We start from the raw sequence: 57,671 nt of genomic DNA on the forward strand, positions 1-57,671 counted from the left end.
CGGTGTGGGCGGCGGTATCGGCGCTGTCGCCGTTGGGGTTTTTCGCTTGTTTCGACGCGTCGTCGTGAGGTTCCTGCCGGCTCAAACGCGTCGTGGCAGCAGACTTGTTACGGGCAATGGCGACTGGATTATTGATCAAAAGATCGGTCGAACCCGCCGTGCTGATCTGCAATGGAATGGCGGGTGCAGGCTTTAACGGTGCCTTCCGGGCATTCACCGACAATGGCTTGAGCACGCCCGCGTGAGCGCTCAGATCGGAGCGACTCGTCAGCTCCGCCAACCGCAAACCCGCCGCGGCCAGCCAGCGTCGGGCGCGCTCGGACTTCATTTTGCTGAGTACTTTGGCGCTGATGCCGAGCTTCAGGCCTGTAGGACCGGTCAAGCACACCAGCAGGAAACTGATCAGCAACTCTGTACGAACTTCCGCCACGACTTCGGCGATGTACTGCGGCGGCAACAGCTTCAACCAACTGGTGAAGGCGGCCAGATGGATGAACATCAAGGGCTCGTCGCTCAGCACCAGCAATAGATTGGCGATGGACTCGGACGAAGCCGCCAGCAGCGCCTCAAGTTCCGCCTCGGTCAGGTATTCAAGGAGTTTTGCACTGTTGGCCTGCAGGTCGGCGATCAGGGCGTAGAGCTGCTTCACGTCGTCCCACAAACCGTGCAACGCGTGCTCGACACCCCGCCAATCCGCCTGTCGCAGCAGGCCGTAGCGTTCAATGAAGTCAGCCTTGGAAAACCCGTCCCACAGCGGTTGAAACTCGCTCGCCCACTCATCGCGCAGCCAGCCTTCCAGCTCACTGACGACGCCTGCGTAAGAGGCATACAGGGCTTTGACGTGATCGGTGGTGACGTTGGGAAAAAAGGTGATGCGATAACGATTGCCACGCCAGCAATCGGAGATTTCGAGGATGCCGCTGGGGCCGATGGTTTCGTGTATCGGTGCGCCAAACACTGGCCCGTCCGGCCCTTCGGAAATCAGCGGTTCGAGCACGACGGGTGTATTGCCGATGGGTATGAAGCGTGCGGCTTCAAACAGATGCACCAGGGTCAGCGGTCCACTGGCGGGGCACTGGGCGACGGTGGAACTGACGGGCGCGGTGGAATGCTTTGGTGCGCTGAGGCGAACGTCGTTGCCGACCTTGAACACCTGCTCGACATCCAGTGCGCCGCCGGTCCAGAAGCTCTCCGCCCAGGCTTCGTAGTTGTTGAGACAGAGGCGAAAATCACCGAGCAGCGCTTCGACGTCCGGCTGCTCCGGGTTCATCGCGGCGACCACCAGCAAGCCGATGGTGTTGTTCAGGGCCAGCAGCTTGTCAGGATCGAACATGCGCAGTGTTTCGCTCGAATGAAGGAGCGCGAAACTCTGCGGCGGATCAATCAGGAAAGAAGTCGGGAAAGGAGGTGTTTCGTGTAGGGCGATTCGTTAAATCATCGGTACCGCATCGAGAGCGCTCGGATTTTGCCCGTTGCTCTATGCCAACCGCGCTCGCTATGCTGCTGAACCCTTTAATCAGTCACTGAGCCGGCCGCACCCGAGCCGCCTGGGATGTCATTGAAAACGGATCAGATGCGATGAATGCAGCGCTCAATGAGTTCGGCCCGATCAAGGCCGTGATTTTCGATATGGACGGCTTGCTGCTGGACACCGAGGGCATTTACACCGAGGTCACGTCCATCATTGCGGGTCGTTACGGGCGGACATTCGACTGGAGCATCAAGCAGAACATCATCGGTCGTGGCGCCGGGGACCTGGCGCGTTACGTGGTCGAGGCGCTTGATCTGCCGATCAGCGCCGAAGAGTTTCTGGTGATCCGCGAACCGTTGATGCGCGAGCGTTTTGCTACCGCACAGGCGATGCCTGGCGCACAGGAGCTGGTGCGGCATCTGAAGGCCAACAACATTCCCATCGCGGTGGGTACCAGTTCGTCGAGCCAGTCGTTTGGCCAGAAAACCACCTTGCATCGGGACTGGTTCGCGCTGTTCGACACCATCGTCACCGCTGACGATCCGGAAGTCGGCGCGGCCAAACCGGCACCGGATATCTTCCTGACGGCGGCGCGACGCCTGGGTGTCGCGCCACAGGATTGCCTGGTGTTCGAAGATTCGCCGTTTGGTGTCACGGCGGCGAAGGCGGCGGGGATGACGGCGATTGCCATTCCGGATGCAGCAATGGCTGATGAAAAGTACGCGCACGCCGATGGGATTCTTCGTACGCTCAAGGCGTTCAGGCCGAGTGCCTGTGGTCTTCCGGCGCTCGATTGGACCTGACGCAAATCCAATTGTGGGAGCGAGCCTGCTCGCGAATAGGGAGTATCAGTCGACATTGATGTTGGCTGACACACCGCTTTCGCGAGCAGGCTCGCTCCCACAGGGGGTGTGGTTGGCTGACCTTTATCAGGCGCCAAAACCACCATCGATAGTCAGGCTCGCACCGGTGATGTAACCAGCCTCGGGACTGACGAGGTAGGCAACGAAACTGGCGATTTCTTCAACTTTGCCGTAACGCCCGACGGCCATCAGCGGGATCAGACTGTCAGCGAAATCACCTTCGGCCGGGTTCATGTCGGTATCGACCGGACCGGGTTGCACGTTGTTGATGGTGATGCCTTTCGGGCCGAGGTCGCGGGCCAGGCCCTTGGTCAGGCCGACCAGCGCCGACTTGCTCATGGCGTAGGGGCCGCCACCGGCGAAGGGCATGCGGTCGGCGTTGGTGCTGCCGATGTTGATGATTCGACCACCCTCGGTCATATGGCGGGCGGCGGCCTGGGTGGCGATGAATACGCTGCGGACGTTGATGGCCAGGGTCTGGTCGAAATCTTCGAGTTTGAAATCTTCCAGTGGGGCGACGGCGAGCACACCGGCGTTGTTGACCAGGATGTCCAGTCGACCGAAGGTTTCCACCGTCGCGTTCACGGCGTTGCGGATGGCTTCGGCGTCGGCGCTGTCCGCCTTGATGGCCAGGGCTTTGCCGCCGTCGGCGATGATGCTGTTCTGCAGTGCTTCGGCCTTGGCCGTGGAGCTGACGTAGGTAAAGGCAACAGTCGCGCCTTCAGCGGCCAGACGTTTGACGATGGCAGCACCGATGCCGCGGGAGCCGCCTTGAATCAATGCCACTTTGCCGCTGAGGTTCTGAGTAGTCATATCGATCTCCAAAGTCCCGAGGCAGGATGTCCCGGTTGATGGAGCCTAGTATCGATATCCGATTGCACACTGTGTAGACGGTAATTGCGATAGTCTGTGTAAACCAGAAGTTTATAGTGGCGCCTATGGAAACCTTCAGCAGTATCGAATGCTTTGTTCGCAGCGCCGAGGTCGGCAGCTTCGCCGAAGCCGCCCGGCGCTTGAGCCTGACCCCGGCGGCGGTGGGCAAAAGCGTAGCCAAGCTTGAGGCGCGACTGGGGGTGCGGCTGTTCCAGCGCAGCACCCGCAGCCTGACGTTGACGGAGGCCGGCCAGGTGTTTCTCGGCGAAGTCAGTGCCAGTTTGCACACGATCCAGAATGCCGTGGCCAACCTTGCCAGCGCCGAGGGGCGTCCGGCGGGGACGTTGAAAGTCAGCATGGGCACGGTGTTCGGGCGCTTGTACATCGTGCCGCTGCTCGGGGAGTTTTTGCAGCGCTTTCCGGCAATCAACCCGGACTGGCATTTCGATAATCGCCAGGTTGACCTGATCGGCCAGGGCTTCGACGCCGCCATTGGTGGCGGGTTCGAACTGCCCCAAGGCGTGGTAGCGCGCAAACTGACGCCGGCCCATCGTGTGTTGGTGGCTTCGGCCGACTATCTTGCGGCGCGTGAGGCGATCAATGAACCGGACGATCTCAAGCAGCACGAAGGCATCCTGATTCGCTCACCGCAGACGGGCCGCGTGCGTTCCTGGCAGTTGACCAGCCGCAGTCAGCAGCACAGTCCCTTGACTCTGAAAGCGCGGATGACCATGAGCGATTCGGAAGCAGCCTGCGCCACGGCGACCCAGGGCCTGGGCATTGCGCTGGTCAGCATGCCGTTCGCCGTGGGTTATCTGCAGGCGGGGACATTGCAGCGGGTGCTGCCGGACTGGTATGTCGATGACGGCAATATCTCGATCTATTACGCCGAGCACAAACTGCTGCCGGGCAAGACCCGGGCGTTTGTCGACTTCATTATTGAGCAGTTTGCAGAGCAGGGGTTGGCTCAGAGGTTTAGTGCCATCTGAACACGTCTTTGAAACGAGGTGCTCCCATCGCGGGCAAGCCACGCTCCCACAGGGTCAGCGTCGTTCACCGCATCGTGGTACGACGCAAATCCTGTGGGAGCGAGCCTGCTCGCGAAGGGGGCGACTCGGTTTATCGGGCAAACCGCCCCGGCCAGCCAATGATGTTCTTCGGCCGCGACGTCGCATACGTCCGCACCTTGGAAGTGGATAACCCCAACCGCACCAGCGATTCGGCAATGGTCACCGCCGCTGTCACGCCATCCACCACCGGCACGCCGGTGCGCCGGCGGATCTGCTCATCCAGCCCGGCCATGCCGCCGCAACCCAGGCAAATCACTTCGGCCTTGTCCTGGGTCACCGCCAGTTCGGCCTGATGCACGATGGCCTCCAGCGCACGTTGCGGTTCGTGTTCCAGTTCCAGTACCGCCAATCCACTGGCCCGCACTGACGCGCAACGATCCCAAAGCCCGGACAGTTTCAGGCGATCTTCGATCAGCGGCACGGTGCGATCGAGGGTGGTGACCACCGAATAGGCGTGGCCGAGAAACATCGCGGTACTCGCCGCCGCGTCGGTGATGTCCACCACCGGCACGTTGAGCAGTTCCTGCAGACCTTCGCGGCCGTGTTCGCCGTAACCGGCCTGGATCACCGCATCGAAGGGCTGGTCGTAGGACATCACTCGGTCCATGACGGCAATGGCGGCCAGGTAGCTTTCGAAGTTGCCTTCGACGGAGTCGGCACCGAAGTGCGGCGTCAGGCCGACGATTTCCGTGCCGGGGGAAGCAACGGCCTGCGCCGAACGGGCGATGGCCTGGGTGATGGATTCGGTGGTGTTGACGTTAACCACGAGAATTCGCATGGGAAATCCTTATAACGGGGTGGTTCTGCGGCCCGACGCTGCCGGGCCGCGTCGGGATTAGTGGCTGACGTTGTCGACGGCGATAGCTTCACCACTGACGTCGGCGTAGTCAGGTTGGCGTTTGGCGATGATCAGATAGAGCATTCCGGCAATCCCGGCACCGATCAGCCAGGAAAACGGCGACACGCTGTGGAAACCAGGTACCAGCGCCAGGATGATGGCGATCAAGGCGGCGGGAATGAACGCCGCCACGGCGCGCAAATTGACGCCGCGGCTGTAGTAATAAGCCCCGTTCGGGTCTTCGCTGTACAACTGCGGCACGTTGATCCGACCTTTTCTTACAAGCCAGTAGTCGACCATGATCACGCCATACAATGGGCCGAGCAGGGCGCCGAGACCGGAGAGGAAGTACACGATCACCAGCGGGCTGTTGTAGAGGTTCCACGGCAGGATCAGTACGGCAATGGCTGCGCTGATCAGGCCGGCGCGGCGGAACGTCAGGTACTTGGGCGCCAGGTTGCTCAGCACGAAGGCCGGGGCGACGAAGTTGGCCATGATGTTGACCGCCACGGTGACGATCAGGAATGCCAGGCAACCGAGGACCAGGAAGAAGGTGTTGGGGATCGAGGCGATGATTTCGGTAGGACTTTCAATAATGTGGCCATTGATCTGAAATTGCGCACCGCAGAGCAGGACGGTAATGGCGGCAAACACCAGAATGTTCACCGGCAGGCCCCAGAAATTTCCGATCTTGATGGTCTTGCGGCACGGCGAAGAGCGGGCGAAGTCGCAGAAATTGAGGATCAGGGTGCCGTAGATCGCCAGCCACAGTGCGCCGCCGGCAAAGATATTGCGCCACATCTCAGCGCCGGTCAGCGGTTCGCGGATCGACCAGGCGATGGTCGCGTTGGCCTGGAAGTACATCCACCCGGCGAGGGCGGCGACGGTCAGCAGAATCACCGGTCCGGCAAACGCCTCGTAACGCCGCACCATTTCCATGCCATAGGCGAGGATCGCCAGTTGCACGAACCAGATCGCGACGAAACACACCCAGCCCAGGGTCGACAAACCGAGGATCGAGTCATGGTCATAGTCGGCGAATCCGGGATGGATGGCGGTCAGCAAGACACGAAACACCACCGAGGCCAGGTACGTCTGAATGCCGAACCAGGCGATGGCGATAACGGCGCGGATCAATGCAGGAATTTGTGCACCGTGGATGCCGAAACTGATCCGGCTGATGACCGGAAACGGCACACCGGTCTTTTGTCCCATGTACCCGGACAGATTCATGAAGCAATACACCAGCGCCGCGCCGATCCCCAGCGACAGCAGAATCTGCCAGCCGCCCAGGCCCAGGGCATACAGGCCGATGGCGAACGAGTAATTGGCAATGTTGTGAACGTCGTTGGTCCACAGGGCGAAGATGCTGTATTTGCCCCAGCGTCGACCTTCAGCCTTGGTCGGTGCCAGGTCGTTGTTATGCAGACGGGGGCTGAGTGCCACGGGGCATTGCAGGGTGTGATCACCGGTGGTTTGAGTGGAAGGGGAGGAGGGCAGATCCAGCGCAATATTGTTGTTGGAGAGGCTTGTACGCATTCCGGCAGGCTCCTGATGCTCGACCCGCGATGACTGTGCATGAGCGTTGGCTCGACAAATCTTCGTCGCGGGTGGCGAATATCATTGGTTACGGGGCATCTGCAGCCTGTACGGGATAGGGCGCTTCAGGCTTGCGGATCTAAAGTGTTTTTATGTTTTGAGGTGATTGTATACAAAACATGTATGCACTTAAGCCAGATCTGTGCCAGTCCTGAATCTATGAATGTCGTTGCTCATTTCGTTTTGTTATCAACGGGCGCTAAAGCGCTGAAAAACGGGCGATATAAGCTGACCGATTGCGCAGGTATTTATTTTTGCGGGTGGATTTTCAGGCGCGCGAAGCAACGCAAGTCAGGCGAGGAAATGTAACTTTTGGGTGCGCAGAAACAAAAAGTGCACACATAAATGGCACTGATGGTGACATTCGTGTGTACACATTTCTTGGGCAGAAAAATCAAACGGTGGGAGCGAGCCTGCTCGCGAAGGCGTTATGTCAGGCGACACCAATGTTGGATGTACCGCCCCCTTCGCGAGCAGGCTCGCTCCCACATTGGATATCACTAGGTTCCGGATCAGGCCTTGGACTTGCTGATGATATTCCCTGCATGCAGTCCGCATTCTTTCTGCGTCGCTTCTTCCCACCACCAACGCCCTTCACGCTCGTGCTGGTTCGGCAATACCGGGCGGGTGCAGGGTTCGCAACCGATACTGATGAAACCGCGCTCATGCAGGCTGTTGTACGGCAGCTCCAGCATGCGGATGTAACCCCAGATCTCTTCGCTGGTCATTTGCGCCAGGGGGTTGAATTTGTACAGGGTGCGCTCCGGGGTGGAGAACGCGGTGTCGATTTCCATCACCGCGACAGCGCTGCGGGTGCCGGGGCTCTGGTCACGGCGTTGGCCGGTGGCCCAGGCTTTCACGCCGGACAGCTTGCGGCGCAGCGGCTCGATCTTGCGGATGCCGCAGCATTCGCCATGGCCGTCCTTATAGAAACTGAACAGGCCCTTTTCCTTCACGAACGGTTCGAGCTTGGTGTAGTCCGGCGACACCAGTTCGATGTCGATCTTGTAGTGCTCGCGCACCTGATCGATGAAGCGGTAGGTCTCGGGGTGCAGGCGACCGGTGTCGAGGCTGAACACCTTGACGTTCTTGTTCAGCTTCCAGGCCATGTCCACCAGCACCACGTCTTCGGCGCCGCTGAAAGATATCCACAGGTCATCGCCGAACTCGGCGAACGCGAGTTTCAGGATGTCCTGGGCGGATTTATTGGCATAGGTCGTGGCGAGTTCCACGACGTCGAACGTTGGGCTCATCAGGGCGGCTTCCTACAGGTCGGTGGCGCTGGGCGCTCTATATGGGGTCGATGGTAACAAAAAGCTGCGCCGGCCGGGGCGTCCTCTGCGTTGCGCGGTGGGGGTGGAGCCGCTAGAGTTCGGGCTCGCTCGACTCAATAAACAATACCAATGGGAGTGTCTTGTGGAAATTGCCTGTCTGGATCTTGAAGGTGTGCTGGTCCCGGAAATCTGGATCGCGTTTGCCGAAAAAACCGGGATCGAATCCCTCCGGGCCACTACCCGGGACATTCCCGACTACGACGTGTTGATGAAGCAGCGCCTGCGGATTCTCGACGAACACGGGCTGAAACTCGCCGATATCCAGGAAGTGATCGCTACGCTCAAACCGCTGGACGGCGCCATCGAGTTCGTCGATTGGCTGCGCGAGCGGTTCCAGGTGGTGATTCTGTCGGACACCTTCTACGAGTTTTCCCAGCCGCTGATGCGTCAACTGGGCTTCCCGACCTTGCTGTGCCATCGCCTGATTACCGACGATACGGGGCGAGTCACTGGCTATCAGTTGCGTCAGAAAGATCCCAAGCGGCAGTCGGTATTGGCATTCAAGAGCCTGTACTACCGAGTGATTGCGGCGGGGGATTCCTATAACGACACCACGATGCTGGGTGAGGCGGATGCGGGGATTCTGTTTCACGCGCCGGACAACGTGATTCGCGAGTTCCCGCAGTTCCCGGCGGTGCATACGTTTGAAGAGCTGAAGCAGGCGTTCATCCAGGCGTCGAACCGTACCTTGAGTCTGTAGTCGTCCCTGTAGGAGCGAGCTTGCTCGCGATGGTCGTCAACGATTACGCGGGATGCCTGACACTCCGCAGCGTTCCCGGATTCATCGCGAGCAAGCTCGCTCCTACAGGTTTTGCAGGGTATCGAGCAGTACCTTCACCTTGGTAATCGACTCCTGATACTCCGCCTGCCACTCGGAATCGGCGACGATCCCGCCGCCACCCCAGCAACACACCTGCCCATCCTTGACCAGCAAGCTGCGAATGGCGATGGAGCTGTCCATCTCGCCGCGTACGTCCAGGTACAGCAGTGAGCCGCAATACAACCCCCGGCGGGTCGGCTCCAGTTCGTCGATGATCTGCATCGCGCGAATCTTCGGTGCACCGGTAATCGAGCCGCCGGGGAAGCTGCCGGCGATCAGGTCCAGTGCGTCCCGGTCATCCGCCAGTTCGCCGGTCACGCTGCTCACCAGATGATGCACATTGGGGTAGCTTTCCAGGCTGAACAGTTCCGGGACCCGCACCGACCCGGTGCGGCAGGTGCGGCCGAGGTCGTTGCGCAGCAGGTCGACGATCATCAGGTTTTCCGCGCGATCCTTGGGGCTGGCCAGCAGTTCGGCGGCATTGGCCGCATCTTCGGCCGGGGTCAGGCCGCGAGGGCGCGTGCCTTTGATCGGCCGGGTTTCCACATGGCGTTCGCTGACTTTGACAAATCGCTCAGGTGACAGGCTCAGCACCGCGCCACCGTCGGGCAAGCGCTGGAAGCCGGAAAACGGCGTCGGGCACGCCAGCCGCAGCGCGCAATACGCCGCCCATGGGTCACCCTGGCAGGGCGCGCGGAAACGCTGGGCGAAGTTGACCTGATAGCAGTCACCGGCCTGGATATATAGCTGAATGCGCTCGATGGCTTGCCGATACTGATCAACGCTCAGGTCGGGCTTCATGGGCGCTTGCAGTGTGAACGACTCGACCGCTTCAGCGGCGGGCTGGCTGAACAGCTGGATCAGGCGTTGACGCTCGCTGTCGGCCAGCGTCGGGTGAAACACCAGTTGACTGGTGGCCTGGTGGTGATCGCTGATCAGCGCCCAGTCGTACAGACCAAAACGCGCGTCCGGCAATTGCAGGTCGTCCTGCGCCTGGTGTGGCAGATTCTCCAGGTGGCGGCCGAAGTCGTAGCTCAGGTAGCCGATCAAGCCGCCCGCGAACGGCAACTCATAGGGTGCCGGCAACGATGCTTCACCCAATCGAGTCAGGTTATCGCGCAGGCGTTGCAGGAAACTGCCGCCACGTTCGTCAGGCGCCACCGTCAGTTGTTCCAGCGGCCAGGCGCTGAGCAGGTCAAACCGGCCACGCTCGGCGCTGGGGCGGCCACTGTCGAGCAGTACGGCACCGGGGGCATGACGGATGGCCGCGAAATAGTCGGCGGGGTTGGCGCGATAGGGCAGGGGGTGTACGGAACAGGTCAGCATGGGCGGGTTGGATCGGCCATCGAGGCGGGGTGGCGATTGTAGTCCCCTCGGGGAATTGCTCCTAGAGGGGATGTCGGGGATTGGCATTTTGCGATCCTGCGTGAAACCTGTGGCGAGGGAGCTTGCTCCCGTTGGGCTGCGCAGCAGCCCCCAGGGTTCTTCAGTCCCGCCGAGTAGTCTGGGTTTGCGACTGCTTCGCAGCCGAGCGGGAGCAAGCTCCCTCGCCACAAAAAGCAGTGGCACCCCTCAAAAAGTAGGGGTCAACCCTCAACCGGAGGAATATGCCCGAACATCTCCTGCACAAACGCCATGCGCTCTTCGACGGTTTCGGTCACGCCGCGAGCTTTGAGCTCTTCCAGTCGCGCCTCGACCGCATGGGTGCGCAAGGTCAGGCCGCAATCATTGGCAATCTGGATGTTCAAGCCCGGTCGGGCGTTGAGCTCGAGGATCAGCGGGCCTTTTTCCTGGTCGAGCACCATGTCGACACCGATGTAACCCAGGCCACACAGCTCGTAGCAGCCAGCTGCCAGTTTCATGAAACCGTCCCAGTAGGGCAGTTGCACGCCATCCACCGCGTTGGTGGTGTCCGGGTGTTTGGTGATGATGTTGTTCAGCCAGGTGCCGCGCAGGGTCAGGCCGGTGGCAAGGTCGACACCGACGCCGATCGCGCCCTGGTGCAGGTTGGCCTTGCCGCCGGACTGGCGGGTCGGCAGGCGCAGCATGGCCATGACCGGGTAGCCCATCAGCACGATGATGCGGATATCGGGCACGCCTTCGTAGCTGATGCTTTTGAAGATCTGGTCTGGAATCACCCGATACTCGATCAGCGCCCGGTCGCGGTGCCCGCCGAGGGAATACAGCCCGGTGAGGATGCTGGAAATCTGATGTTCGATTTCCTCGTGACTGATGATTTTGCCGGACACCGTGCGATAGCGCCCCTCGAAGCGGTCGGCGATCACCAGGATGCCGTCGCCGCCCGCGCCCTGGGCCGGTTTGATCACGAAGTCGCTGCGCTCGCCGATGATCTCGTCGAGCTTGTCGATTTCCTTCTCGGTGGAGATCACCCCGTAGAGTTCCGGCACATGGATGCCGGCGGCGATGGCGCGTTCCTTGGTGATGATCTTGTCATCGACAATCGGGTACAGGCTGCGCTTGTTGTACTTGAGCACATAGTCTGCGTTGCGCCGATTGATCCCCATGATGCCCCGCGCTTCCAGGGCCTTCCAGGTCTTCCAGAAACCGAACATCAGGCATCAGCCTTTTTCAGGAAGGCCTTGAAACGCACCAGTTCGGTCAGGCGGTAGCCGCGATAGCGACCCATCGCCAGCATGAAGGCCACCAGGATCAGCAGGATCGCCGGGAAGGTGAACACGAAATACACCAGTTCCGGCACGCTCATGATCAGGTGTGACAGGGTGGCGGCGAACAGGGTGCCGATCGCCACTTTCATGGCATGGCTGGCGCCACGTTCTTCCCAGGTGATCGACAAGCGTTCGATGGTCATGGTCAGAATCACCATCGGGAACAGCGCCACCGACAGCCCGCGCTCCAGGCCGAGTTTGTGGCTGAAAAGGCTGATGGCCGCGATCAACACCACCACGAAGGTCAGCACCACCGACAGCCTCGGCAGCATTTGCAGTTTCAGGTGTTCCAGGTAGGAGCGCAGCGACAGCCCCAGGGCCGTGATGATCGTGAACAGCACGATGCCGAAGCCGAGCTGGGTTTCGCGAAAGGCCAGGGCGATCAGTACCGGGGTGAAGGTGCCGAGGGTCTGCAGGCCGATCAGGTTGCGCAGGATCAGGATCACGAGCACGCCGATCGGGATCATCACCATGATCATGAACGTTTGCTGGGTTTGCAGCGGCAAGCCGTACAGCGAGTATTCGAGGAAGTTGGCGTCGGTGTTTTCGTCGGTCAGCTTGGCCAGGCGAATGGCGTTCATTTCGCTGTTGTTCATGCTGAAGGTGACGGTGGCTTTCTTGCCGCCATCGACGGTGATCAGGTTTTCATCGCCGGTCCACCACAGCAGGCGGTCGGTCGGCAGGCCCTGTTCGCCGGTTTCCGGGTTGAAGTACAGCCAGTCGGTGCCGTTGAAGCTGCGCAGCCAGAGTTCCGGGGTTTGCGGTTGATCGGCCACCAGGCGAATGGTGTGGACCTTTTCCACCGGCACATGGGCGATGGACAGCACCAGTTCAACGATCCTGGCCTTTTGCGCGGTGGACGGATCGCCTGCCAGCAGCAGCTTCACGTTGTCGTCGTTGACATTGTTGACACGCTTGATCGCTTCGCCGACGAAGGTTTCGACGTCGGCCGAGTGTTGGCGGATCGGCGCGAGCAGGGCTTCGGCGGCGATTTTTTCCGGGCCCTCGATGGCGATGCTGTCGCGGAAAGTCGGCCCTTTGATCTTGGTTTTTTCGGCGCTGTAGCGCTTGGTCAGCACCAGGCGGTAATACAGGGTCTGGTTGCCTTTGGCACGACGTGCCGACCAGGTGACCTTGCGGTTGCCGTCGACGCGGTTGACCGCCACCCCATAGTTATTGGAGATGAAGCTTTCGTTGAGGCTGACGTAGTCGCGGCTCAACGGCGGCACGAACATCTGGATCTTGACCGGGTCCTTGGCACTGGCGACGAACTCGACCTTGGCGTCGATGTTCCACAAGTCGTCGGTGGCGTCTTCGGTCACGGGAATGCCCAGCACGAAGATCTGATAGGCCGTGACTGAAATGCCCAGCACCACCAGGATGGCGATCAGCATTTTCAGATGAAGGGTAAGAGAGCGCATTGGAATTACTCTGCGGTATGAGCGTCGGTGGCGCAGGCGGGTTTGCCGGCAGCGTATTTAAGACTGGGGTCGACCAGTGCATCGAAGCGTTTGAGCGCTTCGGAGCCGATCAAAAGCGGGTATTGGAACGCGCTGCGGTCGGTCAGGTTCACTTCGATGCTGCGTAAGGCCGAGCCCATGCAGATATCCAGTTCGATCACCGGACGGGCGGTGTACTTCTTGCCTTCTTCCGGATCGTAGTCACCGGCGCGGCGCTTGATCTTGCTGACGCGGGCCAGCGGTCGTTCGATCGGGTGCGAATGGGCGGCGTCGATGGCCAGATAGAAGCGTACCCAGGATTCGCCATTGCGTTTGAAACGCTTGATGTCGCGGGCACTCAGGGAAGCGGTTTTCGCCCCGGTATCGAGTTTGGCGGCGACTTCAAGGTCGATGCCGCCCAGCGACGCGTACTCATTGAGGCCATACACAGTCTTTTCCCCCGCCACTGCAAAACCGGGCAGGCAAAGAAAATAAAGGAATGTGGAGAAGGGCTTGAGTCTCATAAATCCTGGTGCGCAGCGGTCCGTATTTCGATTCAAGACCCTGGCATTGCTGCGCAAGCTCCTCGTATGCCTATCAGCTATTTATGACAGACAGTGCAGATGTGACAAACAAATGCGGGCGGCATTCTAGCACGGTGGCTTGATGGCGCCAGCGCTGGCGGGCGGCTATAACCAGAGCTGCTGCATCTTGTTGGTGCAAGCGGTTATTAGACGATTGTCGACAATATCGATTTATCCTTTGACTGTGGACGCTGATTTCGCTAGTTTTTGCGGCATTGGTTTTGAAGGTGTCGACAATATGCTGGAGCAACTCGATCCGCCGCTTAGCGTCCAGGACGATTCGGAAACACTCTCCGAGAACGTCTTCCGGCGCATTCAGGCGGCTATCGTCAAGGGCGAGATCGCTCCTGGCAGCAAAATTTCCGAGCCGGAGCTGGCCCGTACCTATGGCATCAGCCGCGGTCCGCTGCGCGAGGCCATCCACCGCCTGGAGGGGCAGCGCCTGCTAGTGCGCGTACCGCACGTCGGGGCACGGGTGGTGTCGCTCAATCACGCGGAGCTGCTGGAGCTCTACGAAATCCGCGAATCCCTTGAAGGCATGGCCTGTCGTCTGGCGGCCGAACGCATGAGTGTCGAAGAAATCGACGAACTGCGGCGCGTCCTCGAAACCCACGAGCGCGATGAAGCGTTCCAGGCTGGCCGAGGCTATTACCAGCAGGAAGGCGATTTCGACTTCCACTACCGAATCATCCAGGGCAGCGGTAACCGCACCCTGACGCAAATGCTCTGCGGCGAGCTCTATCAATTGGTGCGCATGTATCGCATCCAGTTTTCCACCACGCCCAATCGCCCGCACCAGGCCTTTGCCGAGCACCACCGAATTCTCGATGCCATCGCCGACCGTGACGGTGAACTGGCCGAGTTGTTGATGCGCCGTCACATCGGCGCTTCCAAACGCAACATCGCCCGTCACTACCAGGACGGCGCCAATCCGACAGCCAAACGAGGTGAGTCATGAGTTCCAACAAGAGCACTCCAGGCCAGCGTTTCCGCGATGCGGTCGCCAGCGAGCATCCATTGCAAGTGGTCGGCGCGATCAACGCCAACCATGCGCTGCTGGCCAAGCGTGCCGGTTTCAAGGCGATTTACCTGTCCGGCGGCGGCGTCGCTGCCGGCTCCCTCGGTGTGCCGGACCTGGGCATTACCGGTCTGGATGACGTGTTGACCGATGTGCGCCGCATCACCGACGTCTGCGATCTGCCACTGCTGGTGGACGTGGACACCGGTTTCGGTTCCTCGGCGTTCAACGTCGCCCGTACCGTCAAGTCGATGATCAAGTTCGGCGCGGCAGCGATTCACATCGAAGACCAGGTCGGCGCCAAGCGCTGCGGTCACCGTCCTAATAAAGAAATCGTTTCGCAGCAGGAAATGGTCGATCGCATCAAAGCGGCCGTCGATGCCCGTACCGATGACAGCTTCGTGATCATGGCTCGCACCGACGCCTTGGCCGTGGAAGGCCTGGAGTCCGCTCTGGATCGCGCGGCGGCGTGCATCGAGGCTGGTGCCGACATGGTATTCCCGGAAGCCATCACCGAACTGGAAATGTACAAACTGTTCGCCAGCCGCGTGAAAGCACCGATCCTGGCCAACATCACCGAATTCGGCGCGACGCCGCTGTACACCACCGAGCAACTCGCCGCTGCCGACGTGTCGCTGGTGCTGTACCCGCTGTCGGCCTTCCGCGCCATGAACAAGGCGGCGGAAAACGTCTACACCGCGATCCGCCGCGACGGCACGCAGCAGAACGTCATCGACACCATGCAGACGCGCATGGAGCTTTACGATCGCATCGACTACCACACCTTCGAGCAGAAGCTCGATGCGTTGTTTGCCGCGAAGAAGTAATGAACACCCTGTACCTGTAGGAGCGAGCTCGCTCGCGATGGACCTCAACGATAACGCTGTGTCCCTGATGCACAGCGGTGTGCCGTCCACCTTCGCGAGCAAGCTCGCTCCTACAGAAGAGATTGGTTTCCCTAACAAATTCAAAAATTGGAGACAGCAATGGCCGAAGCAAAAGTACTCAGTGGCGCCGGGCTCCGTGGCCAGGTTGCCGGGCAAACCGCACTGTCCACCGTGGGCCAGTCGGGCGCAGGGCTGACCTATCGCGGCTACGACGTTCGCGAACTGGCGGCTGACGCTCAATTCGAAGAAGTCGCTTACCTGCTGCTGTACGGCGAACTGCCGAGCAAAACCCAACTGGCGGCCTACATCAGCAAGCTGAGCAAGCTGCGCGACCTGCCGCAAGCCTTGAAGGAAGTGCTGGAACGCATCCCTGCCGACGCCCATCCGATGGACGTGATGCGCACCGGTTGCTCGTTCCTGGGCAACCTCGAGCCGGAGAAAGACTTCTCCGAGCAACACGACAAGACCGACCGCCTGTTGGCCGCGTTCCCGGCGATCATGACCTACTGGTATCGCTTCAGCCATGAAGGCCAGCGCATCGATTGCGTGAGCGACGAGGCATCCATCGGCGGTCACTTCCTGCACCTGCTGCACGGCAAGAAACCGAGCGAATTGCACGTCAAGGTGATGAACGTTTCGCTGATCCTCTACGCGGAGCACGAGTTCAACGCCTCGACCTTCACCGCGCGGGTCTGCGCTTCGACGTTGTCCGACCTGTTCTCCTGCGTCACCGCGGCCATCGGTTCGTTGCGCGGTCCGCTGCACGGCGGCGCCAACGAAGCGGCGATGGAAATGATCGAGCGTTTCGCGTCGCCGGAAGAGGCGATCAAGGGCACCCTCGGCATGCTCGAGCGCAAGGACAAGATCATGGGCTTCGGCCACGCGATCTATAAGGACAATGATCCGCGTAACGAAGTGATCAAGGGCTGGTCGAAAAAACTCGCTGACGAAGTGGGCGACAAGGTGTTGTTCCCGGTCTCCGAAGCCATCGACAAGACCATGTGGGAGCAGAAGAAACTGTTCCCGAATGCCGACTTCTACCATGCCTCGGCGTACCACTTCATGGGCATCCCGACCAAGTTGTTCACACCGATTTTCGTCTGCTCGCGCCTGACCGGCTGGGCTGCCCATGTGTACGAACAACGCGCCAACAACCGCATCATCCGCCCGAGCGCCGAGTACGTCGGCGTCGAACAGCGCAAGTTCGTGCCAATCGAACAACGCTGAATGGTGGGGGCCGAGCACTGATCCAGAGGTTCACCGAAAACCCTGTGGGAGCTGGCTTGCCAGCGATGACTGAGTCACATCCAACACTGATGGTGACAGACCCACCGCTATCGCTGGCAAGCCAGCTCCCACAGGGTTCAGTGTGAATTTCAAGGTCGGTACCAGGCCCCACCCTTTGTAACTACCGTGACCGAGTCCTGACCGATGAACACAGAATTCCGTAAACCGCTGCCCGGCAGCCATCTGGATTACTACGACGTCCGCGCGGCGGTCGAGGCCATCCAGCCCGGCGCCTACGACACCCTGCCGTACACCTCCCGCGTGCTGGCGGAAAACCTTGTGCGTCGCTGCGACCCGGCCACGCTCACCGAATCCCTGAAGCAATTCATCGAACGCAAGCGCGACCTCGATTTCCCATGGTTCCCGGCCCGCGTGGTGTGCCACGACATCCTCGGCCAGACCGCACTGGTGGACCTCGCCGGCCTGCGTGACGCCATCGCCTTGCAAGGCGGTGACCCGGCGCAAGTGAACCCGGTGGTGCCGACGCAACTGATCGTCGACCACTCCCTGGCCGTCGAGCGTGGCGGCTTCGATCCCGAGGCGTTCGAGAAGAACCGCGCCATCGAAGACCGTCGCAACGAAGACCGTTTCCACTTCATCAACTGGACCAAGAAGGCGTTCAAGAACGTCGACGTGATCCCGCCGGGCAATGGCATCATGCACCAGATCAACCTGGAGAAAATGTCTCCGGTGATTCAAGTGCGCGACGGCGTTGCATTCCCCGACACCTGCGTCGGCACAGACAGCCACACCCCGCACGTCGATGCGCTGGGCGTAATCGCCATTGGCGTCGGTGGCCTGGAAGCCGAGAGCGTGATGCTGGGCCGCGCGTCGTGGATGCGTCTGCCGGAAAGCGTTGGTGTCGAACTGACGGGCAAGCTGCAGCCGGGCATCACCGCCACTGACATGGTGCTGGCGCTGACCGAATTCCTGCGCAAGCAAAAAGTGGTCGGTGCATGGCTGGAATTCTTCGGTGAAGGCGCATCGGCCCTGACCCTGGGCGACCGCGCCACCATTTCCAACATGGCCCCGGAGTACGGCGCCACGGCGGCGATGTTCTACATCGACCAGCAGACCATCGACTACCTCAAGCTGACCGGTCGTGAAGACGAGCAGGTGCAGTTGGTCGAGAACTACGCCAAGCAGGTCGGCCTCTGGGCCGACAGCTTGAAGGGCGCGCAGTACGAGCGCGGCCTGACCTTCGACCTGTCTTCGGTGGTGCGCAACATGGCCGGCCCGAGCAACCCGCACGCCCGTGTGGCGGTTTCGGATCTGGCGGCCAAAGGCATCTCCGGCCAGTGGGAAGACGTACCCGGTCAAATGCCGGATGGCGCGGTGATCATCGCGGCCATCACCAGCTGCACCAACACCAGCAACCCGCGCAACGTGATCGCTGCCGGCCTGCTGGCGCGCAACGCCAACAAGCTCGGCCTGACCCGCAAGCCATGGGTCAAATCGTCTCTGGCGCCGGGTTCGAAAACCGTGGCCCTGTACCTGGACGAAGCCGGCCTGACCGATGAACTGGAGCAGCTCGGCTTCGGCGTCGTGGCCTTTGCCTGCACCACCTGCAACGGCATGTCCGGCGCGCTGGATCCGGTGATCCAGCAAGAGATCATCGACCGCGACCTGTACGCCACTGCCGTACTGTCCGGCAACCGCAACTTCGACGGCCGGATTCACCCGTACGCCAAGCAAGCGTTCCTCGCCTCGCCACCGCTGGTGGTCGCTTATGCCATCGCCGGCACCATCCGTTTCGACATCGAAAAAGACGTGCTGGGCGTGGTCGATGGCAAGGAAATCCGCCTGAAAGACATCTGGCCAAGCGACGAAGAAATCGACGCCGTGGTGAAAGCGTCGGTCAAACCGGAGCAGTTCCGTCAGGTCTATATCCCGATGTTCGCCATTCACGAAGACACCGGCCCGAAAGTCGCGCCGCTGTACGACTGGCGCGAGATGAGCACTTACATTCGCCGTCCGCCGTACTGGGAAGGTGCGCTGGCCGGGGCACGTCCGCTCAAGGGCATGCGCCCGCTGGCGGTGTTGCCGGACAACATCACCACCGATCACCTCTCGCCGTCCAACGCCATCATGCTGGACAGCGCCGCCGGCGAGTACCTGGCGAAAATGGGCTTGCCGGAAGAGGACTTCAACTCCTACGCGACTCACCGGGGTGACCACCTCACCGCACAACGCGCGACCTTTGCCAACCCGAAACTGTTCAACGAAATGGTCCAGGAAAACGGCAAGGTCAAGCAGGGTTCGCTGGCGCGCGTGGAGCCGGAAGGCCAGGTCATGCGCATGTGGGAAGCCATCGAAACCTACATGGACCGCAAGCAGCCGCTGATCATCATCGCCGGCGCCGACTACGGTCAGGGTTCGTCCCGCGACTGGGCGGCCAAGGGCGTGCGACTGGCGGGTGTGGAAGCGATTGCCGCTGAAGGTTTCGAGCGCATTCACCGCACCAACCTGGTGGGCATGGGCGTGTTGCCGCTGGAGTTCAAGCCGGGTACCAACCGCCACACCCTGGCCATCGACGGCAGCGAAACCTACGACGTGATCGGCGATCGCACGCCGCGCGCCGAGCTGACGCTGGTGATCCATCGCAAGAACGGCGAGCGTATCGAGGTGCCGGTGACTTGCCGCCTCGACACCGCCGAAGAAGTGTCGATCTACGAGGCGGGCGGCGTGTTGCAACGCTTCGCCCAGGACTTCCTCGAAGAGTCGGCGGTTGCCGTCTAACACTGGCTGTACGGGCACGGGACTTTGGGTCCCGTGTCTGTTTTTGAAGGAGCACTCATGTCTCACGCAGCTCATTTTGCCAAGCAGATCAAGATTCCCGCCACCTATATGCGCGGCGGCACCAGTAAAGGCGTGTTCTTCAGCCTCAAGGACCTGCCCGAGGCGGCACAGGTTCCAGGCCCGGCCCGCGATGCGTTGTTGTTGCGCGTCATTGGCAGCCCAGACCCCTACGACAAGCAAATCGACGGCATGGGCGGCGCGACCTCCAGCACCAGCAAAACCGTGATCCTGTCGAAAAGCACCAAGGCCGATCACGACGTCGATTACCTGTTCGGTCAGGTGTCCATCGACAAGCCTTTCGTCGACTGGAGCGGTAACTGCGGCAACCTCTCGGCGGCGGTCGGTTCGTTCGCCGTCAGCAATGGCCTGGTGGATGCCAGTCGCATTCCGCAAAACGGCGTTGCCGTGGTCCGTGTATGGCAGGCCAATATCGGCAAGACCATCATCGCCCACGTGCCGATCACCAACGGTGAAGTGCAGGAAACCGGCGACTTCGAGCTCGACGGTGTGACCTTCCCGGCTGCCGAAGTACAACTCGAATTCCTCGACCCGGCAGCGGAAGAAGAGGGTGGCGGTGGTTCGATGTTCCCCACCGGCAACCTGATCGATGAGCTGGAAGTGCCGGGCGTCGGCACGCTCAAAGTCACCATGATCAACGCCGGCATCCCAACCATTTTCGTCAATGCCCAAGACATCGGTTACACCGGCACCGAATTGCAGGGCGCGATCAACGGCGACCCGAAAGCGTTGTTGATGTTCGAAACCATCCGCGCTTACGGCGCACTGCGCATGGGCCTGATTTCGAACATTGACGAAGCGGCCAAGCGGCAGCACACGCCGAAGGTGGCGTTTGTCGCCAAGCCTGCGGACTACGTGGCGTCCAGCGGCAAGGCGATTGCCGCCGGTGATGTCGACCTGCTGGTACGCGCGTTGTCCATGGGCAAGCTGCACCACGCGATGATGGGCACCGCAGCGGTGGCGATCGGTACGGCGGGGGCGATTTCCGGTACTTTGGTCAACCTCGCGGCGGGCGGTGTCGAACGCAATGCCGTGCGTTTCGGTCACCCGTCGGGCACCTTGCGCGTCGGCGCCGAAGCCAGCCAGGTCGACGGCGAATGGACCGTGAACAAAGCCATCATGAGCCGCAGTGCGCGGGTGTTGATGGAAGGCTACGTCCGCGTGCCGGGTGATTCTTTCTGATCGAGTACTGAACCCTTGTGGGAGCGAGCCTGCTCGCGAAGACGGGGTGACATTCAACATGGATGTCGACTGATACGCCGCTTTCGCGAGCAGGCTCGCTCCCACAACTGATCGCATTTCAAAATAAGAAAGTAATCATCCGCTGAGATTGCCTTGAACCGAGGTCCCATCAACGAACCACTTACAGAGTGAATCGAACATGAGCGCCAACGTTGACCTGAACAATCGTCCGGACTATGACCAGGTCCTGCAGGACATTGCCGATTACGTCCTCAACTTCAAGATCGAATCCACAGAAGCCCTGGACACCGCCCGCAACTGCCTGATGGATACCCTGGGGTGTGGTCTGCTGGCGCTGCGCTTTCCCGAATGCACCAAGCACCTGGGACCAGTGGTCGAAGGCACTGTCGTGCCGTTCGGCGCGCGGGTTCCCGGCACCAGTTATCGTCTGGACCCGGTTAAAGCCGCGTGGGACATCGGCTGTATTGTGCGCTGGCTCGACTACAACGACACCTGGCTCGCCGCCGAGTGGGGGCACCCCTCGGATAACCTGGGCGGCATTCTCGCGGTGGCCGACCACCTGTCACAAAAACGCCTGGCCAATGGCGATGCACCGCTGACCCTGCGCGTTGTGCTCGAAGCCATGATCATGGCCCATGAAATTCAAGGCGTGATCGCTCTGGAAAACTCGTTCAATCGTGTCGGCCTCGATCACGTCATTCTGGTGAAAGTCGCCTCCACCGCGGTCACTGCCAAACTGATGGGGGCCAACCGCGAGCAACTGTTGTCGGCGTTGTCCCACGCCTTTGCCGATGGCCAGGCGTTGCGCACCTATCGTCATGCGCCGAATGCCGGGTCGCGCAAATCCTGGGCGGCCGGTGATGCCTCAAGCCGTGGGGTGCGTCTGGCAGACATCGCGATGCGGGGCGAGATGGGTATTCCCGGTGTCTTGAGCGCCAGGCAGTGGGGCTTCTACGACGTATTGTTCAGCCACACCAATAACGATCTGGCGCTCAAGGCCGACGACAAGCGCGCCTTCAGTTTCTCCCGCCCGTACGGCAGCTATGTGATGGAAAACGTGCTGTTCAAGATCAGTTTTCCCGCCGAGTTCCACGCGCAAACCGCCTGCGAAGCGGCGGTGACCCTGCACCCGCAAGTCCGCAACCGGCTGCACGAAATCGACAAAATCGTCATCACCACCCACGAATCGGCGATCCGCATCATTTCCAAGGTCGGCCCGCTGGCCAATGCCGCCGACCGCGATCACTGCATCCAGTACATGACCGCGGTGCCGCTGGCCTTCGGCAATCTGGTGGCCGAATACTACGAAGATGACTTCCACAGGGCGCATCCGATCATCGATGTGCTGCGCGACAAAATGGTCATCGTCGAGGACCCGCGTTACACCCGCGAGTACCTGGAAGCGGACAAACGCTCCATTGCCAATGCGGTGCAGGTGTTTTTCAAGGACGGTTCCAGCACCGAGAACGTGGTGGTTGAGTACCCGATTGGTCACCGTCGGCGCCGTACGGATGGTATTCCGTTGCTGGAGGACAAGTTCAAGGCAAACCTGGCGACGCGCTTCACGGCACAGCGATGCGAGGAGATATTTACCCTGTGCAAGGATCAGGCGCGGCTTGAGGCAACGCCGGTGAATCGGTTTGTGGATTTGTTTGTTATCTGAAAGACCGCGTTATCGTTCTTCGCGAGCAGGCTCGCTCCCACATTTGACCGCCTTCCAATGTGGGAGCGGGCTTGCCCGCGAAAGCGACCTGACAGGCGCTACAAATCTATTTGAACCGCCGCTCCACACCTTTCTCCACCAAAATCTTCGCGGAGATTTCTTCAACGGAAAAATGCGTGGAGTTGATGTTCGGAATGTTCTCGCGGCGGAACAGGTTTTCCACCTCGCGCACTTCGAACTCGCACTGGGCGTAGCTCGAATAGCGGCTGTTGGGCTTGCGCTCGTTGCGGATCGCGGTGAGTCGGTCCGGGTCGATGGTCAGGCCGAACAGCTTGTGCTGGTGGGCGCGCAGGGCGCTTGGCAGTTGCAGGCGTTCCATGTCGTCTTCGGTCAGCGGGTAATTGGCCGCGCGGATACCAAATTGCATGGCCATGTACAGACACGTCGGCGTCTTACCACAACGCGACACGCCCACTAGTATCAGGTCGGCCTTGTCGTAATAGTGCGTGCGGGCGCCGTCGTCGTTGTCGAGGGCGAAGTTCACCGCCTCGATGCGCTCCATGTAGTTGGTGTTGGCACCGATGGAGTGGGACTTGCCGACGGTGTAGGAAGAATGCTCGGTCAGTTCCTGTTCAAGAGGTGCCAGGAAGGTCGAGAAAATGTCGATCATGAAACCATTGGAAGTCGCGAGGATCTCACGAATATCCTGATTGACGATGGTATCGAAGATGATCGGGCGAAAGCCGTCGTTTTCGGCGGCTTTGTTGATTTGTTGTACCATGGCCCGCGCTTTGTCCACGTTGTCGATGTACGGCCGCGTGACTTTGCTGAAGGTAATGTTTTCGAACTGCGCCAGGAGGCTTTGACCCAGGGTTTCGGCAGTAATGCCGGTGCCATCGGAGATAAAGAAAGCAGATCGTTTCATTTGCACCTTGGGCCTTAAGCTAATGATCATTCTTGGATATGATAGGCGCGATTTGTCGGCCGCCAATGGCCCGCATTCTCACTTATTTTCCAGGTCCAGGCCATACAGCCGGCAAACGCTCCCCCGAGCAACCGGCTTCTGAGCTTTTCCAACACAGTTAGTGGAGAGATCACCTTGGTAGAGTACGTAGTTTCCCTCGATAAGCTCGGCAAACACGATGTTGAGCATGTGGGGGGCAAGAACGCATCCCTGGGCGAGATGATCAGCAACCTGGCAGGTGCCGGTGTATCGGTGCCCGGTGGCTTCGCCACGACCGCTCAGGCTTATCGTGATTTCCTGGAACTGAGCGGCTTGAATCAGCAGATTCACGATGCCCTCGATGCCCTGGACGTCGACGACGTGAATGCACTGGCCAAGACCGGTGCCCAGATCCGTCAATGGATCATGGAAGCCGAGTTCCCTGAAAAACTGAACACCGAAATCCGCACCGCATTCGCCGCGCTGTCCGCCGGCAACCCTGACGTGGCCGTGGCCGTGCGTTCTTCCGCGACTGCCGAAGACTTGCCAGACGCCTCTTTCGCCGGTCAGCAGGAAACCTTCCTGAACATCCGTGGTGTCGAAAACGTCATTCGCGCCGCCAAAGAGGTGTTCGCCTCCCTTTTCAACGATCGCGCGATTTCCTACCGCGTGCACCAGGGCTTCGACCACAAGTTGGTAGCCCTGTCGGCCGGCGTACAGCGCATGGTCCGTTCCGAAACCGGCACCGCCGGCGTGATGTTCACCCTCGATACCGAATCGGGCTTCCGTGACGTGGTGTTCATCACCGGCGCCTACGGCCTGGGTGAAACCGTCGTACAAGGCGCGGTCAACCCGGATGAGTTCTACGTCCACAAAGGCACGCTGGCCGCCGGTCGCCCGGCGATCCTGCGCCGCAACCTGGGCAGCAAGGCCATCAAGATGATCTACGGCGACGAGGCCAAGGCCGGACGTTCGGTCAAGACCGTCGATGTCGACAAGACCGATCGCGCGCGTTTCTGCCTGACCGACGCCGAAGTCAGCGAGCTGGCCAAGCAGGCGATGATCATCGAGAAGCACTACCAGTGCCCGATGGACATCGAATGGGCCAAGGACGGTGACGACGGCAAGCTGTACATCGTGCAGGCCCGTCCGGAAACCGTGAAGAGCCGCACCCAGGCCAACGTCATGGAACGCTACCTGTTGAAGGAAACCGGCACCGTGCTGGTGGAAGGCCGTGCCATCGGCCAGCGCATCGGCGCCGGCAAGGTGCGCATCATCAAGGACGTGTCCGAGATGGACAAGGTCCAGCCAGGCGACGTTCTGGTCTCCGACATGACCGACCCGGACTGGGAACCGGTCATGAAGCGCGCCAGCGCCATCGTCACCAACCGTGGCGGCCGTACCTGCCACGCAGCGATCATCGCCCGTGAGCTGGGTATCCCGGCCGTGGTCGGTTGCGGCAACGCCACCCAGCTGTTGAAAGACGGCCAGGGCGTGACCGTTTCCTGCGCTGAAGGCGACACCGGTTTCATCTTCGAAGGCGAACTGGGTTTCGACATCAAGAAGAACTCCGTGGACGCCATGCCGGAGCTGCCGTTCAAGATCATGATGAACGTCGGCAACCCGGACCGCGCCTTTGATTTCGCGCAGTTGCCGAACGCTGGTGTGGGCCTGGCCCGCCTGGAGTTCATCATCAACCGCATGATCGGCGTGCACCCCAAGGCGCTGCTGAACTACGACGGCCTGCCGCAGGACATCAAGGAAAGCGTCGACAAGCGCATCGCCGGCTACAACGATCCGGTCGGCTTCTATGTCGATAAACTGGTCGAAGGCATCAGCACCCTGGCCGCCGCGTTCTGGCCGAAAAAGGTCATCGTGCGCCTGTCGGACTTCAAGTCCAACGAATACGCCAACCTGATCGGCGGCAAGCTCTACGAGCCGGAAGAAGAGAACCCGATGCTGGGCTTCCGTGGCGCTTCGCGTTACATCAGCGAATCGTTCCGCGACTGCTTCGAACTCGAATGCCGTGCCCTCAAGCGCGTGCGCAACGAGATGGGCCTGACCAACGTTGAAATCATGGTGCCGTTCGTTCGCACCCTGGGTGAAGCGAGCCAAGTGGTGGATCTGCTGGCCGAAAACGGCCTGGCCCGTGGCGACAACGGTCTGCGCGTCATCATGATGTGTGAACTGCCGTCCAACGCGATCCTGGCTGAAGAGTTCCTCGAATTCTTCGATGGTTTCTCCATCGGCTCCAACGACCTGACCCAGCTGACCCTGGGCCTGGACCGTGACTCCGGGATCATCGCGCACCTGTTCGATGAGCGTAACCCGGCGGTCAAGAAGCTGTTGGCCAACGCCATTGCCGCGTGCAACAAGGCCGGCAAGTACATCGGCATTTGCGGTCAGGGTCCTTCGGACCACCCGGACCTGGCCAAGTGGCTGATGGAACAAGGCATCGAAAGCGTTTCGTTGAACCCCGATTCCGTACTGGAAACCTGGTTCTTCCTGGCTGAGGGTCAGGCTTCGGCTTGATCGTGTGTGAACGGCCCGTCTTGCTGTAGGAGCGAGCTCGCTCGCGATGGACGTCAACGATGACGCGTTTATCCTGGATGAACGTGGTGTTCTGAAGTTCTTCGCGAGCAAGCTCGCTCCTACAGGGTGGGGCGGTTCGTTTCAAGATTGAAGTAGGGCGGGCTCCTCTGGATGCCGCCCTTTTTTGTGCAAGAGACTATGCAAAGCAGCAGCAACCTATTTCCTGTCGCCCTGATCAGCGCCGAGCGGCGCGGTGATCTGAGCGAAGATGTCTATCGATTGAAGCCCGCCAACAGCCCTGACGGTACCGTCGAGCTGGCTGTGACGCGCCTGGGCATGGCCGATGAGCACTCCGTGCGCGGCGTGCCGGTGATTCTGTTGCATGGCAGCTTTTCCAATCGACGCTTCTGGTTTTCCCCCAAGGGCCTGGGCCTGGGGGCTTATCTGACGCGCCTGGGATTCGATGTCTGGATTCCGGAAATGCGCGGTCACGGCTTGTCCCAGCGCAACCAGAACTATCGCAAAAACCGCGTTGCCGACTATGCGCGTTACGATCTGCCGGCCATTGGCGCATTCGTGCGCGAGCAAAGCGGCCAGGTCCCGCACTGGATCGGCCATTCGCTGGGCGGCATTACCCTGGCGGCAGCGCTGGGTGGTGATTACATTGGCGAGCCGGTGGTGGCGTCCGCGGCATTTTTCGGCACGCAAGTCAGCCGCACCTATTGGCCGTTGAAAATTCCGCCAGTCGAGTGGAGCGGGCGTTTCATTCTCAAGCGTTTTGCCCAGTTGTCGGGTTCACGACTCAAGCGCGGTCCGGAAGACGAGCCGATCGGGTTGGCCCTGGAAAGCATGCGCTGGTACGGCTTGTTCGGGCGCTTTGGCGATGCCGACAAGGACTGGTGGGCAGGGTTGGCCGAGGTCAAGTTGCCGGTGCTGGCAGTGAGCGCCGCAGGCGATCATCAGGATCCGACCTGGGCTTGTCACAAGTTGTTCGATCAGGTGGGTTCCGAGCACAAGCAATTTATCAACCTGGGTCGCGATCAGGGCTTTAGTGACAATTTTGGTCACGTGGAAATGCTGGTCAGCAAAGCCGCCCAGGCTGAAGTCTGGCCGCTGGTGGCCCGCTGGTTGGCGGATCAACAAACACCGCTGCTGGGCAATCAAGCGGATTTGACCACGACGATCTAAGCTGGACGCTCTATCAGGGGCATTTCGCTCTGATCGGCTTGCGGCTAAGATATGACGGATTGAGCTATTCCAGTCATTTTTGATGATTGAGTCATCAGTGATGTTCGTCCCGTCTTCCTCTTTACAGGAGTTTCTCGATGATCCATTACCTCACGCCTGACCTGTGCGACACCTACCCGGAGCTGGTGCAGGTGCTGGAACCGATGTTCAGCAATTTCGGCGGCCGTGATTCCTTCGGCGGCGAAATCGTGACCATCAAGTGCTTCGAAGACAACTCGCTGGTCAAGGATCAGGTCGAACTCAACGGCAAGGGCAAGGTACTGGTGGTCGATGGCGGCGGCTCCCTGCGTCGCGCGCTGCTGGGCGACATGCTGGCCGAGAAGGCGGCAAATAACGGCTGGGAAGGGCTGGTGATCTACGGTTGCATCCGTGATGTCGACGTTATCGCGCAAACCGACCTGGGGGTGCAGGCGCTGGCCAGTCACCCGATGAAGACCGACAAGCGTGGCATCGGCGACCTCAACGTTGCCGTGACCTTCGCCGGCGTGACCTTCCATCCAGGCCAGTACATCTATGCGGACAACAATGGCGTGATCATTTCGCCAAGCCCGCTGAAAATGCCTGAGTAAGATTCAGCCGACTTTTTTTGAAGAATGGAATGCGGATGTTCGAGGAAGAAAACGCGCAGTGGGGGCTGGTACATGCCCTTGTGCTGGACGGTAAAGGCGGTGCGCGTTCGATAGCCCGGACAGAACTCGATGACTTGCAGCTGCAGGCCCATGAAAGCCTGTGGCTGCACTGGGATCGCAGTCACCCGCAAACCCAGACCTGGCTGCGCAAAACCAGCGGTCTGAGCGAGTTCAGCTGCGACCTCTTGCTGGAAGAAAATACCCGTCCGCGCCTTCTACAGCTTTCGGACAGCGAACTGCTGCTATTTTTGCGTGGGGTAAACCTCAATCCGGGCGCCGAGCCTGAAGATATGGTGTCGGTACGGATCTTCGGCTCGGCCCAACGGGTCATTTCCCTGCGTTTGCGTCCATTGCGCGCCACCGAAGAGCTGCTGGTGCAACTGGCGGACGGCAAGGGACCGAAAACCGCCTCCGAACTCATTCTTTATATGGCGCAGTACCTCACCAACAAGGTGCAGGATCTGGTCAGTTGCCTCTCGGAAGTGGTCGATGAGGAAGAAGAAAAGCTGGATGCCGACGAACGGTATACACCCGAGCATGGAGAGGTTTTACAGATCCGTCGCCGGGCGGCTGCGTTGAAGCGGTTTCTCGCTCCGCAGCGGGATATTTTTGGTCAGCTGACGCGGATCAAGTTGCCGTGGTTCGTTGAGGACGACGGGGATTACTGGAATGAATTGAACAACAGCCTGACCCGTTATTTAGAGGAACTTGAGTTAACGCGGGAGCGGGTGGGGCTGGTCCTGGAGGCTGAAGACCGCCGCTTGAGCGTGCGCATGAACCGCACGATGTATCGCTTCGGGATCATCACCGGGATCTTTCTGCCGATGAGTTTTCTGACCGGTCTTTTGGGGATCAACGTCGGGGGTATTCCGTTTTCCGAAAGCCCCTATGGCTTCCTCGTCGCCTGCCTGCTGATGATTTCGGTGGCGCTCGGGCAGTGGTGGTTATTCCGACGTTTGCGCTGGGTTTGAAAGTGACCCATGTGACCCGACCAAATTTGACCGCGTCTTTCACAGACATCACGAGAGGTGCGTATGCACGATCCGTTTGAAGAGTCTTTGCGTGACATGCTCAAGGCATCACCGTCCACCCGGGACGACGATGCATGCCTTGGTCGCGTCCTGAAAACCGCCAACCGCCAGGTCGGCGCCGGCGATCTGTTCAGCCTGCTGGGCCGCTGGCTGCCCGCGCTGATGATCGCTCTGAATAACGGCTCGGCCCACGTGGCGCCGGTGTCCCGTCTTCGTAAACCTACCGCTCGCACTGCTGATAAGGCTGATTGAATATGGAACTTGATCTCTGGACACAGAGCCTCGTCACTGCAATGACTGCGTTATGGACCAAGGTTGCGAACTTCATTCCGAACCTGTTTGGCGCACTGGTTGTGCTGCTTTTGGGTTTTGTCGTGGCCAAGCTGCTGGACACATTGCTGTCCAAATTGCTCGCCAAACTGGGCCTCGATCGCCTGATGGGCGGCACCGGCCTGACCAAGCTGCTGTCACGCGCCGGTCTCCAGGTTCCGATCTCCACGCTGATCGGTAAAATCGTTTATTGGTTCGTTCTGCTGATTTTTCTGGTTTCTGCCGCAGAATCCCTTGGACTTGAGCGAGTTTCAGCTACGCTGGATATGCTTGCGTTGTATTTGCCGAAGGTATTCGGCGCAGCGCTGGTGCTGCTGGTGGGTGTCCTGCTGGCGCAACTGGCCAATGGCCTGGTGCGCGGCGCGGCGGAAGGCGTAGGCCTGGACTACGCTTCCGGGTTGGGGCGAATTGCCCAGGGCCTGGTGATCATCATCAGCATCTCGGTAGCGATCAGCCAGTTGGAGGTCAAAACTGACCTGCTCAACCATGTGATCGTCATCGTTTTGATTACCGTTGGTCTGGCGGTTGCGCTGGCCATGGGGTTGGGAAGCCGGGAAATTGCCGGTCAGATTCTTGCGGGAATCTATGTGCGTGAGTTGTACCAGGTTGGGCAACAAGTGCGTGTTGGCGAGGTCGAAGGGCAGATCGAAGAGATCGGCACGGTTAAAACCACATTGCTGACCGATGAGGGTGAGCTAGTCTCTCTTTCCAATCGGATCCTCCTTGAGCAGCATGTGAGTAGCCGCTAACCCGGCAAACCCTGCTAATGTATGCCGCCGCAAAAAAGCCTGCAGACGCAGGCAGCGGTGGACATTGACCTGACTGTCGGCCCGACTTGTTTTGAATAAAGCCCAATCGCTATCCACGCGCTACGACCCCCGCGAGCTCTCTGATGAGGAGTTGGTCGCGCGCTCGCATACCGAGCTGTTTCATGTTACGCGCGCCTATGAAGAACTGATGCGGCGTTACCAGCGAACATTATTTAACGTCTGTGCACGATATCTCGGGAACGATCGCGATGCAGATGATGTCTGTCAGGAAGTGATGTTGAAGGTGTTGTATGGCTTGAAGAACTTCGAGGGCAAATCGAAGTTCAAGACATGGCTATATAGCATCACGTACAACGAGTGCATCACACAGTATCGGAAGGAACGGCGAAAGCGTCGCTTGATGGACGCATTGAGTCTGGACCCCCTCGAAGAAGCGTCCGAAGAAAAGGCGCCGAAACCCGAGGAGAAGGGCGGACTTGATCGCTGGCTAGTGTATGTGAACCCGATTGACCGCGAAATTCTGGTGCTACGATTTGTCGCAGAGCTGGAATTTCAGGAGATCGCAGACATCATGCACATGGGTTTGAGTGCAACAAAAATGCGGTACAAACGCGCTCTAGATAAATTGCGTGAGAAATTTGCAGGCGTTGCCGAAACTTAGTTCGGCGCAAATATCTCTTACGTGTAGGCAAGTTCTGATAGACTTGCCGCCGAGTTGTCCCCCGGTTTGCGGGACTGCTTCACAATCACCAGATGGGGATTTAACGGATGAAACTGAAAAACACCTTGGGCTTGGCCATTGGTTCTCTTATTGCCGCCACTTCGATCGGCGCTCTGGCACAGGGCCAAGGCGCAGTTGAAATCGAAGGCTTCGCCAAGAAAGAGTACTATGACAGCACCCGTAACTTCAAAAACGACGGCAACCTGTTCGGTGGCTCGGTTGGTTACTTCCTGACTGACGACGTTGAGCTGCGTCTGGCCTACGACGAAGTACACAACGTCCGTGCTGACGACGGTAAGAACGTAAAAGGCGCTAACACCGCTCTGGACGCTCTGTACCACTTCAACAACCCAGGCGACATGCTGCGTCCTTACGTCTCGGCCGGTTTCTCCGACCAGAGCATCGACCAGAACGGTTCGAACGGCCGTGACCGTTCCACTTTCGCCAACGTTGGTGGCGGCGCCAAGCTGTACTTCACCGACAACTTCTACGCCCGTGCCGGCGTTGAAGCTCAATACAACATCGACCAGGGCAACACTGAGTGGGCTCCTAGCGTCGGTATCGGTGTGAACTTCGGTGGCGGCTCCAAGCCAGCCGCTGCTCCAGTTCCAGCACCAGCTGAAGTCTGCTCCGACAGCGACAACGATGGCGTGTGCGACAACGTCGACAAGTGCCCGGACACCCCAGCCAACGTTACCGTTGACGCTGATGGCTGCCCAGCAGTTGCTGAAGTCGTACGTGTAGAGCTGGACGTGAAATTCGACTTCGACAAGTCGGTAGTCAAGCCTAACAGCTACGGCGACATCAAAAACCTGGCTGACTTCATGAAGCAGTACCCATCCACCAGCACCACTGTTGAAGGTCACACTGACTCCGTCGGTCCTGATGCTTACAACCAGAAACTGTCCGAGCGTCGTGCAAACGCCGTTAAGCAAGTTCTGACCAACCAGTACGGTGTTGAATCGTCCCGCGTTCAGTCTGTTGGCTACGGCGAATCCCGCCCGGTTGCTGACAACGCCACTGACGCTGGCCGCGCTGTAAACCGTCGCGTAGAAGCGCAGGTTGAAGCTCAAGCTAAGTAATTAGCCCGCAGCTTTGAGAAAAGCCCGGCTTAGGCCGGGCTTTTCTTTGTCTGCGATTTGGTGGGAGTGCCGGTGAGTCAGCAATGTCAGGCTGATTGACAGACCGTATTCGCGGGCAAGCCACGCTCCCACACGGGAGATGTTGCGTTGGCGGCTACTGCGCCAATCACCAGAATCGCCGGGCTTTTCAGCTCGAAGGCGTGGGCAGCTTCTTCCATGCCCGTCAGATCGCTCCGACATTCCCGTTGTTGCGGCAGTGAAGCGTTTTCGATCATCGCCACTGGCGTGTCGGCCCTCATTCCGCCCGCCAACAGTTGTTCACGTATTTCACTGAGCTTGGCCACGCCCATGTAGATCACCAGGGTCGTACCGCTTTGGGCCAGCGCCTGCCAGTTCAGGCTGCTGCCGTCCTGGGTATGGGCCGTCACCAGTGTCACGCCGCGCGCTACACCGCGCAGGGTCAGCGAAATATCGCATTGCGTGGCGCCAGCGAGCCCGGCGGTGATGCCATTGACCAGTTCGACCTCAACCCCGCGTTCGCGCAACCACTGTGCCTCTTCACCGCCGCGCCCGAAAATGCACGGATCGCCACCCTTGAGCCGCACCACGCATTTGCCTTGGCGCGCGTAGCGCAGCATCAGGCGGTGAATGAACGCTTGTGGCGTGGAGCGGCAGCCGCCGCGTTTACCCACGGGAATGATTCGCGCATTGCTGCAGTGTTCAAGGACTGCGTCATTCACCAGATCATCGATCAGCACGACATCCGCTTCTCTCATCGCCCGCACGGCCTTGAGCGTCAACAATTCCGGATCACCAGGGCCTGCACCGACCAGCCAGACTTTTGCGTTCATCGTGTTTTCCTCATTGTGAAACGGTAATGGAGCAAGTCGAAAGAATTGCAGCGACGTTCAGTTCGCCTTCGTCGGAACGCCGCCCGGAGCCGGCTCGCTCCCACAGGGGATTCGGAGGTGTTCACACGATCCCTTGTGGGAGCGAGCCCGCTCGCGAAGGGCGCAACTCGGTCTCAGCCATGAAATACCGCAAACAGCAGCGCCAGATTTATCAGTAGCGACACCAGCGCCAACGTTCTCCACACTTTCAGCGGCTCGCGCTCCAGCAGCGGCCGGGGGCGCACGCTCAAGCTGCGGCGCTCACCCTGTTCTATCTGCAGCAACCATTCTTCCGCTGTTTCAAAGCGCTGAGCCGGATCCGCCGCTACCGCGCGTTCCAGGCTGAGCGCCAGCCATTCCGGTAGGTCCGGGCGGTAGCGGCTGGCGCTGACGGGCACGCCGAATCGTGGACGCTGGAAAGCTTCGATTTCGCCGTAGGGAAAATGCCCGGTGAGCAGGTAGTAAAGGGTCACACCGACCGCATACAGATCCTGTTGCGCTGTCGGCGCTTCACCGCGAAACGCTTCCGGCGCGATGTAGCTGGGTGTTCCGGGCAGGGCAGAGGGTTGGTCTTCGGACAGGCCGGGGCAGTAAGCGAGCCCGAAATCCAGCAGGCGCAACTCACCATCGTCCCCCAGCAGCAGGTTTTCCGGTTTGATGTCTCGATGCAGGATCTGGCGTCGATGCAGCAGGCCGACCGCTTTGAGCAGTCGCTCGGCCAGGTCCTGCCACTGGGGCAGTGGCAACGTTCCGATCCGCGCCTGCAGTTGCGCCAGGGTGGAGCCGGAATATTCACGCATCACGTAGTACAAATGCTGACGCTGACTGGCAGCATGGACTTCAGGAAAATGTCGCCCGGCCACACGCTTGAGAAACCATTCTTCCGACAACAATGCTTGCCCGGCCAAGTGATCATCACGCAGAGCACCGGGCAGGGTTTTCAGCAGCCAGGGTTGTTGCTGGCTGTCACGCACTCGATAAAGCAGCGATTGCTGGCTCTGGCCGAGAATGGCTTCGACCTGCCAACCCTCGAAGTCCTGGCCCGGTTTCAGCGTCGGCGGCAGCGGCCATTGCTGCAACTGAATCAGCGCGTCGCCAATGCTGGTTTCACCGAGGGCATCGACCCGCACCAGCAAGGCGCTGGCATTGTCCTGGCTGCCGGCCAGGTGCGCGGCCCTCACCAGCGTCTGCGCGGCGTGGTCCAGATCCGGTTGATCACGCAGTATGGCGGCAATCGCGGTATCGCCCAGAACCGCCCAGACACCATCGCTGAGCAGCACGAAGCTCTCATCCTGACGCAATTCACCGTCGAGAAAATCCAGCACCAGGTGCTGATCGAGCCCCAGTGCCCGCTTGAGCACATGCTGCATGCCCGGTTGATCCCACACGTGATCTTCGCTGACCCGCTGCAATTGATCGGCATGCCAGCGATACACCCGGCAATCACCGACGTGGGCCAGGGTAAAACGCCGGCCACGCAAGACCAGGGCACTGACCGTAGTCAGCAGTGGTTGCCCACTGCCGTTGGCCTGCAACCAGCGATTCTGCGCGATCAGCAGGCGATCCAGTGCCTGGGCGACACCCCAGGTTTCCGGAGTGGCGTAGTAATCCAGCGCCAGGGCCTGCAGCGTCGATCGGGCGGCCAAGCCGCCATCGGCACACTGGCTGACGCCGTCGGCGATGGCAAACAGGTAGCCCTTGCTGGCTGCCAGCGCCGGGGCCGGCGTCACCAGGCGCAGGGCGTCCTGGTTTTCGTCGCGCGGACCGATGGCGCTGGCTTCGGCAAAACTCAGTTGCAGGCTCATGGAAGCATCAGACCCGTGCAGCGGTTACAGCGGCCGAGCCCCAGGTGGTTCTCCAGCGACGCTTCACGCCATGCAGGCCGAACCAGGCGAGGACGGCGAGACTGGCGAACAGCCACAGCGCCATTTGGTAGCTGCCGGTGCTTTGTTTGATCGCACCCATCCCGGCGGCGAGGGCAAAACCGCCAATGCCGCCAGCCATGCCGATCAGGCCGGTCATCACGCCGATCTCCCGACGGAAGCGTTGTGGAACCAACTGGAACACCGCGCCGTTGCCTGCCCCAAGACCCAGCATGGTGCAGACGAAAAGTGCCAGGGCCGCGTAGGAACTTGGCAGGTTGAAACCCACGGCCGCGATGCAGATCGCCGCTACGGTGTACATCGCCAGCAAGGTGCGGATGCCGCCGAAGCGATCAGCCAGGGCGCCGCCCAAAGGACGCATCAGGCTGCCGCCGAACACGCAGGCCGCGGTGTAGTAACCGGCGGTCACCGGGCTCAGGCCATACTGGTCGTTGAAATAACCGGGCAGGGCACTGGCCAGGCCAATGAAGCCGCCGAAGGTCACACAGTAGAAGAACATGAACCACCAGCTGTCGCGGTCGCCCAGCGCCTTGAAGTAGTCGGCCATCGACTTGGCTTTCGGCCGTTCGGGGGCGTTTTTGGCCAGCCAGGCGAAGACGATCAGGGTCAGGATCAGCGGGATCAAGGCGAAGCCGAATACATTGCTCCAGCCAAACGCCGCTGCCAGCACTGGCGCAATCAGCGCGGCCAGCACGGTGCCCGAGTTACCGGCCCCGGCGATGCCCATGGCTTTGCCTTGATGCTGCGGCGGATACCATTGCGATGCCAGGGGCAGGGCGACGGCGAAAGAGGCGCCAGCCATGCCCAGGAACAGCCCCAGCAGCAGCGCTTGCTCGTAGCTGTGGATCCCGAGTTTCCAGGCACCGAACAACGCACAAATGACGATCACTTGACCGATGATGCCGGCGGTTTTCGGTGACAGGCGATCAGCCAGCATGCCCATCACAAAGCGCAACACCGCGCCGGCCAGAATCGGCGTGGCCACCACCAGCCCGCGCTGTTGGGTGGTCAAGTGCAAGTCACCGGCGATTTGCACCGCCAGGGGGCCGAGCAGGTACCAGACCATGAAGCTCAAATCGAAATAGAGGAAGGCCGCGAACAGGGTCGGGGTATGGCCGGATTTCCAGAAGCTTGAATTCATCGCGCACCTCAGCTGATAGGAGTCTCGAACGGGATTCATGCAGGTGGGGCGCCTCAGGGCCGCACCACCGGCCCCGAGCTATGGGGCCAAAACAAAAAAACGCCGCTACCCGATTCGCCAGGGGCAAATGGGGTGAGCGACGTCTTTGTCGTAGGTGGGGCAACCGCCGTTGGTTACCTGTGGCGATTACCTAGCGAGATTTGTGCCAACAGCCAGCTATGCAGGGAAAGAGCTTTTGTGGCGAGGGAGCTTGCTCCCGCTCGGCTGCGCAGCAGTCGTAAATCCAGTAATACCTGATTCATCGGATTGCCTGATTTTAGGGCCGCTGCGCAACCCAACGGGAGCAAGCTCCCTCGCCACAGAGGAGCAGGGCTTCAATTAAGCAACTCACTCATGGCAATGATCTGCTCCGCCACCTGGATCAGCTTCTGCTGGCGGCTCATGGCCTGGCGGCGCATCAGGGTGTAGGCCTCTTCTTCGTTGCAGTCCTTCATTTTCATCAGCAGACCCTTGGCCAGCTCGATACGCTTGCGCTCGGCCAGTTGCTGGTCGCGGGCATGCAGTTGCGCGCGCAAGGCCTGGTCGCTTTCGAAACGGGCCATGGCCACGTCGAGAATCGGCTGCAAGCGTTGTGCGTGAATGCCTTCGACGATGTAGGCACTGACCCCGGACTTGATCGCCTGGCGCATCACGTCGGGGTCGTGTTCGTCGGTAAACATCACGATCGGCCGTGGCTGGTCGCGGCTCACCAGCACCACTTGCTCCATCACATCGCGGCCGGGTGACTCGGTATCGATCAGAATCACGTCCGGACGCACCGTTTCGACGCGTTCGGGCAGGTCGATGGTCAGCCCGGACTCGTCGATCACCTCGAAGCCGGCTTCGATCAGGGCCGCTTTCAGGCGCCCGACTTTTTTCGCGGTGTCGTTGATCAGCAGGATACGCAACATATTCGCAGTCTCCTGTCAGCGGCTGGCGATAAGGGGCGAGCTGTCGCTCATGGCGTGCAGCTTGAAGCTGCGGGCGTAGCCGGCCGGATCAGACCCATCCCAGACCCTGCCGTCGATCAGCTGGCTGCTGCGCATTGCTTCGCTCGCAGAAGCGACTCCGACGGCACTGGCGGCCTCTCGGTACAAGTCTAGTTGCTGGACATGACGGGCCACCGCGAGGTAATCCGGATCGTCGCGCAACAACCCCCAGCGACGGAATTGGGTCATGAACCACATGCCATCGGACAGATACGGCAAATTGACCTCGCCATCAGCATGGAAACGCAAGGCGTGCGGGTCTTGCCAGCGATTGCCGAGACCGTCGGCGTAGTCACCCAGCAGGCGCGGTTCGATGCAGTCGAGCGGGGCGTCGAGGTACTGCGGTGCGCTGAGCAATTGCGCGGTGCTGCGGCGGTTTTCGGTGCTGTCTTCGATGAAACGGCTGGCTTGCAGGATTGCCATCACCAGCGCCCGGGCGGTATTGGGGTATTGCTCGACGAAGGCGCGGGTGCAGCCCAGGACCTTTTCCGGGTGATCGGGCCAGATGGTCTGGGTCGTCGCCAGGGTAAAACCGAGATCCTGTTGCACCGCGCTGGCGGACCAGGGCTCGCCGACACAAAAACCGTCGATGCGGCCCGCTTGCAGGTGCGCGACCATTTGCGGCGGCGGCACCACCACGCTGTCGACGTCCTGCAACGGATGAATGCCCTGGCTGGCGAGCCAGTAATACAGCCACATGGCGTGGGTGCCGGTGGGAAAGGTCTGAGCAAAGGTCAGTTTTGGGCGAGTTTGGTGCACGTGTCGGTGCAGTGCCTCAGGACCGGTCACGCCCAGGCTCTGTAATCCGTGGGAGAGGTTGATGCTCTGGCCGTTCTGGTTCAGCCCCATGAGCACGGCCATGTCGGTCGCGGCCACGCCACCGATGCCCAGGTGCACGGCATAGATCAAGCCGTAGAGACTGTGGGCGGCGTCGAGTTCTCCGCTGACCAGTTTGTCCCGCAGATTGGCCCAGGACGGTTGGCGCTTGAGGTTCAGGGTCAGGCCGTAGGGCTGGGCGAACCCCTGGGTGGCGGCAACCACCACCGAGGCGCAGTCGCTCAGGGCCATGAAGCCCAGATTGATTTCGGTCTTTTCCGGGGCATCGCTGCCATTGACCCAGGCCAGAGGGCCGGCTGACGGTTCGTTCATCGCGTGTTCACCTTGCAAAAAAAAGCGTCGTCCCGGGTCCTTGCACACGCAAGTCCGGGTGACGACGCCATTGTCCTGGCACTCATCCCGTCGTTGGCATGGGTGCTGATGACTGAGCGGGTGCAAGGCATATGCCATCGCCGGCTGTTTTTCTCTTGCGCCTCGCCTGTGGACCTGTGCCCGGCTATAATCGCCGCCACTTTTCGCCGCCCTGAGTCCAACCCGCCCATGTACACCCTGGCCCGTCAGCTGTTGTTCAAACTTTCCCCGGAAACTTCCCACGATCTGTCCCTGGACCTGATCGGCGCGGGCGGGCGTCTGGGGCTCAACGGCTTGCTGTGCAAGGCACCGGCGAAGATGCCGGTAAGTGTCATGGGGCTGGACTTCCCGAACCCGGTAGGGCTGGCGGCCGGTCTGGACAAGAACGGCGCGGCCATCGACGGCTTTGCGCAGTTGGGTTTCGGTTTTGTCGAGATCGGTACCATCACCCCGCGTCCGCAGCCGGGCAACCCGAAGCCACGCCTGTTCCGTCTGCCGGAAGCCGAGGCGATCATCAACCGCATGGGGTTCAACAACCTCGGCGTCGATCACCTGCTGGCCCGCGTGGCGGCGGCCAAGTACAAGGGCGTGTTGGGCATCAACATCGGCAAGAACTTCGATACGCCGGTCGAGCGTGCCGTCGACGATTACCTGATCTGCCTGGACAAGGTCTACGCCCACGCCAGCTACGTGACGGTCAACGTCAGTTCGCCGAACACCCCGGGCCTGCGCAGCCTGCAATTCGGTGACTCGCTCAAGCAATTGCTGGCCGACCTGGCTGCACGTCGCGCGGAACTGGCGCTGCGTCACGGCAGGCACGTACCGCTGGCCATCAAGATCGCCCCGGACATGACCGACGAGGAAACCGCCCAGGTCGCCCAGGCACTGATTGAAACCGGTATGGACGCGGTCATCGCGACCAATACCACCCTGAGCCGCGTGGGCGTCGAAGGCATGGAGCATGGCGACGAGGCGGGCGGTCTGTCGGGCGCACCGGTTCGCGACAAGAGCACCCACACTGTGAAGGTGCTGGCGGCCGAGCTGGGCGGTCGCTTGCCGATCATCGCGGCGGGCGGCATCACCGAAGGCAAACACGCGGCCGAGAAAATCACCGCGGGCGCAAGCCTGGTGCAGATCTATTCGGGTTTTATCTACAAAGGCCCGGCATTGATTCGCGAGTCGGTCGACGCTATCGCCGCCCTGCGCTGACGCAAGGTGCTTTTGTGGCGAGGGAGCTTGATCCCGCAGAGCTGCGAAGCGTCCCCAAAACCATCCAATTGAGCGTGTCAGGTAAAGCGTGGTTGCAGGATTTACGACTGCTTCGCAGCCGAACGGGAGCAAGCTCCCTCGCCACAAAGGTGGTTGCGTTTTTATTGGATTTCCAACAGACATAAAAAAGGGCTCCTCGAAGGAGCCCCTGGGCCGTAGCCCGCCGTCCGGATGGGACGTGCGTGGTTAATTCGTTGCGTAATCAGATTGTGTGTCGGAGTGTGTGCCCTGTGTTAGCCGACGGCGTGAAGTTCGTTGAGTCTGTGGATTCCCGCAGTGCCGGTCATACCGTCCCAGTTGTCGCCGCGTCCTTCTCGCCAGCCGTTAATCCAGGCTTGACGTACCGACGGTAGAGTAAATGGGCAAAGCTCACGGGATTTGCCACCAACGCCATATTGATATCCGCGCAAAAATGCTCTTTCCAACGGATCACGCTTAAGTCTTCTCATAGGGTGTAGCCCTCACTTGTTGACTGTTTTTATCGCGTCGACCTCAATTGAGGTCAGGCAGAAAAACTCTGCCGTTGGGGGCTCGCTGCCGGCGTGGCGAGCCAAGGTGTTGACGTCATTGCGGCGCCAACCTGTATTGAGTTCTAACCAATGCGTCACATCGAGGGAATGATCGTTTTGTCATAAGCACGTAACCGTTAATGTGGTATGGCCATAAGTAACACGATGTTCTCCGCGTATTTATTGATCAAAGCCCTGTATGATCGGCCCCCCGCAGGATGAAGGGTTTAATCCTTTGGTGAGAATGCCTCGCGTTGCAGTGGGGATTATTCGACGAAGGGTCGACTTATGACATTTTGTTGCATCAACTTTTTTATCTGTCCTTGCATCTAAGCTCTTTTAACCCGAGCAGCAAGGGTGGGACGGCACACCTTCGTGCCACGCGGGCGCTCTTCGAGAAAAGCGCCTGATTGAAAACCGGGCCGGCAATGCGTTGCCGGTTCACTCAGCCAAAGGCACAGAAATCCTCATGTCCGATCGTTTCGAACTCTTCCTCACTTGCCCAAAAGGCCTTGAAGGCCTGCTCATCGAGGAAGCCGTCGGGCTTGGCCTTGAGGAAGCACGTGAGCACACCTCTGCCGTGCGCGGCATGGCCACCATGGAAACCGCTTATCGCCTGTGCCTGTGGTCGCGCCTGGCCAACCGGGTGCTGCTGGTACTCAAGCGTTTCCCGATGAAAGACGCCGAAGATCTCTATCACGGCGTACTCGACATCGACTGGCAAGACCATATGCTCAATGACGGTACCCTGGCGGTCGAGTTCAGCGGTCATGGCTCGGGTATCGACAACACCCACTTCGGTGCGCTGAAGGTCAAGGACGCCATCGTCGACAAGCTGCGCACGCCGCAGGGCGACCGTCCGTCCATCGACAAACTCAACCCCGACCTGCGCATCCATCTGCGTCTGGACCGTGGCGAAGCCATTCTGTCCCTCGACCTGTCCGGCCACAGCCTGCACCAGCGCGGTTATCGCTTGCAGCAAGGCGCGGCGCCGCTGAAGGAAAACCTCGCGGCAGCGATCCTGATCCGTTCCGGCTGGCCACGTATCGCGGCCGAAGGCGGCGCGCTGGCGGACCCGATGTGTGGTGTGGGTACCTTCCTGGTTGAAGCGGCGATGATCGCCGCCGATATCGCGCCGAACCTGCGCCGCGAGCAATGGGGTTTCACCGCTTGGCTCGGTCACGTGCCGGCGCTGTGGAAAAAACTCCATGAAGAAGCCGCCGAGCGCGCCGCCGCCGGCCTGGCCAAGCCACCGCTGTGGATTCGCGGTTACGAAGCCGACCCGCGCCTGATTCAGCCGGGTCGCAATAACGTCGAGCGTGCCGGCCTGAGCGAGTGGATCAAAATCTACCAGGGCGAAGTCGCGACGTTCGAGCCGCGTCCGGACCAGAACCAGAAAGGCCTGGTGATCTGCAACCCTCCCTACGGCGAACGTCTGGGTGACGAGGCGAGCCTGCTCTACCTCTACCAGAACCTCGGCGAGCGTCTGCGTCAGGCCTGCCTGAACTGGGAAGCCGCGGTGTTCACCGGCGCGCCGGACCTGGGCAAGCGCATGGGTATCCGCAGCCACAAGCAGTATTCGTTCTGGAACGGCGCCTTGCCGTGCAAACTGCTGTTGATCAAAGTGCTGCCGGATCAATTCGTCACCGGCGAGCGTCGCACCCCGGAACAGCGTCAGGCCGAGCGTGAGCAGGCTGAATATGATCAGGCGCCGAGCGAGCCGCAAGAGCGCAAATACAACAAGAACGGCAATCCGATCAAGCCAACTCCAGCCCCCGCGCCGGTGGTCGAGCAGCCTCGCCTGAGCGAAGGCGGGCAGATGTTTGCCAACCGCCTGCAAAAGAATCTCAAGGGCCTGGGCAAGTGGGTCAAGCGTGAAGGTATCGACTGCTACCGCGTCTACGATGCCGACATGCCGGAATATTCCATGGCCATCGACCTGTACCAGGATTGGGTCCACGTCCAGGAATACGCCGCCCCCAAATCCATCGACCCGGAAAAAGCCTCGGCGCGCATGTTCGATGCCCTGGCCGCGATTCCGCAGGCGTTGAACATCGACAAGAGCCGCGTGGTGGTCAAGCGCCGCGAGCGCCAGAGCGGTACCAGGCAGTACGAGCGCCAGGCGGCGCAGGGCAAGTTTGTCGAAGTGAACGAAGGCGGCGTGAAGCTGCTGGTGAACCTCACCGATTACCTCGATACCGGCCTGTTCCTGGACCACCGGCCGATGCGCCTGCGCATTCAGAAAGAGGCGGCCGGCAAGCGCTTCCTCAATCTGTTCTGCTACACCGCCACCGCCAGTGTTCATGCGGCCAAGGGCGGCGCGCGCAGCACCACCAGTGTCGACCTGTCGAAGACCTATCTGGACTGGGCACGGCGCAATCTGTCGCTGAACGGTTTCTCGGACAAGAACCGTCTGGAGCAGGGCGATGTGATGGCCTGGCTGGAGGCGAGCCGTGACGAGTACGACCTGATCTTCATCGACCCGCCGACCTTCTCCAACTCCAAGCGCATGGAAGGTATCTTCGACGTGCAGCGTGACCAGGTGCAATTGATCGACTTGGCCATGGCGCGGTTGGCCACCGGTGGGGTTTTGTACTTCTCCAACAACTTCCGCAAGTTCGAGCTGGAGCCCAATCTTTCCGAGCGTTATGCGATCGAAGAGATCACCGCCCAGACCATCGATCCGGATTTTGCGCGCAATGCCAAGATCCACCGCGCGTGGAAAATCACCGCGCGCTGATGTTGAACCCTTGTAGGAGCGAGCTCTGCTCGCGATGGATTCGAGAGCACCGCGTACATCCAGAAAGTACGCGTTATCGTTATCGACCATCGCGAGCAGAGCTCGCTCCTACAGCGCTGGTCAAATTAGTGGCTAATAGCTATAACTCAACTCAAGGCCAAAGGGCTTTCCCGCACCTGGCGTTCTGAGTTGTATTTATGTCGTTGCACGCCGTGCGCCCAAAAATCCTGGGTTTTATCAGCGAAGATGTCTCGGCCTGGCTGGTCGCGCTCCTGGTATTGCTCGTCGGCGGGATTCTCACGGGGTTACTGGCCTGGTCAACGCTCAATCTGTTTCAACATCAATTGCGGCAACGTTTTCAGCTGCTGGCCAGTGAGCGTTACAGCCGTATCGAAGAACGTTTCGAAGATCAGGAGCAGCGCCTCGATGGTCTGCGCCGCTTCTTCGCCAATTCCGATGCGGTTTCCCGAGAAGAATTCAACGGCTACACCCTACCTCTGTTGCACCGCACCCAGGCGTATTCATTCGCCGAACGGGTCAGTGGCGATCAGCGGGCGGCGTTCGAGCGCCGCGTGCGGGATGAGGGCCTGAGCGGTTTTACCCTGCGCGAACTCAATGCCGACGGCCAACTGCAATTGGCTGCCGAACGGGATGAGTATGTGGTGGTGGTGTACAGCCAGACGCAAAGCAAACTCGGCGCGCCGCTCGGCTACGATTTGCTGGCGCAGCCGATGCGGCGCGCCACCCTCGAACGGGCCGACCGGCACGGGCGCATGGCGGTGTCGCAACCGATGCACCTGGTCAGTATCGAACCGGCCTATGCACGGGGTGTGCTGCTGGTCGCGCCGGTCATGTTGCGCAACCACCCGGATGGCGCAACCGGCAAACCGTTCGGTTATGTGATGGCGGTGATCAGCATGCGTCAGCTGCTGGCCGACGGCTTGCCGGAATCTGGCCGTGATTATCTTTCGGTGCGCATCCTCGACTTATCCACCGATGCACAGCACGAAGTACTGTTCGAATCGCCGAACGCTCCTGCCGTCAGCGAGTTGTCCGCGACCCGGTTGTTACGCCTGGCTGATCACGATTATCAAGTCGATATCCAGCCCAGCGAGGCGTTCCTGCAGGCCAATCATTCGTCGGTGACCACCCTGGTGGTGCTGGGAAGCTTGCTCAGTATGTTGCTCAGTGCCTTGCTCTACGTCTTGGTCAGCCAGCGGCAACGGGCATTGAAAATGGTCGAGCAGCGGACCGAGGAACTGCGTGCCCGCGAACAGGAACTGCGCGGCACCCACGGTCAGTTGCGCGGGGTGCTGAATGCCGCCACCCAGGTGGCAATCATCGCCACGGACCTGCGCGGGGTGATCAGCACCTTCAATGCCGGCGCCGAGCAAATGCTCGGCTACACCGCCGCCGAAGTGGTGGGGCACATGACCCTGGAAAACCTGCACTTGCCCCGGGAGCTCGCCGCACGTTCGGCCGAGTTGAGCGCGCGATTCGGCAAGCCGGTGCCGACCTGCCACGCGATGTTGGTCGAGAACAGCATCGAGGGCGGGCACGAAGCGCGGGAGTGGACGCTGGTGCGTGGCGATGGCAGCCATTTGATGGTGAACATGCTGGCCACTCCGGTGCTCGACGAACAAGGCTTGTGGGTCGGGCATCTGGCGGTATGCATCGACATTACCGAACGCAAACGCGTGCATGAGGCGTTGGCGGCGCGGGACCTGCTGTTGAAGAAACTCAGCGCCCATGTGCCCGGCGGGATTTACCAGTTCAAGATGGAGTTCGACGGTCGCTTCAGCGTCATTTATGCCAGCGACGGTATTCGCGAGATCTACGAGCTCGAACCGGATGTGTTGCTGCTCAATGCCGAAGCGATCTTCACGCGCATTCATCCTCAGGACACGACTCGTGTTCGCGCATCGATCCGCGCTTCGGCGGACACCCTCAGTCCCTGGCGCGAGGAATACCGCGTGCAACTGCCCCGGCGCGGCCTGCGCTGGGTCCGCGGTGAGGCGACGCCGGAGGAACTCCCCGGTGGCGGCGTACTGTGGCATGGCTATATCTCGGACATTTCCGACATGAAGCGGGTGGAAGAAGAGCTGCGCGCGCTGTCGGTCACCGACGCCCTGACCGGTATCCACAACCGCCGCTATTTCCAGGAGCGCCTGACCGGCGAGATGGCCCGGGTGGAGCGTGGCGGCGGCGAGCTGTCGGTGATCATGCTCGACATCGACCACTTCAAACGCATCAATGATCAGCACGGTCATGCCGTGGGCGATCGGGTGTTGCAGGCGGTGTGTGAGCGCATTGGTCAACGGCTGCGACGCACGGATGTGTTCTGCCGTCTGGGCGGCGAAGAGTTTATGGTGCTGTGCCCGGACATCGGCGGCGAACAGGCCCATCTGCTGGCGGTGGAATTGTGGCAAAGCTTGCGCAATGCACCGATCGACGAAGTGGGGGTCGTCACGGCCAGTTTCGGGATTGCCAGCTGGCGGGTCGGCGAGGGCGCGGATGCGCTATTGCTGCGCGCGGATTCCGGGGTTTATGCGGCGAAGCAGGCGGGAAGGGATCGGGTGCAGGGGGAGATGAATTAGTCAGTCGTACACCTTTACCTGTGGGAGCGGGCTTGCTCGCGAAAGCGGTCTATCAGTCACATCAATGTTGAATGTGCTGCCGTCTTCGCGAGCAGGCTCGCTCCCACAGTGGTTCTGTGGTGTCTTATAGAACCGAAGCCGTCTGCGGCGTTTTCGGCTGGCGATACAGGTCCAGCAGCACCTGATCGAGCACCGACGAGGCGCCAAACGGGGCCTTGTCGTTGAGGATTGCCACCACGGCCCAGGTATTGCCATTGACGTCGCGACTGTATCCGGCAATCGCCCGCACGGTGTTCAGGGTCCCGGTCTTGACGTGGGCTTCACCGCGCATCGCGGTGGTCTTCAGGCGTTTACGCATGGTGCCGTCGGTACCGGCTATCGGCATCGAGCTGATGTATTCGGCGGCGTATGGGCTGCGCCACGCGGCTTGCAGCATTGAAGCCATTTCCCGAGCACTGACGCGCTCGGAGCGGGACAGGCCGGAGCCATTCTCCATTACCAGATGCGGCGCAGTGATGCCTTTCTTGGCCAGCCACTGACGCACCACGCGCTGGGCAGCCTTGGCGTCGTCGCCGTCGGCGTCGGTGCGGAATTTCTGGCCGAGGCTCAGGAACAGCTGCTGGGCCATGGTGTTGTTACTGTATTTGTTGATGTCGCGGATGATTTCCGCCAGGTCCGGCGAGAATGCCCGGGCCAGTACCTTGGCGTCTTTCGGCGTTGGCGCCAGAACGTCCCGGCCTTGAATGCTGCCACCCAGTTCTTTCCAGATCGCGCGCACGGCACCGGCGGTGTAGGTCGCATGGTCGAGCAGTGACAGGTAAGTCTGCGAGCTGCAGCCTTCGCCCAATTGACCGCCGACCGTGACGGTCACGCTGCCATCGGCCTGGGTGACCGGGTTGTAACGCACACCGCCGGTGCACTGTTTGGAATTGAGTGCTTTGACCTGATTTTCGATGCGGATGCTGGCAATCGGCGGTTCCACGGAAATCAGCACCCGGCCGCCATCGTTGCGGGCAACGAAGCGCAGGGCCTTGAGGTTGACCAGCAACGCATCGGGCTTGACCAGGAACGGCTTGTTCTCATCGTTGCCGTCGTCGTTGAACTCCGGCAATTGCGGTTGCGCGAAGAAGTTCTTATCCAGCACCAGGTCGCCGGTGACCTGGGTCACGCCATTGGCGCGCAGATCGCGCATCAACAGCCAGAGTTTTTCCATGTTCAGTTTCGGATCACCGCCACCCTTGAGGTAGAGGTTGCCGTTGAGGATGCCGCCGCTGAGGGTGCCGTCGGTGTAGAACTCGGTTTTCCACTGGTGGTTCGGGCCGAGCATTTCCAGGGCCGCGTAGGTGGTGACCAGTTTCATGGTCGAGGCCGGGTTGACCGATACGTCGGCGTTGAAAATGGTCGGGGTGCCCGGGCCGTTGAGTGGAATCATCACCAACGACAGGGCGTTGTCCTGCAACTTGCTGGCTTTGAGGGCTTTTTCAACGTTGGGCGACAGCGCGGTGTTGATCGGTTCAGCGGAAACGGGGAGGGCCAGCGGGAAAATGAGGCCAGCCAGCAGCAGTGGACGCAACGATTTGATCATGTGAAATAAAACCCTACAGCCGAGGGGAAAAGACGAGGGCATGAAAATGAAAAGCCCTCAGCGGTCATGAAAGTGTCGGCATTATGCCCCAAGGTGTCATGGCTTGTGCCGTGCCTTGGTCTTGTTATCGGCTATTTTTTTACCGGCGGTAGGGTGCGCGCCGTTCAGAGGCGGGCAATCGGCGACTTAAACTGCTAAAGTGCCGGCCGTTATTACTTAAGAGGATTGTTCCAATGGCGACTAACCGTTCCCAGCGTCTGCGCAAAAAACTGTGCGTCGATGAATTTCAAGAGCTGGGTTTCGAACTGAACCTGGATTTCAAAGAAGATTTGGCTGATGAAGCCATTGATGCTTTCCTCGATGCGTTCCTCAAAGAAGCCATGGAAGCCAACGGCCTGGGTTATGTTGGCGGCGACGACTACGGTCTGGTTTGCCTGCAGAAGCGTGGCTCGGTCAGCGCTGAACAGCGCGCTGCCGTTGAAGCCTGGCTCAAGGGCCGCACCGAGTTGACCAGCGTTGAAGTCAGCCCGCTGCTGGACGTTTGGTACCCGGAAAAGCCGATCAATCAGGCTTAAGGGCAGTTGCAAGCTTCAAGCTGCAAGCGGCAAGTTAATTGCGCTTGAAGCTTGAAGCTTGAAGCTTGAAGCTTGAAGCTTATAGCTGCTTTCTCCAATTCAGGATCACCAACGTCACCACCCCCGCCACAATCCCCCAGAATGCCGAACCGATGGAAAACAGCGTCAGCCCCGATGCCGTGACCATAAAGGTGATCAGCGCCGCCTCACGTTCCTTTACATCGCTCATGGCGATGCTCAAGCCATTGATGATCGAGCCGAACAACGCCAGAGCGGCAATCGACAGCACCAGTTCCTTGGGCAGTGCGGCAAACAACGCCGCCAGCGTCGCGCCGAACACCCCTGCGAAGCCATAGAAAATCCCGCACCACACCGCTGCGGTATAGCGTTTGTTGCGATCTTCATGGGCATGCGGTCCGGTGCAGATCGCCGCGCTGATGGCAGCGAGGTTGATCCCGTGGGAGCCGAAGGGCGCCAGCAGCAACGAAGCGATACCGGTGGTGGTGATCAGCGGTGAAGCCGGAACGCTGTAGCCGTCGGCACGCAACACGGCGATGCCCGGCATGTTTTGCGAGGTCATTGCCACCACGAACAACGGGATGCCGATGCTGATCGTTGCGGCGAAGGAAAAGTTCGGCGTGGTCCAGACGGGCGTGGCCATTTCCAGCCGAAAACCGCTGAAGTCCAGCAGTCCCATGAACCCCGACAACGCGGTGCCGATCAGCAACGCGGCCAATACCGCGTAGCGCGGTGACAGTCGCTTGACCAGCAGGTAGGTGAAAAACATGCCGAGCACCAACGCGGTCCGATGCTGGGCGGCGACGAAAATTTCGCTGCCGATCTTGAACAGGATCCCCGCCAGCAGCGCCGCCGCCAGTGACGCGGGAATTTTTTTCATCAGACGCTCGAAGCTGCCGGTCAAACCGCAGATCGTCACCAGCACGGCGCAGGTGATATAGGCCCCGATGGCTTCGCCATAGCTCACACCGCCCAGGCTGGTAATCAGCAATGCCGCGCCCGGGGTCGACCAGGCGATGGTGATCGGCGTGCGATAGCGCAACGACAGGCCGATCGAGCACACCGCCATGCCGATGGAAATCGCCCAGATCCACGAGGAGATCTGCCCGCTGGTCAGGCCCGCCGCTTGCCCGGCCTGGAACATCAGGACCAGGGAACTGGTGTAGCCGGTCATCATGGCGATGAAGCCGGCGACGATGGCCGAAGGGGAGGTATCGGCCAATGGGCGGAGATGGGTGTGCGTGGCGTCGTTCATGACAGCGCGTTCCTGGTTCTGAAAAAGATGTACGAATCGACGCTGAACCCTGTGGGAGCGAGCCTGCTCGCGAAAGGGGTGGATCAGTCGACATCTGCGTTGACTGACACGCCACCTTCGCGAGCAGGCTCGCTCCCACAGGGGTATTGCGTTGAACGGTGGATTTCGGGATTAGCCTAAACTCAAATGTAAGCAGGCGTTGCTATACAGCAGAAGCGACAAACAGCCGTACAGTCGTGTTGCCACCATCCATTGTGTACAATTGCAGTGTTTTTTACGCGATACTTGCCAGCGACCCACTGTGCCGTATTACAGTCACGGTCAATTCGCCGCAGTTCTCCCGACTCGAGTGCCCATGAACGAACAGTTGCAACCCCTCAAGAAACAACCGCGAGCAGGCAAAGCCGGCCGCAGCGGTACCCAGGACGATATTGTCTACGCGCATATCTTCGAGGCCATCCTCGAACAGCGTCTGGCGCCCGGCACCAAGTTGAGCGAAGAAGCGCTGGGGGAAATTTTCGGGGTCAGCCGCACCATCATTCGCCGCGCGCTGTCGCGCCTGGCCCATGAAGGCGTGGTGCTGTTGCGTCCGAATCGCGGCGCCGTGGTAGCCAGCCCGAGCGTCGAAGAGGCGCGTCAGGTGTTCATGGCCCGACGTCTGGTAGAGCGTGCAATCACTGAGCTGGCGGTGCAACACGCTACCGCCGAGCAAATTGCCGAGTTGCGCCAGATGGTCAACGACGAGCGCGACAGCTTCTCCCGCGGCGATCGGGGTGCCGGCATCCGTCTGTCGGGCGAGTTCCACCTGAAACTGGCCGAGGCGGCGAAAAACGCGCCGTTGATCAGTTTCCAGCGCAGCCTGGTGTCCCAGACGTCGCTGATCATTGCCCAGTACGAAACCGGCAACCGTTCCCACTGCTCCTACGACGAGCACACCCAGCTGATCGATGCGATCGAAGCGCGCAACGGCGAGCTGGCGGTGGACTTGATGATGCACCACATGGATCACATCGACAGCAAACTCAACCTCGACGAAGAAAGTGCGTCGGATGATTTGCATGCGGTGTTTTCGCATCTGTTGCAGACCAAAAAGCCGGGGCGGTCACCAGCGAAAATCTGACAGACCGTGGTGCGCCTATCGCCAGCAGGCTGGCTCCCACAGGGTTTGAGGTCGCACGCAAATCTTGTGAACCCCACAAATCACTGTGGGAGCCAGCCTGCTGGCGATGGCGGCAGGACAGGCAATAAAAATCCCCCGGGCTGAAAAGCGGCGGGGGATTTTTATTGCGTGCAATTTATTACCGCTGATGCACCAGATTCCCCGCCGCATAGGTCTGCAGCACCGTCCGGTCATCCCCAAGGGTCATCAGCACAAACAACGACTCGGCAATGTTATTGGCCTGCTTCAAGCGATACCCGAGCAGCGGTGTAGCGTTGTAATCGAGCACCAGGAAGTCGGCGTCGGTGCCCGGTTGCAGGTTGCCGATCTTGTCTTCCAGACGCAAAGCACGAGCGCCGCCGAGGGTCGCCAGGTACAGCGACTTGAATGGGCTCAGGCGCGCACCTTGCAGTTGCATGACCTTGTACGCTTCGTTCAGGGTTTGCAGCAGCGAGAAACTGGTGCCGCCACCGACGTCGGTGCCCAGGCCGACATTGAGTTTGTGCTTCTCGGCCATCGGCAGGTTGAACAGACCGCTGCCCAGGAAGAAGTTCGACGTCGGGCAGAAGGCAATGGCAGAGCCCGTCTCGGCCAATCGCGCGCACTCGTCGTCGCACAGATGCACGCCGTGGGCGAACACCGAGCGCTCGCCGAGCAACTGATAGTGATCGTAGACGTCCAGGTAGCCTTTGCGCTCCGGGAACAGCGCCTTGACCCACTCGACTTCCTTGAGGTTTTCGCTGATGTGGGTCTGCATGTACAGATCCGGGTATTCACTGAGCAACTGCCCCGCCAGGGTAAGCTGTTCCGGGGTGCTGGTCGGTGCAAAGCGTGGGGTGACCGCGTAGTGCAGGCGACCCTTGCCGTGCCAGCGCTCGATCAGCGCCTTGCTTTCGACGTAGCTGGATTCGGCGGTGTCGGTCAGGTAGTCCGGGGCGTTGCGATCCATCATCACCTTGCCGGCGATCATTCGCAGGTCCAACTGCTCGGCGGCTTCGAAGAACGAGTTCACCGACTGCGGATGCACGCTGCCAAACACCAGTGCGGTGGTGGTGCCGTTGCGCAGCAATTCCTTGATGAAAATGTCCGCGACTTCATCGGCATGGGCCTTGTCGGCGAACTGGCTTTCGCACGGGAAGGTATAAGTGTTGAGCCAGTCCAGCAGTTGCTCGCCGTAGGCACCGACCATGCCGGTTTGCGGCAGATGGATGTGGGTGTCGATGAACCCGGGGGTGATCAGCGCGTCCTGATAATGGGTAATTTCGATCTCGGCGGGCAGGGTCGGCAGCAGCTCGCTGGCGTGACCAAGGGCGCTGATTTTACCGTTGTCGACCACCAGCAAGCCGTCTTCGAAATACTCGTAGGAGGCTTCAATACCTACTTCAGCGGGGTCGGCAATGCTGTGCAGGATGGCGGCGCGGTAGGCTTTGCGTGTCAGAGGCATGGGATTCCCGGTTTTCAGGCTTATCAATTGGAGGCTTGGCTGCGGCGAGAAGCGGGCAGCAGTTTGGCAATCGACGATCCGGCGCTGGCGCTGTGCTGGCCGAAATTCGCGTTATAGGTGGCGATGATTTCGCCGGCGATGGAGATGGCGATTTCCACGGGCAACTTGCCTTTGACTTCGCCGATGCCCATCGGGCAGCGCATGCGTTGCAGCACCGCGCTGTCAAAACCACGGTCGCGCAGACGATGTTCGAACTTCACCCGTTTGGTCTTCGAACCGATCAGGCCGAAGTAGGCGAAGTCGTTGCGCTTGAGGATCGCGGCGGTGAGTTCGAGGTCGAGCTGGTGGTTGTGGGTCATGACGATGCAGTAGCTGCCGGCGGGCAGGTCGTCGATTTCATCGACGGGTTCTTCGCTGACGACCTTGCGCACACCGTGGGGGATCTGCTCGGGGAACTCGGCGTCCCGCGAGTCGATCCAGCGCACGCGGCAGGGCAGGCTGGCGAGCAACGGCACCAGCGCCCGGCCGACATGGCCGGCACCGAACACGGCGATCTGCGCCTGGACCTGGCCCATTGGTTCGAATAGCAACACCGTCACGCCACCGCAGCACTGGCCCAGGCTGGCACCGAGGCTGAAGCGCTCCAGGTGAGTATCCTGTTTGCCGCTGGCAAGCATCTCGCGGGCGATCTGCATGGCTTTGTATTCCAGGTGCCCGCCACCGATGGTGTCGAACGACTGGCTGGCGCTGATGACCATCTTCGAGCCGGCATTGCGCGGCGTCGAGCCGAGTTCTTCGATGATGGTCACCAACACGCAGGGCTCACCCTGGTTTTGCAGGTCGGCGAGGGCGTCGATCCAGTTGTACATGTCTCACCTCAACATCTCTGTTGTCTGTTCAGGCCTCTTCGCGAGCAAGCCCGCTCCCACATTTGGATCTCTGTCATTCACAAAATCTGTGCCCACTGGAGATCCATTGTGGGAGCGAGCCTGCTCGCGAAGGGTCGCGCCTCGATCTTTAAAGCGGAGCCAACTCGGTCTGTGCCTCGACAGGCTTCACCGCCTTCAACCGGCGCATCTGCTCACAGCCCCACAACACCCGCTCCGGCGTCGCCGGTGCGTCGATTTTCGGTTGATGCCGGTAGTCGCCCAGGCTCGCTACCGCGTCCTTGATCGCGCACCACGCGGCGATGCCGAGCATGAACGGTGGCTCGCCCACGGCCTTGGAGTGGAACACCGTGTCTTCCGGGTTCTTGCGGTTTTCCACCAGCTTCACCCGCAGGTCCAGCGGCATGTCCGCCACGGCCGGGATCTTGTAGCTGGCCGGGCCGTTGGTCATCAGCTTGCCCTTGTTGTTCCACACCAGTTCTTCCATGGTCAGCCAACCCATGCCCTGGATGAAACCGCCCTCGACCTGGCCGATGTCGATGGCCGGGTTCAGCGAGGCGCCGACGTCGTGGAGGATGTCGGTACGCAGCATCTTGTATTCGCCGGTCAGGGTGTCGACCAGCACTTCACAGCACGCCGCGCCGAACGCGAAGTAATAGAACGGACGACCACGGGCCTGGCTGCGGTCGTAGTAGATTTTCGGGGTCTTGTAGAACCCGGTACTCGACAGCGACACCTGAGCGAAATACGCCTGCTGGATCAACGCTTCGAAGGTCAGGATGTGATCGCGAACCCGCACATGGCCGTTGTGGAATTCCACGTCTTCTTCGCTGACTTTGTATTGCCGCGCGGCAAACTCCACCAGGCGTTTCTTGATGGTCTCTGCAGCGTTTTGTGCAGCTTTACCGTTCAAGTCCGCACCGCTGGACGCTGCGGTCGGCGAGGTGTTCGGCACTTTGTCGGTGTTGGTCGCGGTGATCTGCACGCGGTCCATTTCCACCTGGAACACTTCGGCCACCACCTGCGCAACCTTGGTGTTCAGGCCCTGGCCCATTTCCGTGCCGCCATGGTTCAGGTGGATGCTGCCGTCGGTGTAGACATGCACCAAGGCGCCTGCCTGGTTGAGGAAGCTGGCAGTGAAGGAGATGCCGAATTTCACCGGGGTCAGCGCCAAACCTTTTTTCAGGATCGGGCTGTTGGCGTTGTAGCGACGGATCGCTTCGCGGCGCTCGGCGTACTGGCTGCTTGCTTCCAGTTCGGCGGTCATTTCCTCGAGCATGTTGTGCTCGACGGTCTGGTAGTAATGGGTGACGTTGCGCTCGGTCTTGCCGTAATAGTTGGCCTTGCGCACCGCCAGCGGATCGAGGGCCAGATGACGGGCGATGGCGTCCATCACTTCTTCGATGGCGACCATGCCCTGCGGGCCGCCGAAACCACGGTAAGCAGTGTTCGAGGCGGTGTTGGTCTTGCAGCGATGACCGTTGATGGTCGCGTCGCCCAGGTAATACGAGTTGTCCGAGTGGAACATCGCCCGGTCGACGATCGAGTTCGACAGGTCCGGCGAGCAGCCGCAGTTGCCCGCCAGTTCCAGCTGGATGCCGTGCAGGCGCCCGCTGTCGTCAAAACCCACGTCATATTCGACATAGAAGGGATGGCGTTTGCCGGTCATCAGCATGTCTTCGACCCGTGGCAAACGCATCTTGGTCGGTTGGCCGGTCAGGTGCGCGATCACCGCACACAGGCAGGCCGGGCTCGCCGCCTGGGTTTCCTTGCCGCCGAAACCACCGCCCATGCGGCGCATGTCGACGACGATCTTGTTCATCGACACGTCCAGCACTTCGGCCACCAGTTTCTGCACTTCGGTGGGGTTTTGCGTGGAGCAGTAAACGATCATGCCGCCGTCTTCGGTAGGCATTACCGAAGAGATCTGGGTTTCCAGGTAAAAGTGCTCCTGGCCGCCGATGTGCAATGTGCCCTGGATGCGATTTTTTGCCGTCGCCAGCGCGCCTGCCGAATCACCGCGTTCATGGGTATGGCTGTCCAGCACGAAATGCTTTTTGCGAAAGGCTTCGACCACGTCCAGCACCGGTTCCAGATCTTCGTATTCGATCACTGCGGCCATGGCGGCTTTGCGTGCGGTCTCCAGGTCACGGGCGGCCACGGCCAGCACCACCTGGCCGACGAACTGCACGGTGTCGATGGCCAGCAATGGGTCACCGGGCATCAGCGGACCGATGTCTTTCAGCCCCGGAACGTCTTCGTGGGTGATGGCGATGCGCACACCTTCGAAGGCATAGCAGGGCGAGGTGTCGATGCTGATGATCTTCGCATGGGCGCGGTCCGACAGGCGTGCATAAACGTGCAGCTGATTGGGGAATTCCAGGCGGTCGTCGATGTACTGCGCTTCACCGGACACATGCTTGGCGGCGCTGTCGTGCTTGACGCTGCGGCCGACACCGGTGGTCAGGTCCTTGGCGAACAGTTCAGCCAGTTCGGCCTGGGTCTTCTCTACGGCGTGATGGTTAGACATAAGCGGTCACCCGAGTCTCGATGTGCGGTGTTTGCAGTTCGATGAAGTATTTGCGCAGCAGGTTCTGCGCGCTGAGCAGGCGATATTCCTTGCTGGCGCGGAAGTCCGAGAGCGGGGTGAAATCTTCGGCCAGGGCGGCGCAGGCGCGTTCGACAGTGGCGCTGTTGAACGGCGCATTGCGCAGGACGTTTTCGCAGGCGCTGGCGCGTTTCGGAATCGCCGCCATGCCGCCGAAAGCCACGCGGGCATCGGCAATCACACCGTTTTGGAGGCGGATATTGAAAGCCGCGCAAACTGCCGAGATATCATCGTCCAGACGCTTGGACACCTTGTAGGCGCGGAACAATTGTTCAGCGCTGGCGCGCGGCATGATGATCTTCTCGATGAATTCGCTTTCCTGACGCGCCGTGACGCGGTAGTCGATGAAGTAATCTTCCAGAGCCATGGTGCGGCGGGTTTCGTCCTTGCACAGCACGATCTGAGCGCCGAGGGCAATCAGCAGGGGAGGCGAATCACCGATGGGTGAAGCGTTGCCGATGTTGCCGCCCAGGGTGCCCTGGTTGCGGATCTGCAGGGAAGCGAAACGCTGCAGCAATTCGCCGAAATCCGGGTACTCGGCCTTAAGGGCGTCGTAGCAGTCGGAAAGGGCGGTGGCGGCGCCGATTTCCAGGCGGTCGTCGAAGCGTTCGATGCGCTTCATTTCGGCGACGTTGCCGACGTAGATCATCACCGGCAGGGTGCGGTGGAACTGCGTCACTTCCAGTGCCAGGTCCGTGCCGCCCGCCAGCAGGCGTGCCTGTGGATAAGCGTCGTAGAGGTCGGCCAGATCGGCCACGGTCAGCGGCACCAGGCAGCGTTTGTCGCCACTGTTGAGTTCGCCGATATCGGTGGGCGCGATGGCTTTCAGGCGGGCAATGGTTTCGGCTTCACGGGCGTCGAACTGGTCCGGTTTTTTGCCGCAGCAGGATTGCTGGGCCGCTTCCAGGATCGGCCGATAACCGGTGCAGCGGCACAGGTTGCCTGCAAGGGCTTCGTGGGCCTTGTGCGAGTCCGGTTCATCGCTGTTCTTTTGCAGGGCGAACAGCGACATCACGAAACCGGGGGTGCAGAAGCCGCATTGCGAGCCGTGGCACTCGACCATGGCTTTCTGCACGCTGTGCAACTCGCCTTGGTGTTTGAGGTCTTCGACACTGATCAGTTGTTTGCCGTGCAGGGACGAAACGAACGTCAGGCACGAATTGAGGCTGCGATAGCGAATGTGTTCGCGGCCCGCTTCATCCGTCTGCAACTCGCCCACCACCACGGTGCACGCGCCACAGTCACCGCTGGCGCAGCCTTCTTTGGTGCCGGGTTTGCCCACATGGTCGCGCAGATAATTGAGCACGGTCAGGTTCGGGTCCAGGGCGTGCTCGCTACGGAGTTCCTGGTTTAGTAAAAACTGGATCACGGAAGGCCTCGCAGACTCATTATTGTTGTTAACCGACTTGAACCGAATTTAGCAGGTCTGACTTTCCGGTCAATGATTTTCTGACTTAAAGGTCAGGAAAATGCATTTCGTCGATCAACGACTCGTTCCTACAGTATTGACCCTCGCGGGATAGCCTGCTTTTTGCTTGAATCGTGCCAAAAACCGCCGCCCGGGCACTCCGCCATGACGTATCAATTGCGCTACACTGCGCCGCTTGTGCAAATCGAAGAGTTTGAAGGACAACCATGACGTTCAAGGCGCCGGACAGCCTCGCCGAGCAAATCGCTCACCACCTCGCCGAACGCATCATTCGCGGTGAAATGAAGCCCGGGGAGCGCATCCAGGAACAGAAGGTCACGCAGGCGCTCGACGTCAGCCGTGGTTCTGTCCGCGAGGCCTTGCTGATTCTCGAGCGTCGCCATCTGATCGCGATCCTGCCGCGACGTGGTGCCCATGTAACCGAACTCACCGCGCACAAGGTGCGGAGCCTGTGCACGCTGATGAGCGAGATGTACATCCTGCTGGCCAACGCCGTGGCCACCGGCTGGAAAGTCCAGGCCGACCTGGCGCCGTTCGTGCAGATTCAGCAGCGCCTGACCGCCAGTTACGAACGTCAGGACATTCATGCCTTCGTCGACGACAGTTTCAACGTGATGCGTGCCACGTACCCGTTCGCCGACAATCCCTATCTGCAGGAAACCGTCGAGAATCTGCAGCCGGCCATGAGCCGTGCCTACTTCCTGGCGCTGGATCAGCGCAAGGCCTCGATGAGCGAGTACCTGGAGCTGTTCGAGCGCCTGCTCGCCGCGGTGATCGCCCGTGACTTTCCACAGATTCGCCAAGTGCTGACGGCTTACGGTCAGCGCAGTTGCGATCTGGTGATCTCTGCCCTGACGGACGCCTGAGCGTGCGGCTAAAGTGCATCAAGCTGGCGGGGTTCAAATCCTTCGTCGATCCGACCACGGTGAACTTCCCCAGTAACATGGCGGCGGTGGTCGGACCCAATGGTTGCGGCAAGTCGAACATCATCGACGCCGTGCGCTGGGTGATGGGCGAAAGCTCGGCCAAGAACTTGCGTGGCGAGTCGATGACCGACGTCATCTTCAATGGCTCCACCAGCCGCAAGCCGGTGAGTCAGGCGAGCATCGAACTGGTGTTCGATAACTCCGACGGCACACTGCTCGGTGAATACGCGGCCTATGCGGAGATTTCCATCCGCCGCAAAGTAACCCGTGATAGCCAGACCACCTACTACCTCAACGGCACCAAATGCCGGCGCCGTGACATCACCGACATCTTCCTCGGCACCGGCCTGGGTCCGCGCAGTTACTCGATCATCGAGCAGGGGATGATCTCCAAGCTGATCGAGTCCAAGCCCGAAGACCTGCGCAACTTCATCGAAGAAGCGGCGGGCATCTCCAAGTACAAGGAGCGCCGGCGCGAGACTGAAAACCGCATTCGTCGAACCCATGAAAACCTGGAGCGACTGACCGACCTGCGCGAAGAGCTGGAGCGTCAACTTGAACGCTTGCACCGCCAGGCCGAGGCCGCCAAGAAGTACCAGGAGTACAAGGGCGAGGAGCGTCAGCTCAAGGCACAACTGTCAGCCCTGCGCTGGCAGGATCTGAACGATCAGGTCGGCCAGCGTGAGGGGATCATTGGCACCCAGGAAATCAGTTTCGAAGCCTTGGTGGCCGAGCAGCGCAATGCCGATGCCAGCATCGAACGCTTGCGGGACGGGCACCATGACCTGTCAGAACGCTTCA

Annotated in this window: 45 protein-coding genes and 1 pseudogene (1 of these 46 running past the window's edge); 24 read left to right on the forward strand and 22 right to left on the reverse strand. The window is 60.3% G+C overall.

The genetic code is table 11. From position 1 onward, the window contains the following. Positions 1 to 1,333 (reverse strand): annotated as a pseudogene (locus ACW9HW_RS06240) (type IV secretion protein Rhs); the annotation flags it as partial. Between the two features lie 245 nt (positions 1,334 to 1,578). On the opposite strand from ACW9HW_RS06240, the gene ACW9HW_RS06245 reads away from it, so the two are divergent. Next, positions 1,579 to 2,274 carry an HAD-IA family hydrolase gene (locus ACW9HW_RS06245; RefSeq protein ID WP_095197267.1) on the forward strand — a complete coding sequence of 232 codons (696 nt, stop codon included), beginning with the start codon at positions 1,579 to 1,581 and terminating at the stop codon, positions 2,272 to 2,274. Between the two features lie 126 nt (positions 2,275 to 2,400). Here the strand turns inward: ACW9HW_RS06245 and ACW9HW_RS06250 are convergent, their stop codons facing one another. Beyond that, positions 2,401 to 3,147, reverse strand: a complete 747-nt coding sequence (locus ACW9HW_RS06250; protein WP_095197268.1) for a 3-oxoacyl-ACP reductase family protein — start codon at positions 3,145 to 3,147, stop codon at positions 2,401 to 2,403. A gap of 125 nt (positions 3,148 to 3,272) precedes the next feature. Between ACW9HW_RS06250 and ACW9HW_RS06255 the strand changes: the two genes are divergently transcribed. Beyond that, positions 3,273 to 4,196 (forward strand): LysR family transcriptional regulator, encoded by a 924-nt coding sequence (locus ACW9HW_RS06255; RefSeq protein ID WP_457398962.1) that lies wholly within the window; start codon positions 3,273 to 3,275, stop codon positions 4,194 to 4,196. A gap of 130 nt (positions 4,197 to 4,326) precedes the next feature. Here the strand turns inward: ACW9HW_RS06255 and ACW9HW_RS06260 are convergent, their stop codons facing one another. From ACW9HW_RS06260 to ACW9HW_RS06270, 3 genes are all read right to left on the reverse strand, one after another. After that, entirely contained in the window at positions 4,327 to 5,055 is a 729-nt protein-coding gene (locus ACW9HW_RS06260) for an aspartate/glutamate racemase family protein (RefSeq protein ID WP_457398964.1), read from the reverse strand. Positions 5,056 to 5,112: 57 nt separating this feature from the next. Then, the gene (locus ACW9HW_RS06265) at positions 5,113 to 6,654 is read right to left on the reverse strand and encodes an NCS1 family nucleobase:cation symporter-1 (protein ID WP_457398966.1); all 1,542 of its coding nucleotides are present in this window, start codon (positions 6,652 to 6,654) and stop codon (positions 5,113 to 5,115) included. A 572-nt stretch (positions 6,655 to 7,226) separates the two neighbouring features. Next, complete coding sequence (locus ACW9HW_RS06270; protein ID WP_007971943.1) at positions 7,227 to 7,967, reverse strand: phosphoadenylyl-sulfate reductase; 741 nt, start codon at positions 7,965 to 7,967, stop codon at positions 7,227 to 7,229. A gap of 163 nt (positions 7,968 to 8,130) precedes the next feature. Here ACW9HW_RS06270 and thrH point away from each other — a divergent pair, with 163 nt between their 5' ends. Further along, a complete protein-coding gene (gene thrH / locus ACW9HW_RS06275) occupies positions 8,131 to 8,748 on the forward strand; it encodes a bifunctional phosphoserine phosphatase/homoserine phosphotransferase ThrH (RefSeq protein WP_095197273.1) in 618 nt (205 codons plus the stop codon). Positions 8,749 to 8,850: 102 nt separating this feature from the next. Here thrH and pabB read toward each other — a convergent pair whose 3' ends face one another. The 4 genes from pabB to rloA all read right to left on the reverse strand — a co-directional run bounded on the left by pabB (position 8,851) and on the right by rloA (position 13,518). After that, positions 8,851 to 10,194, reverse strand: a complete 1,344-nt coding sequence (gene pabB, locus ACW9HW_RS06280; protein ID WP_457398968.1) for an aminodeoxychorismate synthase component I — start codon at positions 10,192 to 10,194, stop codon at positions 8,851 to 8,853. Between the two features lie 260 nt (positions 10,195 to 10,454). Next, the gene (locus tag ACW9HW_RS06285; protein WP_095197275.1) at positions 10,455 to 11,441 is read right to left on the reverse strand and encodes an alpha-L-glutamate ligase-like protein; all 987 of its coding nucleotides are present in this window, start codon (positions 11,439 to 11,441) and stop codon (positions 10,455 to 10,457) included. Then, positions 11,441 to 12,976 (reverse strand): osmotic stress tolerance membrane protein RloB, encoded by a 1,536-nt coding sequence (gene rloB / locus ACW9HW_RS06290; protein ID WP_095197276.1) that lies wholly within the window; start codon positions 12,974 to 12,976, stop codon positions 11,441 to 11,443. Before rloB ends, ACW9HW_RS06285 begins: the two co-directional genes overlap by 1 nt. A gap of 5 nt (positions 12,977 to 12,981) precedes the next feature. Then, positions 12,982 to 13,518 (reverse strand): retropepsin-like aspartic peptidase RloA, encoded by a 537-nt coding sequence (rloA, locus tag ACW9HW_RS06295; protein WP_095197277.1) that lies wholly within the window; start codon positions 13,516 to 13,518, stop codon positions 12,982 to 12,984. A 301-nt stretch (positions 13,519 to 13,819) separates the two neighbouring features. Here rloA and ACW9HW_RS06300 point away from each other — a divergent pair, with 301 nt between their 5' ends. From ACW9HW_RS06300 to prpD, 6 genes are all read left to right on the forward strand, one after another. Then, the gene (locus ACW9HW_RS06300) at positions 13,820 to 14,536 is read left to right on the forward strand and encodes a GntR family transcriptional regulator (RefSeq protein WP_170948764.1); all 717 of its coding nucleotides are present in this window, start codon (positions 13,820 to 13,822) and stop codon (positions 14,534 to 14,536) included. Continuing rightward, positions 14,533 to 15,423: a methylisocitrate lyase gene (prpB, locus tag ACW9HW_RS06305; RefSeq protein ID WP_095197279.1), complete on the forward strand. Its 891-nt coding sequence runs from the start codon at positions 14,533 to 14,535 to the stop codon at positions 15,421 to 15,423. Before ACW9HW_RS06300 ends, prpB begins: the two co-directional genes overlap by 4 nt. A 159-nt stretch (positions 15,424 to 15,582) precedes the next feature. Further along, complete coding sequence (gene prpC, locus ACW9HW_RS06310) at positions 15,583 to 16,710, forward strand: bifunctional 2-methylcitrate synthase/citrate synthase (RefSeq protein ID WP_095197280.1); 1,128 nt, start codon at positions 15,583 to 15,585, stop codon at positions 16,708 to 16,710. 204 nt (positions 16,711 to 16,914) lie between these two features. Next, entirely contained in the window at positions 16,915 to 19,509 is a 2,595-nt protein-coding gene (gene acnD / locus ACW9HW_RS06315; RefSeq protein ID WP_095197281.1) for a Fe/S-dependent 2-methylisocitrate dehydratase AcnD, read from the forward strand. Positions 19,510 to 19,566: 57 nt separating this feature from the next. Beyond that, positions 19,567 to 20,769, forward strand: coding sequence for a 2-methylaconitate cis-trans isomerase PrpF (gene prpF, locus ACW9HW_RS06320; RefSeq protein WP_095197282.1), 1,203 nt, complete (start codon positions 19,567 to 19,569; stop codon positions 20,767 to 20,769). A gap of 199 nt (positions 20,770 to 20,968) precedes the next feature. Next, on the forward strand, positions 20,969 to 22,453 hold the full coding sequence (gene prpD / locus ACW9HW_RS06325) for a 2-methylcitrate dehydratase (protein WP_095197283.1): 1,485 nt from the start codon (positions 20,969 to 20,971) through the stop codon (positions 22,451 to 22,453). Between the two features lie 106 nt (positions 22,454 to 22,559). On the opposite strand, the gene ppsR is transcribed toward prpD, so the two are convergent. Continuing rightward, the gene (gene ppsR, locus ACW9HW_RS06330; protein ID WP_095197284.1) at positions 22,560 to 23,378 is read right to left on the reverse strand and encodes a posphoenolpyruvate synthetase regulatory kinase/phosphorylase PpsR; all 819 of its coding nucleotides are present in this window, start codon (positions 23,376 to 23,378) and stop codon (positions 22,560 to 22,562) included. 174 nt (positions 23,379 to 23,552) lie between these two features. On the opposite strand from ppsR, the gene ppsA reads away from it, so the two are divergent. The 8 genes from ppsA to ACW9HW_RS06370 all read left to right on the forward strand — a co-directional run bounded on the left by ppsA (position 23,553) and on the right by ACW9HW_RS06370 (position 31,739). After that, positions 23,553 to 25,928 (forward strand): phosphoenolpyruvate synthase, encoded by a 2,376-nt coding sequence (gene ppsA / locus ACW9HW_RS06335; protein ID WP_095197285.1) that lies wholly within the window; start codon positions 23,553 to 23,555, stop codon positions 25,926 to 25,928. A gap of 198 nt (positions 25,929 to 26,126) precedes the next feature. Next, entirely contained in the window at positions 26,127 to 27,116 is a 990-nt protein-coding gene (locus tag ACW9HW_RS06340) for an alpha/beta fold hydrolase (RefSeq protein ID WP_095197286.1), read from the forward strand. A 140-nt stretch (positions 27,117 to 27,256) separates the two neighbouring features. Next, on the forward strand, positions 27,257 to 27,745 hold the full coding sequence (rraA, locus tag ACW9HW_RS06345) for a ribonuclease E activity regulator RraA (protein WP_457398993.1): 489 nt from the start codon (positions 27,257 to 27,259) through the stop codon (positions 27,743 to 27,745). A gap of 35 nt (positions 27,746 to 27,780) precedes the next feature. Further along, the gene (locus ACW9HW_RS06350) at positions 27,781 to 28,776 is read left to right on the forward strand and encodes a zinc transporter ZntB (protein ID WP_095197288.1); all 996 of its coding nucleotides are present in this window, start codon (positions 27,781 to 27,783) and stop codon (positions 28,774 to 28,776) included. Between the two features lie 57 nt (positions 28,777 to 28,833). Beyond that, positions 28,834 to 29,088, forward strand: coding sequence for a CrfX protein (locus tag ACW9HW_RS06355; protein ID WP_371917554.1), 255 nt, complete (start codon positions 28,834 to 28,836; stop codon positions 29,086 to 29,088). 2 nt (positions 29,089 to 29,090) lie between these two features. Beyond that, positions 29,091 to 29,915: a mechanosensitive ion channel family protein gene (locus tag ACW9HW_RS06360; protein WP_008048604.1), complete on the forward strand. Its 825-nt coding sequence runs from the start codon at positions 29,091 to 29,093 to the stop codon at positions 29,913 to 29,915. A gap of 91 nt (positions 29,916 to 30,006) precedes the next feature. Then, the gene (gene sigX / locus ACW9HW_RS06365) at positions 30,007 to 30,597 is read left to right on the forward strand and encodes an RNA polymerase sigma factor SigX (protein WP_064678884.1); all 591 of its coding nucleotides are present in this window, start codon (positions 30,007 to 30,009) and stop codon (positions 30,595 to 30,597) included. Positions 30,598 to 30,704: 107 nt separating this feature from the next. Then, positions 30,705 to 31,739 carry an OmpA family protein gene (locus ACW9HW_RS06370; RefSeq protein WP_095197290.1) on the forward strand — a complete coding sequence of 345 codons (1,035 nt, stop codon included), beginning with the start codon at positions 30,705 to 30,707 and terminating at the stop codon, positions 31,737 to 31,739. An 86-nt stretch (positions 31,740 to 31,825) separates the two neighbouring features. Here ACW9HW_RS06370 and cobA read toward each other — a convergent pair whose 3' ends face one another. The 5 genes from cobA to ACW9HW_RS06395 form a co-directional block, all read right to left on the reverse strand. Continuing rightward, entirely contained in the window at positions 31,826 to 32,590 is a 765-nt protein-coding gene (gene cobA, locus ACW9HW_RS06375; protein ID WP_095197291.1) for a uroporphyrinogen-III C-methyltransferase, read from the reverse strand. A 173-nt stretch (positions 32,591 to 32,763) separates the two neighbouring features. Further along, positions 32,764 to 34,434 carry a protein kinase domain-containing protein gene (locus ACW9HW_RS06380; protein WP_457398973.1) on the reverse strand — a complete coding sequence of 557 codons (1,671 nt, stop codon included), beginning with the start codon at positions 34,432 to 34,434 and terminating at the stop codon, positions 32,764 to 32,766. Positions 34,435 to 34,441: 7 nt separating this feature from the next. Then, complete coding sequence (locus tag ACW9HW_RS06385; RefSeq protein WP_095197293.1) at positions 34,442 to 35,653, reverse strand: nitrate/nitrite transporter; 1,212 nt, start codon at positions 35,651 to 35,653, stop codon at positions 34,442 to 34,444. Positions 35,654 to 36,027: 374 nt separating this feature from the next. Next, positions 36,028 to 36,603 (reverse strand): ANTAR domain-containing response regulator, encoded by a 576-nt coding sequence (locus ACW9HW_RS06390; RefSeq protein ID WP_095197294.1) that lies wholly within the window; start codon positions 36,601 to 36,603, stop codon positions 36,028 to 36,030. Positions 36,604 to 36,618: 15 nt separating this feature from the next. Continuing rightward, positions 36,619 to 37,830 carry a CmpA/NrtA family ABC transporter substrate-binding protein gene (locus ACW9HW_RS06395; RefSeq protein WP_457398974.1) on the reverse strand — a complete coding sequence of 404 codons (1,212 nt, stop codon included), beginning with the start codon at positions 37,828 to 37,830 and terminating at the stop codon, positions 36,619 to 36,621. A 228-nt stretch (positions 37,831 to 38,058) separates the two neighbouring features. Between ACW9HW_RS06395 and ACW9HW_RS06400 the strand changes: the two genes are divergently transcribed. After that, on the forward strand, positions 38,059 to 39,078 hold the full coding sequence (locus ACW9HW_RS06400) for a quinone-dependent dihydroorotate dehydrogenase (RefSeq protein WP_095197296.1): 1,020 nt from the start codon (positions 38,059 to 38,061) through the stop codon (positions 39,076 to 39,078). A 293-nt stretch (positions 39,079 to 39,371) separates the two neighbouring features. Here the strand turns inward: ACW9HW_RS06400 and rmf are convergent, their stop codons facing one another. Beyond that, positions 39,372 to 39,587, reverse strand: a complete 216-nt coding sequence (gene rmf, locus ACW9HW_RS06405) for a ribosome modulation factor (protein ID WP_003223300.1) — start codon at positions 39,585 to 39,587, stop codon at positions 39,372 to 39,374. A 529-nt stretch (positions 39,588 to 40,116) separates the two neighbouring features. On the opposite strand from rmf, the gene rlmKL reads away from it, so the two are divergent. Both rlmKL and ACW9HW_RS06415 read left to right on the forward strand, forming a co-directional pair. After that, positions 40,117 to 42,387, forward strand: a complete 2,271-nt coding sequence (gene rlmKL / locus ACW9HW_RS06410; RefSeq protein WP_095197297.1) for a bifunctional 23S rRNA (guanine(2069)-N(7))-methyltransferase RlmK/23S rRNA (guanine(2445)-N(2))-methyltransferase RlmL — start codon at positions 40,117 to 40,119, stop codon at positions 42,385 to 42,387. Positions 42,388 to 42,584: 197 nt separating this feature from the next. Further along, entirely contained in the window at positions 42,585 to 44,984 is a 2,400-nt protein-coding gene (locus ACW9HW_RS06415; RefSeq protein ID WP_457398976.1) for a sensor domain-containing diguanylate cyclase, read from the forward strand. A 124-nt stretch (positions 44,985 to 45,108) separates the two neighbouring features. Here the strand turns inward: ACW9HW_RS06415 and dacB are convergent, their stop codons facing one another. Continuing rightward, positions 45,109 to 46,569 (reverse strand): D-alanyl-D-alanine carboxypeptidase/D-alanyl-D-alanine endopeptidase, encoded by a 1,461-nt coding sequence (gene dacB / locus ACW9HW_RS06420; protein ID WP_457398978.1) that lies wholly within the window; start codon positions 46,567 to 46,569, stop codon positions 45,109 to 45,111. A 233-nt stretch (positions 46,570 to 46,802) separates the two neighbouring features. Here dacB and ACW9HW_RS06425 point away from each other — a divergent pair, with 233 nt between their 5' ends. Next, positions 46,803 to 47,144, forward strand: a complete 342-nt coding sequence (locus ACW9HW_RS06425; protein WP_046042876.1) for a YggL family protein — start codon at positions 46,803 to 46,805, stop codon at positions 47,142 to 47,144. A 79-nt stretch (positions 47,145 to 47,223) separates the two neighbouring features. Here ACW9HW_RS06425 and ACW9HW_RS06430 read toward each other — a convergent pair whose 3' ends face one another. Further along, complete coding sequence (locus tag ACW9HW_RS06430) at positions 47,224 to 48,417, reverse strand: benzoate/H(+) symporter BenE family transporter (protein WP_457398980.1); 1,194 nt, start codon at positions 48,415 to 48,417, stop codon at positions 47,224 to 47,226. Between the two features lie 355 nt (positions 48,418 to 48,772). Here ACW9HW_RS06430 and ACW9HW_RS06435 point away from each other — a divergent pair, with 355 nt between their 5' ends. After that, the gene (locus ACW9HW_RS06435; protein WP_095197301.1) at positions 48,773 to 49,537 is read left to right on the forward strand and encodes a GntR family transcriptional regulator; all 765 of its coding nucleotides are present in this window, start codon (positions 48,773 to 48,775) and stop codon (positions 49,535 to 49,537) included. A gap of 178 nt (positions 49,538 to 49,715) precedes the next feature. Here the strand turns inward: ACW9HW_RS06435 and guaD are convergent, their stop codons facing one another. The 4 genes from guaD to xdhA form a co-directional block, all read right to left on the reverse strand. Further along, positions 49,716 to 51,020, reverse strand: coding sequence for a guanine deaminase (gene guaD / locus ACW9HW_RS06440; RefSeq protein WP_095197302.1), 1,305 nt, complete (start codon positions 51,018 to 51,020; stop codon positions 49,716 to 49,718). 23 nt (positions 51,021 to 51,043) lie between these two features. Next, a complete protein-coding gene (xdhC, locus tag ACW9HW_RS06445) occupies positions 51,044 to 51,889 on the reverse strand; it encodes a xanthine dehydrogenase accessory protein XdhC (protein ID WP_457398983.1) in 846 nt (281 codons plus the stop codon). Between the two features lie 148 nt (positions 51,890 to 52,037). Then, positions 52,038 to 54,437, reverse strand: coding sequence for a xanthine dehydrogenase molybdopterin binding subunit (gene xdhB / locus ACW9HW_RS06450; protein ID WP_457398985.1), 2,400 nt, complete (start codon positions 54,435 to 54,437; stop codon positions 52,038 to 52,040). Continuing rightward, complete coding sequence (gene xdhA, locus ACW9HW_RS06455; protein ID WP_457398987.1) at positions 54,430 to 55,884, reverse strand: xanthine dehydrogenase small subunit; 1,455 nt, start codon at positions 55,882 to 55,884, stop codon at positions 54,430 to 54,432. The genes xdhB and xdhA overlap by 8 nt, the downstream gene beginning before the upstream one ends. Positions 55,885 to 56,150: 266 nt before the next feature. On the opposite strand from xdhA, the gene ACW9HW_RS06460 reads away from it, so the two are divergent. Both ACW9HW_RS06460 and smc read left to right on the forward strand, forming a co-directional pair. Further along, entirely contained in the window at positions 56,151 to 56,810 is a 660-nt protein-coding gene (locus ACW9HW_RS06460; RefSeq protein ID WP_095197306.1) for a GntR family transcriptional regulator, read from the forward strand. A 2-nt stretch (positions 56,811 to 56,812) separates the two neighbouring features. Further along, positions 56,813 to 57,671 carry the beginning of a chromosome segregation protein SMC gene (gene smc / locus ACW9HW_RS06465; protein WP_457398989.1) on the forward strand. 2,630 nt of this gene lie beyond the right edge of the window, so only the first 859 of its 3,489 coding nucleotides appear in the window; the start codon lies at positions 56,813 to 56,815; its stop codon lies off the right edge, out of view.

Source organism: Pseudomonas sp. SDO5532_S415 (assembly GCF_054071155.1).

What these genes read in the sequence shown, in the direction of transcription:
- ACW9HW_RS06245 (WP_095197267.1), top strand. Translation starts at nt 1,579, where the DNA reads ATGAATGCAGCGCTCAATGAGTTCGGCCCGATCAAGGCCGTGATTTTC.
- ACW9HW_RS06250 (WP_095197268.1), bottom strand. Translation starts at nt 3,147, where the DNA reads ATGACTACTCAGAACCTCAGCGGCAAAGTGGCATTGATTCAAGGCGGC.
- ACW9HW_RS06255 (WP_457398962.1), top strand. Translation starts at nt 3,273, where the DNA reads ATGGAAACCTTCAGCAGTATCGAATGCTTTGTTCGCAGCGCCGAGGTC.
- ACW9HW_RS06260 (WP_457398964.1), bottom strand. Translation starts at nt 5,055, where the DNA reads ATGCGAATTCTCGTGGTTAACGTCAACACCACCGAATCCATCACCCAG.
- ACW9HW_RS06265 (WP_457398966.1), bottom strand. Translation starts at nt 6,654, where the DNA reads ATGCGTACAAGCCTCTCCAACAACAATATTGCGCTGGATCTGCCCTCC.
- ACW9HW_RS06270 (WP_007971943.1), bottom strand. Translation starts at nt 7,967, where the DNA reads ATGAGCCCAACGTTCGACGTCGTGGAACTCGCCACGACCTATGCCAAT.
- pabB (WP_457398968.1), bottom strand. Translation starts at nt 10,194, where the DNA reads ATGCTGACCTGTTCCGTACACCCCCTGCCCTATCGCGCCAACCCCGCC.
- ACW9HW_RS06285 (WP_095197275.1), bottom strand. Translation starts at nt 11,441, where the DNA reads ATGTTCGGTTTCTGGAAGACCTGGAAGGCCCTGGAAGCGCGGGGCATC.
- rloB (WP_095197276.1), bottom strand. Translation starts at nt 12,976, where the DNA reads ATGCGCTCTCTTACCCTTCATCTGAAAATGCTGATCGCCATCCTGGTG.
- rloA (WP_095197277.1), bottom strand. Translation starts at nt 13,518, where the DNA reads ATGAGACTCAAGCCCTTCTCCACATTCCTTTATTTTCTTTGCCTGCCC.
- prpB (WP_095197279.1), top strand. Translation starts at nt 14,533, where the DNA reads ATGAGTTCCAACAAGAGCACTCCAGGCCAGCGTTTCCGCGATGCGGTC.
- prpC (WP_095197280.1), top strand. Translation starts at nt 15,583, where the DNA reads ATGGCCGAAGCAAAAGTACTCAGTGGCGCCGGGCTCCGTGGCCAGGTT.
- acnD (WP_095197281.1), top strand. Translation starts at nt 16,915, where the DNA reads ATGAACACAGAATTCCGTAAACCGCTGCCCGGCAGCCATCTGGATTAC.
- prpF (WP_095197282.1), top strand. Translation starts at nt 19,567, where the DNA reads ATGTCTCACGCAGCTCATTTTGCCAAGCAGATCAAGATTCCCGCCACC.
- prpD (WP_095197283.1), top strand. Translation starts at nt 20,969, where the DNA reads ATGAGCGCCAACGTTGACCTGAACAATCGTCCGGACTATGACCAGGTC.
- ppsR (WP_095197284.1), bottom strand. Translation starts at nt 23,378, where the DNA reads ATGAAACGATCTGCTTTCTTTATCTCCGATGGCACCGGCATTACTGCC.
- ACW9HW_RS06340 (WP_095197286.1), top strand. Translation starts at nt 26,127, where the DNA reads ATGCAAAGCAGCAGCAACCTATTTCCTGTCGCCCTGATCAGCGCCGAG.
- ACW9HW_RS06350 (WP_095197288.1), top strand. Translation starts at nt 27,781, where the DNA reads ATGTTCGAGGAAGAAAACGCGCAGTGGGGGCTGGTACATGCCCTTGTG.
- ACW9HW_RS06360 (WP_008048604.1), top strand. Translation starts at nt 29,091, where the DNA reads ATGGAACTTGATCTCTGGACACAGAGCCTCGTCACTGCAATGACTGCG.
- ACW9HW_RS06370 (WP_095197290.1), top strand. Translation starts at nt 30,705, where the DNA reads ATGAAACTGAAAAACACCTTGGGCTTGGCCATTGGTTCTCTTATTGCC.
- cobA (WP_095197291.1), bottom strand. Translation starts at nt 32,590, where the DNA reads ATGAACGCAAAAGTCTGGCTGGTCGGTGCAGGCCCTGGTGATCCGGAA.
- ACW9HW_RS06380 (WP_457398973.1), bottom strand. Translation starts at nt 34,434, where the DNA reads ATGAGCCTGCAACTGAGTTTTGCCGAAGCCAGCGCCATCGGTCCGCGC.
- ACW9HW_RS06385 (WP_095197293.1), bottom strand. Translation starts at nt 35,653, where the DNA reads ATGAATTCAAGCTTCTGGAAATCCGGCCATACCCCGACCCTGTTCGCG.
- ACW9HW_RS06390 (WP_095197294.1), bottom strand. Translation starts at nt 36,603, where the DNA reads ATGTTGCGTATCCTGCTGATCAACGACACCGCGAAAAAAGTCGGGCGC.
- ACW9HW_RS06395 (WP_457398974.1), bottom strand. Translation starts at nt 37,830, where the DNA reads ATGAACGAACCGTCAGCCGGCCCTCTGGCCTGGGTCAATGGCAGCGAT.
- ACW9HW_RS06400 (WP_095197296.1), top strand. Translation starts at nt 38,059, where the DNA reads ATGTACACCCTGGCCCGTCAGCTGTTGTTCAAACTTTCCCCGGAAACT.
- rmf (WP_003223300.1), bottom strand. Translation starts at nt 39,587, where the DNA reads ATGAGAAGACTTAAGCGTGATCCGTTGGAAAGAGCATTTTTGCGCGGA.
- rlmKL (WP_095197297.1), top strand. Translation starts at nt 40,117, where the DNA reads ATGTCCGATCGTTTCGAACTCTTCCTCACTTGCCCAAAAGGCCTTGAA.
- ACW9HW_RS06415 (WP_457398976.1), top strand. Translation starts at nt 42,585, where the DNA reads ATGTCGTTGCACGCCGTGCGCCCAAAAATCCTGGGTTTTATCAGCGAA.
- dacB (WP_457398978.1), bottom strand. Translation starts at nt 46,569, where the DNA reads ATGATCAAATCGTTGCGTCCACTGCTGCTGGCTGGCCTCATTTTCCCG.
- ACW9HW_RS06425 (WP_046042876.1), top strand. Translation starts at nt 46,803, where the DNA reads ATGGCGACTAACCGTTCCCAGCGTCTGCGCAAAAAACTGTGCGTCGAT.
- ACW9HW_RS06430 (WP_457398980.1), bottom strand. Translation starts at nt 48,417, where the DNA reads ATGAACGACGCCACGCACACCCATCTCCGCCCATTGGCCGATACCTCC.
- ACW9HW_RS06435 (WP_095197301.1), top strand. Translation starts at nt 48,773, where the DNA reads ATGAACGAACAGTTGCAACCCCTCAAGAAACAACCGCGAGCAGGCAAA.
- guaD (WP_095197302.1), bottom strand. Translation starts at nt 51,020, where the DNA reads ATGCCTCTGACACGCAAAGCCTACCGCGCCGCCATCCTGCACAGCATT.
- xdhC (WP_457398983.1), bottom strand. Translation starts at nt 51,889, where the DNA reads ATGTACAACTGGATCGACGCCCTCGCCGACCTGCAAAACCAGGGTGAG.
- xdhB (WP_457398985.1), bottom strand. Translation starts at nt 54,437, where the DNA reads ATGTCTAACCATCACGCCGTAGAGAAGACCCAGGCCGAACTGGCTGAA.
- ACW9HW_RS06460 (WP_095197306.1), top strand. Translation starts at nt 56,151, where the DNA reads ATGACGTTCAAGGCGCCGGACAGCCTCGCCGAGCAAATCGCTCACCAC.